We start from the raw sequence: 57500 nt of genomic DNA on the forward strand, positions 1-57500 counted from the left end.
CCCCAGAAGTCTACGCCCGTATATTGTTTAATAGCATCGACCATATGAAGTCTTGTCCATTCTGGCGTTAGGTCTACCTCTTGATCACCATACTGAATCTTTGTTGTGCCAAGTACTTCTTGCGCAATGTGTGCAATTAAGTTCTCTGTTAAAGCCATGATATCTTTGTAGTCCGCATACGCTTCGTACAATTCGATCATTGTAAATTCAGGATTGTGACGTGTAGATACACCTTCATTACGGAATACACGGCCAATTTCATATACTTTTTCTAATCCACCTACGATTAAACGTTTTAAATGAAGTTCAATCGCAATACGCATATAAAGTTCCATATCAAGCGCATTGTGGTGTGTCACAAACGGACGAGCTGCTGCTCCACCTGCGATTGAATGCATCATCGGTGTTTCAACTTCTAAGTATCCGTGATTATCTAAGTAACGGCGCATCGATTGAATAATGCGGCTTCTTGAGATAAATGTTTGTTTACTTTCTGGGTTTGTAATTAAATCTAAGTAACGTTGACGGTAGCGCTGTTCAATATCTTTTAAACCATGATATTTATCTGGAAGTGGACGAAGCGCTTTTGTTAGTAACGTGAAATCTTTTACTTTAATAGAAAGTTCGCCAACTTTTGTTTTGAATAAAACACCTTCAACCCCTACCAAGTCACCGATATCTACGCTGCTGAAGATTTCGTACTGTTCTTCGCCAATTGCATCTTTACGTACATAAAGCTGAATTTGTCCTGTTAAATCTTGAACGTGAGCGAAACCTGCTTTTCCTTTTCCACGCTTTGTCATAATACGACCAGCTAGTGACACAGGCACTTCATTTTCTTCTAACTGTTCTTTTGTTAACTCGTCATACTCACTAATTAATTGCTGTGATGTATGTGTACGTTCAAAACGTTGACCAAACGGATCAATACCCTGATCTCGTAGGTTGCTCATTTTTTCGCGACGAACGAGAAATTGATCATTTAATTCTTCATGACTCATCGTTTACTCATCTCCATCGTATAATTAAGTTTTCCGAAACAGAAAAAAGGCCAGCATGTTTACTGGCAACTACTACGTTTCTTTAAAATTATTATAGGTTCAGTCGTTTCTCTATGTCAAATCGCTTTATTCTTGCTTCGCTTCTCTTTTTCTTCGATTTCTCTAACAAGCTACCGAATAAACCAACAACCTGCGAACCCAAACCTTAAAGTTTTCACTGTGAACTCTACTTTACGCCAATATAAAAATGAATCAACTAATAAGATTCATTTTTAATTATGTAAATCATTCCTATTATTTTCGAACATATCTAGTATATCAGTTGTTTGCTCTCGAAATAATTTTACATCTTTTAAATCCGATAACCGTTTTGTGATGGTTTCAACTTTTTCTTCTGCTACAGGGAGAATAAGAGATGGAGCTAGTTCGTTTAGAGGAACCATCACAAACGCCCGTTCAAACATTCGGGGATGAGGGACGTTCAGCCTATCCGTATGAATGATTTCATTACTATAAAGTAAGATATCCAAATCAAGGGTTCTAGGTCCCCATACAATCTCTCTTTTTCGACCTGCCGCTTGTTCAATGGCTTGCAAACAATCTAAAAGTTGCTCTGACGAATACGTTGTTTGTATTTTTACTACCATGTTTAAAAAGCTTGCTTGATTCGTATACCCGACCGGGGCCGTTTCATAAACAGATGAAACAGCCACTACCTTAACCTCAGAATGTTTCATCAAGCCAGTAACTCCCGACTTCAAATGTTCCATTCGATTTTCAATATTTGATCCTAATGCAATATATGCTTCTGTTGTCATTCAACGGCTCCTTTTAATTTCAATAGCTACCGATTGATAATAACCGGGAATTGGCGGATCAGGCTTATATACCTTTACTGTACAAGCCTGCACGAGTTCGTAATTAGCAAGCAATTCAGATGCAATCGTTTCGGCCACCGTTTCAACTAACTTGAACGTGCGCTTCTCTACAACTTCCTGGCATGTTTGGTATAAATCTGCATAGCTCACCGAGTATTCTAAATTGTCCGTAGTACCAGCTTGTTTTAAATCTAGTTCTACAGTTAAATCCACGTGAAAACGCTGCCCTAATTTATTTTCTTCTGGAAATACACCATGATATCCATAGAAACGCATATCATTCACATAAATTTTATCCATCTTTAGCCTCTCCTTTCGCTTTTATACATGTAGCTCGCGTCGACTCATTAGCGACATCGTGTAAGAGCGATACTCTTTTTGCAACTGAGCTGTTAACGTATGGTCTCCGACTGAAAACTTCTTATCCTTTATACTTCGAAGAGGTACGATTTCTTGAATGGAATTTGTAACGAAAGCTTCATCACTCTCCAAAAGCTGTTCCGCCGTAAATAAACCTTCTACAACTTCTATGTTTTTCTTTTTTAAAAGCGTAAAGATAAACTGTCTCGTAATTCCATTTAAGATACCTGTTTCAAGAGACGGTGTATATACACAATCATCTTTTACAAAAAATAAATTGGACACAATACCTTCGGCTAAGAACCCTTCTTTTGTTAAAAAAATACCCTCTTTATTTAAGTCTGAACCAACTTCTCGCTTAGCCAGTACATTGTTTAAATAATGATGAGACTTCAACCTCACGGTTCCTTCGGGCGTATTTCGCTTTGTCTCAAGAATAAGCCCCTCTTTTACAAGGGGGCTCGATGGATGAGGCATTGATTTCATGTATACAATTGTAGATGGCTTGTCGTATTCTTCCACTTGCAGTCCAATTCCGCCATTTCCTGCTGAAACATTTAATCGAACATACGCATTTCTCTCATTGTTTTTCATTAACAGACTATTAATAATTGCCAACACGTCCTGTGTGGAGTAGTCCCATACAATATTTAATTCACGTAAGCTGCTACGCAGTCGATCCAGATGGTCTTCCACTAAAAATGGATGACCATCATAAACTCGTAGCGTTTCAAATAGCCCTAGACCATACATATATCCGTGATCAAACGGAGAAATAGTGGCTTCAGACGCAGGCTTTACTTCACCATTTACGTATATATACATATCATTACACTCGCTTTTTTTCGTAAGTTTCAATAAAATTCTTCAGCATTTCTTTACCGTAAGAAGTCATGATAGATTCAGGGTGGAACTGTACCCCTTCAATAGGTAATGATTTATGGCGAATCGCCATAATTTCATCTTCTGCTGTCCACGCTGAAATCTCAAAGCAATCCGGCAGTGAACTTTTTTCTACAATCAAAGAATGATATCGAGTTGCCGTGAACGGATTATCAAGACCTTTAAAGATAGTACGGCCATCATGATGCATTTCAGATGTTTTACCGTGCATTAATTTATCCGCACGAATCACATTCCCTCCAAAAGCTTGCCCAATCGACTGATGCCCTAAGCATACGCCGAATATTGGAATCTTACCTGCAAAATACTCGATGGCTTCTAAACTGATTCCCGCTTCGTTAGGACTACAAGGTCCCGGGGAGATCATCAAGAAATCTGGATTTAGCACTTCAATTTCAGAAAGTGTAATTTCATCATTTCTTTTTACAAGAAGCTCATGCCCTAGCTCACCTAAATACTGTACTAAATTAAACGTAAAAGAATCATAATTATCAATCATTAATATCATCTTTACTCACCCTCACTCAGCTCATTTTCGCTCTGCTCTTTTGCTTTCCATAGTGCAATTGCTTTTTTCAGTGATTCTTTGTATTCGTGTTTCGGATTTGAATCAATTACAACACCCGCACCAGCCTGCACATAAGCTTGGCCGTCTTGAATAATCATAGTGCGAATCGCAATATTTAATTCCATATCTCCATTAAACCCAATCCAACCAATCGATCCTGTATAAATTCCTCGCCTTACAGGTTCAAGTTCTTCAATGATTTCCATTGTACGAACTTTAGGCGCTCCAGTAATCGTTCCTCCAGGAAAAACCGCATCTACAATATCTACAAAATCTTTATTGCGCGCGAGCTTGCCTTTTACATTAGACACAATATGCATCACATGTGAATACTTTTCAATAACCATAAACTCGTCAACATGAACGGTACCATAGTCGCTTACTCTACCAAGGTCATTACGCTCCAAATCAACAAGCATCACATGCTCTGCACGCTCTTTTTCGTTATGAATAAGCTCATCCGCTAACTGTTGGTCTTCTTGATCATCCTTACCGCGAGAGCGCGTTCCCGCAATTGGTCTCGTACTGATTTCGTCACCGGCTTTTTTCACTAATAGTTCTGGTGAACAGCTCACAATGTGAAATTCTTCTGTCTGCATATAAGACATATAAGGAGACGGGTTGATTTTTCGTACCTGTTCGTAGATATGCATAGGATGAGTTTGAAGCTGTTGAGACTGTCGAACAGATAAGTTCACTTGAAACACATCGCCTTGACCGATGTACTCATGTACGCGAGTTGTGGCATCTGAAAAAGCAGCTTCAGACATTGAAACCTCACTCTTTTCGGCAACACGATGAATACGCTCATATGAGAGCCCTTCAGCACTTGCCTCCATCCAGTCCTTTTTGTATTGATCAATACGCTTATGTGCCTGCTCTTTACAATCTGCTTCATCGTTAACGATAATCCAGAGCTTTTCCTTTTCTTGATCGTATACAAATACGTCATCGAAAATAAGGAAATAAACGTCCGGCGTTTTCAATGAATCTTCAGCAAGATCAGGTATGGTTTCTACATAGCGGATATAATCATAGCTAATAAAGCCAATTGCTCCACCTTGAAAAGGAGGAAGATCTGGATTCACCTCTGCTTCAAACTTCTTCATCCAGTCTCGCATAAGATGAAGCGGATTACCTTTTTGAACAGTAGCTTGGCCATCCGTTTTGATATGAAGCTCGTTTTGTTCGCCTCGCAAAATGGCTACAGGTTTTAATCCCATCATTTGAAACTTTCCGCCTCGACCGCTTTCAAGCAGGATATGATTCGGTTCCTCTTTTGACAACTCTTGATATTTTTTGAACCATTGGTTTTTAGAGATAGAAATAGATTCGCCCCAAGTCATTCTTTGCTGCATTTGTTCACTCTCCTAAAAATAAATCACCTGCTTTCATTTTACATGATTCTCAGATGAAAAAAAACAGCTTCATATAGAAGCTGTTCTTTTATGGTTTTTATGCTTGTGTTTGTTCCTCGAATTGGAACAATGGAGTACTTAAGTAACGCTCACCGTTACTTGGAATAATCGCTAACACTTTTTTACCTTTTCCTAGCTGTTTTGCAGCTTTTAACGCAGCATAAATCGCAGCCCCAGAAGAGATACCTACTAGTACGCCTTCTGTTTTTGCTACTTTACGTGCATATTCAAAAGCTTGGTCGTTTTGAACAGCGACAACTTCGTCATATACTTCCGTGTTAAGCGTATCCGGAACAAAGTTTGCACCGATTCCTTGAATTTTATGAGGTCCTGGTTGACCACCACTTAAGATCGGAGAATCAGCTGGCTCTACCGCATAAATTTTGATGTTTGGATACTTTTCTTTTAATACTTCGCCAGCACCTGTAATAGTACCGCCAGTACCGATACCTGCCACAAATCCATCTAGCTGATCGCCAAACTGCTCGATGATCTCTTTAGCCGTTGTTTGACGGTGCACTTCTGGGTTCGCTTCATTTTGGAACTGCTGAGGAATAAAGTAGCCGTGCTCTTTTGCAAGCTCAGTTGCTTTACTAACCGCACCTTTCATTCCTTCTGGACCTGGTGTTAACACTAACTCTGCACCGTACGCACGAAGCAGATTACGACGCTCAATACTCATCGTTTCAGGCATTGTTAAAATAGCACGGTATCCTTTTGCTGCAGCTACCATTGCTAAGCCAATTCCTGTGTTACCGCTTGTTGGTTCAATGATGGTGTCTCCAGGCTTTAATACACCTTTTGCTTCAGCATCTTCGATCATTGCTAATGCGATACGATCTTTTACGCTGCTTCCTGGGTTCATAAATTCTAATTTTAAATATACATCCGCCATATCTTCTTCAACTAGACGGTTTAGTTTTACGATTGGTGTTTGACCAATTAACTCTGTAATTGAATTTGCAATACGTGCCATATAACCACTCCTAATACCAACTAATTTTATTGATTTTGTATACAATTTATCAGATGTTTTCTAAATTGTCAATCATTTTGTCTTTCCATTTACCTATTTTTGTTATATTTTTAGATCAATATATACATAAATAGGACTTAACACTTATAAAAAAAGGCGTTCATTTATAAAATGACGCCTTTAAAGAATCTTTTATTTCATTTAAATTGCTTGTTCTTTCATTTCTTCTAGCTGCTTTTTATCAAAACGATAGGTTTCATTACAAAAATGACACTGTGCTTCAGCTTGGCCATCTTCCTCAATCATCGATTGAATCTCTTCTTTTCCTAAGCTGATAATGGCATTAGCAATTCTTTCTTCTGAGCACTGACATTTGAACTCTACAGGCATTGTCTCTAGAAACTTTACGTTTTCTTTTCCAAGAACTTCTTCTAAGATTTCCTCAGGAGAAAGACCTTTTTGGATCAGTTTTGAAATGGGTTCAATCGTTTGTAAACGTTGTTCAATAGCTGTAATCGTTTGATCATCTGTTCCTGGCATAAGCTGAATGATAAATCCACCCGCAGCTAAGATTGTGTTATCAGGGTTAACAAGTACACCTACACCTACTGAAGATGGAACTTGCTCAGATGTCACGAAATAATACGTGAAATCCTCTCCTAATTCTCCCGATACGATAGGTACTTGTCCATTAAATTGATCACGCATCCCGATATCTTTTACAACACTCAGCGTACCATCTGTACCTACAGCACGTGCTACATCTAATTTTCCATGCTGATTTAAATCGAAGTGCGTTTGCGGGTTCGTTACATATCCACGCACTTCACCCTTGGCATTGCTGTCTACTAAGATAACACCAATTGGGCCGCGGCCTTCAATTTTAATTGTTAGCTTTTGCTCACCTTTTAGCATAGCCCCCATCATAACTCCCGCAGTCATTGAACGTCCCAATGCTGCAGAGGCTGTAGGCCATGTATAGTGACGGCGCTGCGCTTCTCCAACTGTATCCGTTGTTTTTACCGCATAAGCGCGAACTTGACTATTGTAAGCTAGTGCTTTTACTAAATAGTCGCCCATAATATACACCTCTTACTCCATATTTTTTGTATAGATTATTTGTAATCCTTTTAAAGTCAAAAATGGATCCACAATATCAATAATATCCGACTCTTTAGCAATCAATGTTGCGAGTCCTCCAGTAGCAATAACTTTAGGATTTACTGTTGCTTGCTCTTTCATTCTTGCTACAATTCCTTCTACTTGTCCAACGTATCCATATAAAATACCTGCTTGCATCGCAGATACTGTATTTTTCCCAACAATGCTATTTGGTCGCGCAATTTCAATACGCGGAAGCTTAGATGCTCTTGAATAAAGAGCTTCTGTCGAAATATTAATACCAGGGGCAATTGCACCACCCATATATTGCTTATTTTCATCAATGTAGCAATATGTGGTTGCGGTACCAAAATCAACGATAATTAAAGGGCTTCCGTACAGCTGAATTCCAGCAACAGCATTGACAATACGGTCTGCTCCCACTTCACGTGGATTTTCATATTTAATATTTAAACCCGTCTTAATTCCAGGACCAACAACAAGCGGCTTTAAATGAAAATACTTTTGACACATTCTCTCCAATGCAAACATAATAGGAGGAACAACAGAGGAAATAATAATACCATGAATATCTTTAAAAGATAAACTAACGTGCTCAAGCAAGGCTTTGATTGTCATGCCATACTCGTCTTCTGTTTTATTACGGCTTGTTTCTACACGCCAATGGTACTTTAATTCATCTCCATCGTATACACCTAATACCGTATTGGTATTTCCAACATCTAATACAAAAATCATTTCAATCACCACTTTATTTAAATTCAGTATTCACACTGAAACCATCATACCATAACTGGTAAATAGACGTGTATATTCTAGATAAAATAGGAATATAATGACACAATTCTCTAGTGGATATCCTACTTATCCACTATATATGAAAAACTTTTTGCCAAACCTAACTTCTACCCAATAAAAAAAGATCAGTGGAGACTGTCTCCACTGATCTTTTTTGGTCTTATGCTTTTGGCTCTTCATCGTCTGTCTTTGTTTGGATGTTTACTTTAACATCTTCATCTGTTACGTGACTAGAACGGTCTGGAAGAGTTCCATGATCTACTAAGTGGTTAATCTGCTCAGCGTCTAACGTTTCTACTTCTAACAATGTTTGAGCTACAAGCTCTAACTTGTCACGGTTTTCCGTTAAGATCTGCTTCGCACGCTCATAGCTTTCTTTAATGAAACGTTGGATTTCATTATCAATTTCATGAGCAATCGCATCACTGTAGTTTTGTTCACTGTGTAAATCACGACCTAAGAATACTTGGCCTTGTTGTGATTGACCGAATTGCATTGGTCCTAACTTTTCACTCATACCGTATTCTGTTACCATTTTACGAGCGATGCTTGTTGCACGCTGGAAGTCATTGTGAGCACCTGTACTCACTTCGCCGAAAATAATTTCCTCAGCTACGCGACCACCAAGCAATCCAACAATTTTATCCAGCAGCTCTGGCTTCGTCATAAAGTAGCGATCTTCTTTTGGTAACATAACAGCATATCCACCAGCTTGCCCACGTGGAACAATGGTTACTTTATGTACCATATCAGCTTCGTCTAATACGACACCGATAATTGTATGTCCTGCTTCATGATAAGCAACAATATTGCGTTCTTTTTTAGAAATAACTCGACTTTTCTTAGCTGGACCTGCAATTACGCGGTCTGTTGCTTCGTCAATATCGACCATTTCAATTTTCTTTTTGTCCTGTCTAGCAGCTACTAAGGCAGCTTCGTTTAACAAGTTTTCTAAATCTGCACCTGAGAAACCTGGCGTACGCATAGCAATTGCTTTTAAGTTTACTGATTCATCTAAAGGCTTATTGCGAGCATGTACTTTAAGCACTGCTTCACGGCCATTTACATCTGGACGATCTACCGTAATTTGACGGTCGAAGCGGCCTGGACGTAATAACGCTGGATCTAAAATATCCGGGCGGTTTGTTGCTGCAATAATAATGATACCTTCGTTAGCACCAAAACCATCCATCTCAACAAGCAACTGGTTCAATGTTTGTTCACGCTCATCGTGTCCACCACCAAGACCTGCGCCACGTTGACGACCTACAGCATCGATTTCATCAATAAAGATAATACATGGAGCATTCTTCTTCGCATTTTCGAATAAATCACGAACACGAGAAGCACCGACCCCAACAAACATTTCAACAAAGTCCGAACCACTGATAGAGAAGAAAGGAACGCCTGCTTCACCAGCAACAGCTCTTGCTAATAATGTTTTACCAGTACCAGGAGGTCCCACAAGTAAGACACCCTTCGGAATTCTTGCACCTAGCTCTGCGAATTTACGAGGATCTTTTAAGAACTCAACAACTTCCACAAGTTCTTGCTTTTCTTCGTCTGCACCAGCTACGTCTTTAAATTTAACCTTTTTCTTTTCTTCGCTGTAAAGCTTAGCCTTACTCTTACCGAAGTTCATAACACGACTTCCGCCGCCCTGAGCTTGGTTCAGTAAGAAGAAGAATAGGATGAAAATAATAACAAACGGAATGATTGACGTAAAGAACGTTACCCAGCCGCTTGTTTCATCAGCAGGTTTAAAATCAACTTCTACTTGATTATTTTCTGAAGCAGCGTCAATACGATCAAGTGCTTTGTCACCATCTACGATGTAAGTTTGGAACGTTTGATCCTTTTTATAAGAATCTAACTTTCCTTGCACAACATACACGCCTCTTTCAGGCTTCATAGAGAGTGATTTCACATCACCTTTGTCTAAGTGTTGAACAAATGTATCGTATCTCATTGGTTCTGCTTTTTGATTAGAGCCACTAAAGAAGCTTACCACGCCAATAATGACTAAAAATATAAGTAAATAAAAGATGGTATTACGGAAGATCCGATTCATTTCTTACCTCCTCCCACGATAAACAAATACTGTATTCAATACTAACATAGAACATTTATCCTATCCAATAAATTGCACTTGGATATGTGCTTCTTAATTGCTGTATACTTGCGGTTTAAGAACCCCAATATACGGCAGGTTACGATATTTTTCTTGATAATCCAATCCATACCCTACTACGAACGCATCAGGTACTTCAAATCCAACGTAATCTGCTTTAATAGCTGCTTTACGACCTGTTGGTTTGTCTAAGAGTGTGACAATCTTAATTGACTTAGCTTTACGGTACTTGAATAACTCTACAAGATAGCTAAGTGTTAAGCCGCTGTCGATAATATCCTCTAAGATAAGAATGTCTCGACCTTCAACTGATGTATCTAAATCTTTTAGGATTTTTACTTCACCAGAAGAAACCATCGCATTGCCATAACTTGATACATCCATAAAATCCATTTCTAAATATGTATCAACACGCTTAATTAGATCAGACATAAAAGGCATAGCGCCTTTTAGTACACCGATTACCAAAGGAAAACGGTCAGCGTATTCCTCAGATAATAGCTTACCCAATTCTTTTACTTTCTGTTGTATTTCTTCTTCTGAAATCAAAATTTCTTGAATATCCTGCTTCATTCCTTACTTGCCTCCTAGAAGTTTTCGCTACTTATAGTATAAAATAACATATCTGGACTTATGTGTATGCAGTTCATAAGCAGATTTTTTCAAACCAGGTAGCCACAAAATAGTTCCTTGGCTATCTTCCACTACCGGCCAATGATCTCTGAAGTGTAAAGGGATTTTTTCATCGATAAAAATATCCTTTACTTTTTTATGTCCCTTCATGCCCTTTACTCGCATTTTATCGCCATTTTTTCGTGTCCTTACCTTTAATGATTGTAAATCGTGAGCTTCATCTAAAAGAAAAACATCGTTTCCTTTTATATCTTCGACTTTATTATGTATTTCACAAATAAGCTGGTGACCATTTGGAAGCTCAACGACCCCTGGAATCGGAACAATAAATTCATATGGCTCGATGTTCCCCTCATTAAAGGTGAAAAGACAGTCGTTGTAAGATCGGATAATGCGTAAACCATTTGGAAAGTCAAGCGTCCCAGACGGTTTTTCACTTTCACAAAATCCTACTAACGTGTCAACATGCGCTGAGGAAAGGGTTGGAGGAATTTCTTTATAGAGATAGTTTAATATTAGTTGAATACCACGCCTTTGTAAAGGCTTGCGTATCCTTAGAAAACAATCTCTATCAATGAGAATTTCATTTTGCAATTTCTTTCTCATTACTTTATTCATCACATCGGTCGTTAATTCCTCTAAGTATGCTTGATCTTCATGCAAGTTCTCGCTAAATTGTTGAAATTTTTCATGTACAGCGACGTTTTCTTGCTTTAAAAATGGCAAAACGTAATGACGAAACCGATTTCTCGTGTACGAGTCTTTCTCATTACTCGGATCAATTCGAGGCGTAAGCCCATGTAGCTTACAGTAGCGATTGATTTCTTCTTTCGTTACGGCTAGGAAAGGCCTAATAATAAATCCATGCCCATATGGCCGCTTGGGCTGCATCCCTGCGTATCCATTCATCGTACTACCTCGAACCATTCGCATTAACATCGTTTCAATCTGATCATCTCCGTGATGTCCTAATGCAAGAAGGTTTGCTTTGTGCTTCTTCATAACATGAGTAAAAAATGCATAGCGGCATTCTCTAGCAGCTACTTGAGAAGATAGCTTTCTTTCCTTCTGATAGGCAGTAACATCAATCTGCTTCGCCTCACATTTAATATTCAATTGTTTGCAGTAGTTCTGCACATATTCCATGTCTTGCTGTGACTCTTGGCCCCGGAACATATGATCAACATGAGCAGCAATAATCGTAAGAGATTTTTGCTCTTTCAGACTCCATAAGAAATGCAGCAGCGCTAAAGAATCAGGACCACCAGAAATACCTACAACCACCGTAGAGCCTGCGGATAATAACTGATGTTTTGTCATAAAATTGTTCACTTGCTTTTCCATAGGAATGACTCATCCTTATAATGTACACGCAATAATGTATCATTAATTTACTTTATACGAATGACTATAAGGAAAGTTTCACAATTTCTCCAAACTTTATAGCACTTGAATAAATAGATACAAAATATAAATCAACATTACAGACGTACAAAGTAGTAGCGTCTCTAACACGTGAGAACGCTTCTTCTTTACTTTAACACGAGGGGCAGACGGTTGACGAACGTTTTGAGGCTTTGTTCCTCTACTTTTTGCCCCTCTTCTTTTTTCGACCGATAACACCTCTGTTTTCATTTCTTTAGCTGACTTATACTTTCCCGTAACCGCTTGATACAAAACGTCTCCGAAAGGCTCCAACTGCTTTGTTGTTAATATAAATTGTTTTAATTGTTCAGCCGGTTTGTCTGTTTTATTAATTCGCTTGCCATAAGCCGCGTGAATCAAAACCATAGATACGGCAAACAAATCATAGGTCGGTTCTGCTTTTCGGGAGCCAAGCCCCCAGTGCGCTCGATCATAAAAGTCGGTAAATTCTTTTATTGACCGCCCTTGCAGAGTTGTTCCTCCCACGTCGATCCATCGAACTTTTACAGGGTTAGATGTTACGACCAGGTTTTCGGGTTTTAAATCGCCAAATACCCACCCTTCTTCATGAAGGTTTTCTAAGTCTGTTAAGAGCTGGCTTGCAAACACTTGCAACCATTCTGTCCCTCTTGTTGAGATAAAAGAAAGGAGAGGCTGCCCTTTCACATACTCCATTACATAGAAAGAAAGAGCGTGAGAACCATAGCTCCAATCATCTACATCAAGTAAACGCGGTCCTAGCACTTTATCTTTGACTTGAGACAACTTTTTTAATACATTCACTTCTGCTGTAACGGACATGTTGGAAAAGCTTATTTTTAACGCTGCTAGCGTTCCGTTTACTAATTGGACTAAGTAGACAACTCCAGTTGCTCCCACGCCTAATTTCTCAAGAATTTTATAATGGACGTGATGCCATTTCCCTTGAATTTCTGTTCCCGGAGATAGGTTACATACCTGATTCTTCAATGTATTGTTCATTATTTTTTAACAACCCTCTCAATGAGCGCTTTTTGGTGAAATAATGAGTAGCCTCTTTGATAGCCGGTCCAGTAGGCGTAATACCTCCTGCTGTTAGTTTTGGGAAAATCGTTGAAAGCGACTCTAATCTTGGATTCCAGTCCATTAGCTTCTCTACATCTTTCTTTTTCCCAGGAAATAAAAAGATTGAAAATTGATTGTGCCCCATGCGAGCATTCAAGCTTAACGATAAATCTAACAGCGACTCCTTTACAGTAGGGAGCTTATTTTTCATACTTCCGCTCATGTCAACTAAAATAAGAATCTCTAAGTCAACCGTTTCCCCAAGTTCATCAACCACTTCCATGATTTCTCCACGCTTCTCAGGAGATAACTCTTCTAATCTTGAATTAGAGGAACCTAGAATTTGCTGAAGTTCTTTATTTACAACGCCTTGAAGTGTTTGCGTCATTGCCTGCCTTGTAACCATTTGAACAGTTTGAGACAGCTGTTTTACGTAAACAATTTGACTCACGCCACCGCCTGACATGGCAATGCCTTCTATTTCATTCGTGCTTTGCTCATCAATTGTATCCTCTTCCATCACACCAATAACGTTTACACTAATTCCTTGTTCTTTAGCTAGTGCAGCCATTGCTACCGGATCTTCACCTGTATTCGAACCACCGTCCGTAATGACCAACATCTGTTTCAATGTACCTTTTTTCATAAAAAAATCCCCTCCTCATTATCAGTATTAACATGATAGACGAGGAGGAGATAAAATATACTTCTATCTAACTATTGTGCTTTTTTACGATAAGCGTAAGAAGGAATCGATGACCATTTCGGGGTATTGTGCTGAAGTTTTGCCACAACTACCGTCATATCATCTTCAATTAAACCTGATTTTGTTCGAATAACATCTTCCATAATTAAGTCTGCAATTTCTTGTGGATCGTTTGTTTGAAGCTCGCCAATTTTTCGCTTCATCCACATTTCGTAGTTCTCAACGTGTTTCGGTCCTTCAAATACACCGTCACTCATCATAATTAACAAGTCTTCCGCCTTCATTTGTTCATTCACAACATCCACTTCAAATTCTTCAATAATGCCCATTGGCAAATTGCTTGCCTGTATTTTAATAACCTTATCTCCGCGTTTGATGAAACTTGGCGTAGAACCGATTTTCAAGAAGTTTACATTGGCATCTTGTAAATCAATCATCGCTAAATCTAAGGTCGAAAAGATCTCATCGTTTGTACGCAGGGATAAAATAGAGTTAATCGATTTGATTGCAATTGTCTCTTCTATTCCTGTTTGTAAAATTTGTTTTAACAGCTGAAGCGTTTCGCTGCTTTCATAGTGGGCACGCTCTCCATTTCCCATGCCATCACTAATAGCTAGTGCATACTTACCGGCGTTTAGCTCAATCATGGAATAGCTGTCACCGGATACAAACCCTCCGCCTTTAGCAGCATGTGCTACGCCTGTATCAACAACGTATGCTTTTGTACAGCCAAACGAAACGTGGCAATAGCCTTGAGGGTATTTAGCACATTCTTCGTTCTTTACTACAATACTTTCACCTAAAATATCTGTAAGCATTGGCGCAATAATTTTCTCGCATTCTCCTCTTCCGTGACAATATGGCACCCACATTTCAATATCTACATTTCCAGGTTCTAAGCTATAAATTTCAATTTGATTGATTTCCATCCCAAAGTTACGAAGAGCTTCTAAAATCTGTTCTTCTTGTACATTTAAATTTTCGCGCTCTCGCTTAATTTCTTTTGCAAAATTCCCCATGACTTCAGAGACACCGTGAAGCTGTTCTGCTACAATCCTTCTACTTTCTTGAATTTGTGCTTTTAAGTGCTGATTGGCTTTAAAATACGTAAGTTCATGCTCAATCACATCGATGACTTTTTTCGATTTCACGCAATGTTTGTCCATTTCTCGAATTAGCCTTGGATTTTGTTCAAGAGTGCCATTATCAACTTCAAGCATAATTTCCTTCATATATTCATAGGTTGTATCAAACTGCTGTGCCCAGCATTGTTCTTTTTTAAAACAAAATTGGCACGTCCTTTCGGTAACGCTGCTTAAGAAATAATCAACTTCTTTATCAGCGCTTGGCTTTTCATCGTAAAATCCATTTTGCGTAAAGCTTTTGGAAAGTGCTTGAAAAACATTTGAAAACTGTTCTACGCGATTTGCTGTTACATCTCGGATCTTACGCACGTACTGCTGTTGTTCAAGCATATTTTCAGATGTCCCTGGTACTAGTTTACTTAAGTTTTTCAAAACAAAAGATGGGGTTAATAAAAATAGGACAACGGCCGTCAGTGATTCATACAAATTAGTCGTCAATCCTTGATCTGCCTGAGCATATAGGCCAATTAGCAATGAACCAACAACCAGCCCTAGAGCTGCCCCTAGCTTTTTACCGTCTTTTAAAAGTCCTCCAAGCAAGCCAGAAAAAGCGAGTAAACTCATTTCGTACAAACTAGAAACATTCGCGAAACTTAAAATTAAACCGGTTACGACCCCGACCGTAGCTCCTATCGTAGGGCCAGATACAAACGCAAAAACTAATACTAAGTAACGAGATAATATATGTTCAGCCGAAAGGCCGTAAATCATCCACCCTATTGTCCCTGTCATAACAGATGCCAACAAAATAATAAGAGAAATCACTTCTTCTGTTTTTAATGATTGTTTTCGCTTTCGATATGAAATTAAAGGCACGCTTTGTAGGAAAATCATTGTTAAGATAAAGCTCAACCCTGCTTCTACTGCCACAAATGTAAAATCATACATGGTGAATTCCTTGGTAAACACATAAAAAATAGTTAGTTTTGTAAGTAACATCGCGCTAAATACAGTGAACGGCAGTTTCTTTAACGGATCCATTGTCAGTATGCCGCTAAATCGATGAATTAGTAAGAAAACAAATAGTGTAGCAAATACGGTACCTCCATTTTGAATGGAAACACTAAATGCCCCTGCCAATACGGCTAAACTTGCTAACGGTGCTTTTTCTTTCTTTATAGCCATTACGGCTGCAAAGAATGGCAAAGCAAATGGCATGATTTTCATTAAAATTAACGCTCGTCCTAATAAGAAACCTACGACTAGCAGCAATAATCCCCATTGAAATAACACCTTTTCCGTTTTCATACCCGCCTTTGTAAATACACGGGACATTTCTAATCTAGTTCGGTTAAATACCGCCTCTGTTGTTGGACTTGCAAAATCTCTTTCCGTCTTTTGCATTCTCCCACCACCCGCTAATTATACTTATTCGTTATTATATCGCGGCGAAAGGTGAAATTTTGTCAAACGGACTAGCAAAATACCTATAATCGTTCGACTATTTTCTAGTATTATATTGAAAACTATACAAAAAGATGTACAATCTTACATGGAGATTTAAAAAATATGAGAGATACTGTTCGCCCCAGAGAAAGCCTATGCTCATCATTCTTTTTTAAAAGCAAATAAAAGTCTATAAAAATAACAAAAAAGTTATTGACAATAACCCTGCTTTTTTATATTATTATAAATGTCTTTTAGAGAACGTATAATGGCGGTGTAGCTCAGCTGGCTAGAGCGTACGGTTCATACCCGTGAGGTCGGGGGTTCGATCCCCTCCGCCGCTACTCGAATAACGGCCCGTTGGTCAAGCGGTTAAGACACCGCCCTTTCACGGCGGTAACACGGGTTCGAATCCCGTACGGGTCATCAAAAAGCATGTACAACAAGTACATGCTTTTTTTCTACTCTTTTTTACATATAAAAAAAGCACCTTTTAGATAAAAGGTACTTTCCAAAAACTCGCTATCTATTTGATATAAGCAGCAAGTTAACCGCGTTTTGCACCGCGTCCACCGCGTTTTGATTCGGTATGGCGTTTTAGGGAAGATAAACGTTCTTCACTGTCTTTTAAGAAACGATTCATTTTTTGTTCGAATGTTTCTTTTGTACGGAAATCATTACCGCCACCACGATTGTTATTACGTTGTGGGCGTGAATCACGTGGACGGTCTGAGCGTGGCGCTCTTGCAGGACGCTCTGGTCTTTCTGGACGTTCTGGTTTATCTACCGCTTTCTTAATTGAAAGACCAATTTTACCATCTTTCTCAACGTTAATTACTTTGACTTCAACTTCGTCGCCCACTTTTAAATGGTCGTTAATGTCCTTTACGTAATTATCAGCTACTTCACTGATATGAACCAAGCCTGTTGAACCTCCTGGTAACTCAACAAAAGCTCCAAAGTTCGTAATACCTGTTACCTTTCCCTGTAACTTGCTGCCTACTTCGATTGACATAAAAAAAATGCTCCTCCTTAAATGATAAAAGAAATCAATTTATTATATTATACAAAAAGCAAAAATACACTGTCAACGAACCATACGTTTAGTCTTTTTTTACATTAAAGATAATTTCCCCGTCTTCTGATAAAAAATAATCTCTGCGGGCAATCTTTTTAATATAATCATCGTCATTCAACTTGACGATTTCACCTTTTAACTGTTTTTGCTTGCTTTGTAATTTTGTCAGCTGCTGTTCTAATTTTACCTTCTCAGCTTTTTTGTTCTCAATAGCTGAGGTTTGCGTAATTAAAGCTGATACCATCAATCCACCAATGATTAAGGCCAACACTCCGAAAACAGTCAAACGCCTAATTAAACCGATACGCTTTCGATCTGTATTTTGTTTAATTTGTTCTTGTTTATGGCTATAATCAGTATTTAACTTCGCGACCTTTTTTTTTCGTACCGCACTCATTGAATTAGTCGTCCCCCTTGTTTTTTAAAGTGTTCACCCATGCAACGACTCTCATTATCATATTCTTTGCACGATTGTAAATTCCTTCTATATACCGAAAACCCATATGTAAAAATCGTTTTACAGGTTTAGGCATCATTCTCCAAAATACGAAAAGAACCCACCTAGTCGGTAAGTAAATAAGCTTTAGACAGAAGACGAGCAGCTTATGAACAGCTCGGTAGATCCCTAAAGCGACTACAAGTAGAATATGAATAAAGAAGCGGATAGGCTTGACCAAAAAAATATTACTAAGCGTTAAAACACCTCGATATAAACTTAATACGCTCGAGACAGTAAATGTTAATACTTTTAAATACAGTGATTGAAATAAGCTTTGATACGCGGCAAAGCCGCAAAACAAAGCAAGAAACGCATACAAACGCAGTTCTCCTTCATTCACTAAAAACAACACATAAAAAATGAGAAGAGCTTGCACCATCCAAAACAATACGTCATTTACAAATACGAACCATGGGCGTGATTTAGAGCGATTAACAAAGTAACGATAAGTATCGAGAGAAGCACCTAAACCGCTTCCCATCGATACCATCGCAAGCATTGTATAGAGCTGAATGTTTAAACTCATCGAAACAACTTACTAAAGAATCCTTTAGCCTTCTCCGATTGGTTCTCATCTAAGTAAACTATATCAAAGATTTTTCCTTTTATCGATACAATTCCTTGATCAACGTCTAAATTTTTCATTTGCAGATTTTGCCCTCTAACTGACAAGAAACCCATCACTGTTTCAAGTAAAAATTCCTCATTGTCAAAGCTCTCTACCTGCTTCACACCCGTGATATCTAAGAGACGCCGACCCTTCATCACTAAATCATGATTTGGAGTATGGTCTTTGTTTGAATTGCTTGTTTCATAAAATTGGCTCATATCTTCATCCCCACCTCATTCATTAAGAGCATTCGCTCTTGTTATCTGTTGTTTAAAACATATGAATGAGAAAGGTGATTTAGAACAAGCCTTCATCAGTTATACTTCAGATGAAATACGCTCTTCTTTGACAATTGAGTACAAATTAGCTGCTTCTTCTTTTTTAGCTGCTTCTTGAAGAGCCTCTATTTTAACGGTAATTTTCTTCGTGCCAAATGTGATGGCTAATTCATCTCCTACTTTCACATTTGTGCTTGCTTTTGCAACGATACCATTAATCGTAATACGGCCCTTGTCTGATACTTCTTTTGCCAATGTACGGCGCTTAATTAAACGTGATACTTTTAAAAATTTATCTAACCTCATAATTCCCTCACCTTTCTGTTTTACAAACCTGTTTTTTTGGCTTCTTCCCAAAATTCATCTAACTCTTTTAACGAAAAAGATTCAAATGGTTTTTCAGAAGCTCTCACTTTTTCTTCAATATATTGAAATCGATTTAAAAATTTTGTATTCGTTTTAGCTAATGCAGCTTCAGAGTCGATTTTATAAAATCTTGCAATATTCACTAAAGCAAATAAAATATCTCCAAATTCATCGCTCATTTTTTCTTTATCAGCATGCTGTACTTCATCTTGGAATTCAGCAAGTTCTTCCTGTACTTTTTCCCACATAGGTTCAACTTCTGACCAATCGAAACCAACTTTTGCAGCTTGTTTTTGGTATCCGTGCGCTTTCATTAAAGAAGGCATAGCCCCAGGTACAGAAGCTAACAGAGAAGAAGGCTCCTCTCCTTTTTCTTCTTTTTTGATTTCATCCCAATTTTTTAAGACCTCATCTGCATCATTCACGCTCACTTCCCCAAATACATGCGGATGGCGTCTTACCATTTTCTCTGAAACACTGCGAATGACGTCATCAATTGAAAACATTCCTTCATCTTCACCGATTTGTGCATGAAGCAATACCTGCAGCAATACATCACCGAGCTCTTCAATCATATTATCGTCATCTTGACGGTCAATTGCATCTAATAACTCATAAGACTCTTCTAGCAAATAGCGCTTGAGCGATTCATGCGTTTGTTTTTGATCCCAAGGACATCCGTTTGGCCCTCTGAGCGTGGCAATAATCCTTCTGAATGAGTCAAATTGATGGTATAAAACCGTTTCGTCCGCTACTGGAGGGACATAAATAGTCGTTAAGTTATTGAGCGACATTTCTCTATCTAATTCATACAGCTTGACCGGCTGGATTTTTTCTTCACTGCTTCCCGCTGCCGTTACAATGTAAACGAGGTAATCATCAGGAACGTGTTCCATCAGCGTTAGTTTTACCTCTGAAGCAACGAACTGATCGTACACTTGAGCAATTAGAACATGACCCGTTAACTCTATTTCGCTTCGCTTTAAGTCTGTTCCGTCTAGCAGCTGAAATCCTTCAATAGGATCGATCTTTAGTGCGCCAAAAATTGGATCTAAGAAGCTTTGTCCCCCTTTAATTTCAACAGGAATGCTGCGTTCTTTTCCTTTTTGTAAAAGTAATTGAACCGTACGTTCTGCCACTAAAGGATGCCCGGGAACGGCATACACCACTTCTTCTACTGAAGCTTTATCGATTAAATCATTTGATATATGTTCATATACCTCTTCAAATCCATCATAAGATTCGTATACGTCATCATAGGATACGTACGTCAAGCCTTCACTTTCTAATTCTTTGATTACAGGATGTTCTTTTGTGCGCATATAAATATGCTTTTCCTGCTGCAGCAAGCGATAGATGCCTACGGGTAGCTGCTCTAAATCGCCTGCTCCTAAACCAATAACTGTTACTTTACCTGTCATTGCTTCACCTTCTTATTTATTTTTTAATACGTATTTAGCTAAAACACTTCCCATTGGAAGTAAACGTAATTCCTCTTCGGTAAAAATATGTTGTTTCATAATGATAAACAAATAAAACAAACCGCCTATTAAAACACCAGATCCTGTTTCAACCACTTGTTTGCTTGTATCTAAACCATTAGACCATACAAAGTGATGTAAACAAAATAAATAGCTTTGCAAAAGAATGACCATTGCTATGCCCGTTATAAAAATACCTCCACTCGCCTTTTTCGGAACGAGCGATACAGCTAGCTTTTTATACAGACAAAATAGATTGATTGCTGCAACAATAGCGAATCCAGCTGAGGAAGCAATGGCTGCTCCTATGGTTTGAAAATCTGGTATTAGCCAAAGATTCAATATCAGTTTAACCGTCATGCCAGCGATGACGGCTATTACAGGTGCGAAAACAGCTCCCATCCCCTGAAGCACAGCTCCAGCAGTTGCTGCTACGGTTGTAAATATAACTAACAAGCTCAAAATTTGTAAAACGTCCGTTCCGTCGGAGTTACTATATAAAAGCATATTAATGGGTTTCATCAGCGCAATCAAGCCAAAGGCTGCTCCAACTCCGACTACAAGCGATAGTCGGAGAGACAGCTGAACTTTTTCAAGCACAAATGACAAGTTCTTTTTCGCAATGGCTGAAGAAATAACGGGTACAAGTGAAAGTGAAAAAGCTGTACCTACTACTGTACCTAATTGAATCAACGGAAGTCCACGGTCATAAATACCTTTTGAAACTTTTGCTGCCTGTTCAGCCATGCCATGCGCCGTCAGACCGGAATATAATGTAAAGGAATCAATAAGCTGAATAAACAGCAGACCCATAGCGCTGATACAAATTAATAAACCTTGAATAATAAGGATTTTCACTACTTTTTTGATGTCTGCTTTTTTTATGCGTTGAAATACTCCCTTAGAATTTGTCTTTGTTCTAAAAACAAATAAACATAAAATAATAAGAGATGTTATACCGCCTGTTATGGAACCAAAAATAGCTCCTGCTCCTGCAGTATAAGGACCATACCCATGGTGGATAAAGAAAATAGATAGGCACAAAATAGTCCCTACTCGAACAATTTGTTCTGCGATTTGAGACAACGCAGTAGGAAACATATTATATAATCCTTGATAATAACCACGAATGACAGCAATAAACGGAATAAGTAAAAACGAAAATGAAATAATTTGAATGAGAAGCGTTAACTGACGATCTCCCATCCACTCGGCAATCGTTTCTGCAAAGATATATTGGAGGGAAAACATTATGCAGCCTACTACAAACAAAAAAGCAAATGAAACTTGAAGTATTCCTCGGATTTCCTTTCTCCGATTTGTTGCCACATAATCGGCTACTAACTTTGAAATAATTACAGGGAAACCGTATGTACCTAGCTGTAGCGCAATTCCATATAGCGGATAAACTTGCTGATAGATATAAAACCCTATATCTCCCGCAATATGGTGATATGGAATACGGTAAGTAGCACTTAAGATTTTCGTAAATAAACCTGCGAGCGTTAAAATAATCGCGCCGTTAAAAATAGAATAGAGCTTTGATTGTTTCTGCATTCCTACACCTTTCACCTGCAGCTTGTAATTATGTGAACAACGCTTTTTATGAGCCGCTAACTGTAGAAGAATAGCGCTTTGTTCTTATAAAACATCCTGCACTTTCCAATAAATAAAATACCGTACCATTATATCATGTTCTCTTTATTTCTAAGGTAAGACAGCATGAAAAAAGGTAGCAGAAACTGCTACCTTTTCAGTAAATAATGTAAAATAAAGATAATTACGCTTACTGCTCCATTTGACGAGATAAGAAGCTAGCTGCCGTTTCGGCTGCTTTATGCTCTACTTCACCAAGAGACTTCTCTTTTGAGAAGATGACAACAGCTCCAATCGGATCTCCATTTGCAATAATCGGACCGATTGTGTAAGAAGAAATATTTTCTTCGTATCCATCGACAAATTCAAGGTTTTTCCCATCAGTTACTAAAGAAGAACTGCGGCTTTCCATAACAGATTCTACTAAAGAACTAATGTTTTTATTTAAGTATTCTTTTTTAGAGCTTCCTGCTACCGCAATAAATACATCGCGGTCACAAATAAGTACAGGATGACCTAAGCTATCGTATAGCGCTTCGCCATACTCTTTTGCAAAATCTCCTAATTCACTAATTGGCGAATATTTCTTTAAAATAACTTCTCCATCGCGATCGACGAAAATCTCTAGCGGGTCTCCCTCTCGGATGCGAAGTGTTCTTCTAATTTCTTTTGGAATCACAACGCGACCCAAATCATCAATACGACGAACAATACCTGTTGCTTTCATTCATTGAAGCCTCTCTTTCATATGATGATTAAAATAGTTGGTGAATATCACTGATGGCTATATGATAAAAGGTTCACCTTTGTTGAGGTTAGTATTCTTCACTCTACAACTTCTATTCACCAACCATCTCTTTTTTTGTTAAAAAGTGTGCTTTTATTAAAAAAATGTCCAAAAAACCGCCAAAACATGGGGATTTGGACATTTTTATTTCGGCTATATAAAAAGAAGGCTCAAAAATGAGCCTTCTTTTTAATTCGTAACTTGTTCTTTTTTAACAGTGGCTACTCCTTTTACTAACTGATACACAATATTGAGCCATTCTTTTTGAGCAAGTCCTTTTACGTTAACCACTAATTTTACTTTCTTGCCTTCCATACCTAAGCTGACCATTCTGCCAAATTGATCACCTAGCATGAATAATTTTTGGCCGTCTATCGTTGAGCTCGCTTCTTCAGAAAGCAGAATAGAAATTTCTTGTTTTGACTGAAGAATAGATTCTACTAGGTTCTGCGTTGCATATACTTTTGTTTCAGCTACTTTAAACAAATACTCAACCTCAGCCGGATACTCTCCAAAACGATCAATCATTTCATCTTGCAGTTCTTGAATATCCTCTAGCGCTTCAATTCCTCTAAAGCGCTTATACATCTCAATTTTCAAGCGGCCGTCTGTAATGTACTGATCAGGGATATACGCGTCTAAGTCCAGGTTCATTTCCACATTAAATTTCACACTTTCTCCGTCAGACCCGCGTCTTTCCTCTATCGCTTCTTTAAGCATTTGTGAATAGAGATCGAAACCGACAGAATCGATAAATCCATGCTGCTGAGCACCCAGTAGGTTTCCGGCGCCACGTATTGAAAGATCACGCATAGCAATTTTAAAACCAGAACCTAATTCGGTGAATTCTTTAATAGCTTGCAGACGCTTTTCAGCTACTTCTGTCAGTACTTTGTCTTTATGATACGTAAAGTACGCATATGCCACGCGATTTGAACGACCTACGCGTCCTCTTAATTGATACAGTTGTGATAATCCCATCTTATCAGCATTGTTGACAATGAGCGTATTTACATTTGGAATATCTACTCCTGTTTCGATAATAGTTGTACTCACAATCACGTCATATTCGCCTTCTAAAAAGCTTAAGATAACCGCTTCGAGTTCTGTTTCATTCATTTTTCCGTGGGCATACGTTACCCTAGCATCAGGCACGAGCATCGAAATTTCTTCTGCTTTTCGTTCAATATCTTCTACGCGATTATATAAAAAGTAAACTTGGCCATCACGCGCTAACTCACGCTCAATCGCTTCACGAACTAGAACCGGATTATACTCCACTACATATGTTTGAACCGGAAAACGATTTTCAGGCGGCGTTTCAATAACAGACAAATCCCTTACACCCAACATAGACATATGTAATGTTCGTGGAATAGGTGTTGCTGTAAGTGTAAGGACATCAACGTTTGCTTTCATTTGCTTGATTTTTTCCTTGTGCGTTACACCAAAACGTTGCTCTTCATCGATAACTAACAACCCTAAATCCTTATAAATCACATCTTTAGATAGTAAACGATGTGTACCAATCACTACATCTACGGTCCCGTTTTTTAGCCCTTTAATTGTTTCCTGCTGCTGTTTACGGCTGCGAAAGCGGCTCAATAGCCCAATATTAATTGGGTAGTCTTGAAAACGCTCACGGATGGTTTCATAATGCTGCTGAGCTAAAATAGTGGTTGGTACTAAAATAGCCACTTGTTTTCCATCTGTCACAGCTTTAAACGCAGCACGAATGGCTACTTCTGTTTTTCCGTATCCAACGTCTCCACAAAGCAGACGATCCATTGGTCTTTCATGTTCCATATCCTTTTTAATTTCTTGTACAGAACGAAGCTGATCTTCGGTTTCTTGATAAGGGAAAGCTGTTTCAAATTCTCTCTGTAAATCGCCATCCGGGGAAAATGCATAACCTTTACTTGCTTCGCGCTCTGCATACAGTTTAATTAAGTCATCAGCGATGTCTTGAACAGAAGACTCAACTTTTCGTTTCACTTTCTTCCAGTCATTTCCGCCAAGTTTATATACTTTCGGCTCTTTCCCTTCAGAGCCTACATATTTTTGTACTTGATCAATCTGTTCAACAGGAACGTACAGCTTGTCAGAGCCTTCATATTTGATATGGATATAATCTTTATGATTACCGTTAATCTCTAACGTTTCCATTCCTAAATAACGGCCAATACCGTGGTTCACGTGAACGACATAGTCACCTACGTTTAACTCTGAATAGCTTTTAATACGCTCTGCATTGGAAAGCTTTTGACGACGCTTTGATTTCTTGATCCGTTTTTTAAACAATTCTTCCTCGGTTAAAACTGCTAATTTTTGCATCGGCAGTTCAAAGCCCATTTGTAAATCGCCTTCAATAATTTGAACAAGACCTGGCACAAGCTGACCATTTCCATCTAAAATAGATGAATCAATATCATAATCTGCTAGCACCCCTTCGAGTTTTTTCACGCGCTCTTTATCTGCTCCTAAGAGGACTACCGTATAATTAGCATTTTTCCAACGTTCAATTTCACTTTTTAATAAGTTCATTTGGCCGTAAAACTGCTGCATCTGCTTACATGAAATATTAATAATATTTTGCGGACTCGTATACGATACGTGCTTCAAAAATAACGATAAGTATAAAAACTGATGTTTTGCTCGCTGAATAAGAGATGGGAGCTTATGAGATAATTGAACATCTCGAACAATTTGCCCCTGTCCTAATAATTCTGTTATCCATTCAGCTTCCTCTGTTTCAAGCTGATCAGACGTCTCTTGAATTCGAGTTGTTTCATCAAAGATGACAAGGCCACCTTCTGGTAAATAATCTAGTAAACTAGCAGGCGATTCGTAAAAGAATGATAAATACTTGAACATATTTTCAAGAAGTTGACCTTGACGCAGCTGTTCAATTTCACCTTTAATATTTTCTGTTAAGGTAGCTTTTAGCGCTGCGTTTTTCACTTGCTGCAGCGTCGAAGCCAGCTGTGCTTCTAGTTCTTCAATTCCTTGGGCCACTTCATTTTGGTTCACAATGATTTCCGTAGCAGGGCCGATTGAAATTTCTTTTAACTGTTCTTGAGAGCGTTGATCCTCAATTGTAAAAGTACGAATGGAATCGATCTCGGTATCAAATAGTTCAATTCGGACAGGTAGCTCTTCTGTTAACGGATAAATATCAATGATTCCTCCGCGCACACTAAACTCACCCGGAGCTGAAACCATCGATGCCCGCTCATAACCCAACTCAACTAACCTTTTTAAATAATGATCAACGTCGATGTCAATTCCCATTTGAAACGGCAGCTGCGTTTGCTCCCATCTTGCTTTAGGAGGCAGCAGCTTTCGAATTCCTGCAAGCGGGGTTACAACTACTCCACCTGTATGTTGACTCCAATAATTGAGTACTTCAATTCGCTGAGCCTTTAATTCTGGACTTGCAATCCCCACTTCTGTAGCAACTAAATCGTTAACAGGGTATAAGAAAACGTCTTTTTCCGGTAAAAGGTGCAAAAGGTCTTCATACACTTTTTGGGCTTGATATAAATTATGAGTCACTACTAATAAGGGGTATTTTTTATCCTCATTTAAGAGTGCCATTAATACAGATCGAGCTGAACCGGAAATTCCCGTTACTAACTGTTCTTTCAAACCTTCTTCTAAACTGCTGACAACAGCTCCAATTTCTTTATTTTCTTCAAATTGCTGTCTAATCCCTCGCAAAGGAATTCCCTCCTCCCATGATATGTCTAAACTAAACAGAAAAACGCTTTGGTTTGAGACCAAAGCTTTTTATTGTATAAATGTTTCGTACTGATGATAGTCTGGATTTCGTTCTAGCGCTTCTTGACAGTCTTCACAAATAATTTTAACCACGATGTCTCCACTATTATGGTAGTGAATAAAGTCTTTTCGTTCATCTGCGGTCAGGTGATTAAAACCGAGTGCTTCTGTATTGTGAGCTGTCTTTTCTATCATACCGACTTTTGCGCCACAATGTCTACAGAAATAATGAATAGACATACAAATCCTCCCAAATCTTTTAGTGTTAGTATGGACGATTGAGAGAAATTTTATTCTGCTTAATTATAGCGATTCATTACTTCTAAGAACGTTTGACCTAAAAAGTCTTCACTCGCGTGCACAGACGTTTTCATCGCTTCTTCCATATGAACCATTTCATCTTCTGTAAAGCGCCCTAGTACATAGTCAACTACTTTCATACCGTTTTTCGGACGATCAATCCCAATACGAATTCGGTTAAACTCTTGGGTTTTTAAATGCTGAATAATTGATTTTATTCCGTTATGGCCGCCTGGACTTCCTTTTGTACGCAATCTTACTTTTCCGCACGGCAAATCTAAGTCATCGTAAATAACAAGCAAGTCTTCGACGTCTATATCAAAATAGTCCATTAACGGGCGAATACTTTCTCCTGATAAATTCATATATGTTAGAGGCTTTAATAATATGACTTTTTCTCCTCTTATTATACCTGTTCCATATATTCCGTTAAACTTTGTTTTATCTAATGAAATCATAAACTGTTCGGCAATTTTATCAATTGCCATAAATCCTATGTTATGACGAGTACGGTCATATTCTTTTCCAGGATTCCCTAAACCAACGATTAATTTCAAAATAGATACTCCTTTCCACTCTATGTAAGTTGTACATAATAGGTAAATGTCTTTAATGTTTTACATTACTATATAGTATCACTTTTATTATAATCAATTCACACAAAAAGACGTAACCTTTTGGTTACGTCTTTTTATATTATTCTTCGCTATCTTTTTCTTTTGTTGCTTCAACGTCGCCTTCAGCATCCTGAACTTCGCCGCTATCCGGCTCTTCTTCCTGTTGAGGAGGTAGTACAGAAGCAACTGTATCTTCTGCATCATGCGTAATTTCTAGCTTTTTATCTACCTTAATATCCCCTACTGTAATTGTATCGTTAATTCCCAAATCTGATACATCTACATCAATAGATGATGGGATATCTTGCGGCAAGCCTTTTAATGAAATTTCATATAGAGACTGCTGTAATACGCCGCCTTCTTTTGTTCCTTTTGCTTCTCCTACTAGAGATAAAGAAACTTCAGTATCAATTTCTTTCTTCATGTCGACCACTTGGAAATCGGCGTGGACAATTTCGTTTTTTAATGGATCGGTTTGAATATCATGTAACATTACGGAATATTTTTGCTTGTCCACTTGTAATGTTAACACTCCATTGCGTCCTGCTTCACGAATAGTCTTAATAAAATCAGCACTGTTTAAGTAAATAGGCGTGGATTCTGTTTTATTTCCGTAAACAACCGCTGGGAAGTTTCCTTCGTCGCGAATTTTTCTATTTGTAGAATTTTTGAAATCCGTTCTTTTATTTGCTTGAATTGAAATACTCATTTTATTCACCTTCCAGTATGTTTTCTACTTAAAATGTACCCTTTTTAGAAGGCTGCTAAACATAAAACTCGTTTCAATCAGCAATATATCTTTGCTCATCCCGTCCAAATCCCTTTAAAACCAAGGATTAGCCCATTTAATTTTTTTCAAAAAAACCTCTTTCCAAATGGAAAGAGGTTCTGTTTATCAATCAAATAACGTACTAACTGATTGCTCTTCGTGAACACGAATAATCGCTTCACCAATTAACGGAGCTACTGAAAGTTCTGTTACTTTACCAATTTTCTTATCTTCTGTTAAAGCAATAGAGTTTGTTACAGCTAGCTCTTTGATTGTAGAGTTTTGAATACGCTCAATCGCAGGGCCTGAAAGAACTGGGTGTGTACAACAAGCATATACTTCTTTTGCACCTGCTTCAATTAATGCACTTGCACCAATTGTAATTGTACCAGCTGTATCAATCATGTCATCAATCAAGATTGCTGTTTTCCCTTCCACTTGTCCAACAATGTTCATAACTTCTGCTACGTTTGGACGTGGGCGACGTTTGTCAATGATAGCGATCGGCGCTTTTAGACGTTCCGCTAAACGGCGAGCACGCGTTACGCCACCGTGGTCCGGAGATACAACAACAACGTCATCAAGATTTTTACTCTTGAAGTATTCACCTAAAATTGGAACACCTACTAAATGGTCAATTGGAATATCGAAGAAACCTTGAATTTGAGGAGCATGTAAATCTAATGTGATAATACGAGTAGCTCCCGCTTTTTCAATGATATTTGCTGCTAATTTGGCAGTGATTGGTTCACGTGCACGAGCTTTACGATCCTGACGAGCATAGCCATAGTAAGGCATAACGATGTTAATTGTTTTAGCTGATGCACGTTTTAATGCATCAATCATAATTAATAATTCCATTAAGTGTTCGTTAACTGGAGCACTTGTTGATTGAATGATAAATACATCACAACCACGGATACTTTCTTCAATGTTAATTTGAATTTCACCGTCACTGAAACGATCAACCGAACATTTACCTAATTCCACACCAATTACTTTTGCGATCTCTTCAGCTAAAGCCTTGTTTGAATTTAGCGTAAATAACTTTAAATTTTCATCAGCATATACATTTGACATTTTATTGTGAAACCTCCGTCAGGATTTTTTATTAATATCAAGCTTTTCAGCATAGTTTTCTTTATTTACTTGTTTCGCACGAGCAATTGATAATGCTTTTCCTGGCACATCATCCGTTACGGTTGAACCAGCTGCAACATAGGCGCCTTCACCAATTGTTACAGGTGCAATTAAGTTTGAGTTACATCCTACGAATGCCCCATCTTCAATCTTTGTTAAAAATTTATTTTTCCCATCGTAGTTAACTGTAATAGATCCGCACCCTAAGTTTACACCTTTTCCGACCTCTGCGTCTCCAATATAACTTAAATGAGAAGCTTTGCTACCTTTGCCAAAAGATGCTTTTTTAATTTCTACAAAGTTTCCTACGCGCACTTCATCTCCAATTAATGATTGAGGACGAATATGTGCAAATGGGCCAATTGTGACTTCGTGACCAATTTCACTATCGTGAGCAACAGAATGGCGAATAGAAGTATTATTACCTATTTTGCAGTCTTTAATTTCACTGTTAGGTCCTACTTCACAGTTCTCTCCAATTACAACTGTTCCTTGAATAACCGTACCAGGATAAATAACCGTATCTCTGCCAATGACAGCATCTGCTGAAATGTACGTGTTAGAAGGATCCACAATCGTCACTCCATTTAACATATGCTGCTTGTTGATACGCTTTTTCATTGTTTCTTCTGCTTGAGACAGAGCAAATCGATCATTAACGCCCAATGTTTCAGCAAAATCGGATGTTTGATATGCAGAAATAATTTGACCTTCATTTTTTAGAATTTCGATAACATCAGGTAAATAGTACTCTCCCTGTACATTATCATTTGAAACTTTTGAAAGTGTCTCAAATAATTTCTCATTATCAAAACAGTACGTACCAGTATTAATTTCCTGTACAAGACGCTCTTGTTCTGTGGCATCTTTATGCTCAACAATCTTTTCAACAGAGCCTTGTTCATTTCGAATGATGCGTCCATATCCTGTTGGATCTTCTGCATGAGCCGTTAAAATAGTTGCCATTGCATTTGTTGCTTCATGATGCTTTAATAAAGATTCAATTGTTTCAGCTGTAATAAGCGGAGTATCTCCACATACAACAATTGTCGTACCTTTTTCATGTGCAAGTAAAGATTCTGCTTGCATTACTGCATGAGCTGTTCCTAACTGCTCTTCTTGTAAAGCAAATAAGCTTTTATCTCCAACATGTGATTTCACTTTTTCGGCACCGTGACCTACAACTGTAATTAAATTTGTTAAATCTAAGCGTGATAACTGATCAATTACGTGTTGCACCATCGGTTTGCCACACACAGGGTGTAACACTTTATATAAAGATGACTTCATACGTGTACCCTGACCAGCTGCCAATATGACTGCATATCTTTTTGACATAACAGGCCTCCAATTTTACCTTTTTATCCATTAAGAATATTATATCAAAAATGACAGCATTTCAAGGAATCATTTATAAGTCATGAATTTTATTTTTTGGTAATGCTAAAGTTTTACAAAGGTGTGAAATTATATAAGCGGTAATCAAAAAGAAAAGAGCCTACTTTTCAGTAGACTCTTAATGTATCATATGTTTACGAAGCACCCGCTTCTTCGAATTCAACTTCTACCTCACCTAAACGATGATATTCTGCTAAAACAGCATCTTGAATCTTTCCGCGAGTATTTGAATTGATTGGATGTGCAATATCACGGAACTCACCATCCGGTGTACGTTTACTTGGCATGGCTACAAATAAGCCATTATTACCATCAATCACACGAATATCATGAACAACAAATTCACCATCTAATGTGATTGAAGCAATCGCTCTCATACGTCCTTCAGTGTTCACGCGGCGTAATCTTACGTCAGTTACTTCCATCTTGTTCACCACCTTTTTCTATGCGAAGCTTTACATACTTAATTCCACAGAATTTTGTGTTTTCCTGCTATTCAGAAAAAATTTTTAGAAAATTTTCGCAAAAAAAGTGAACAATTGGAAGTTACTTGCTTTTTGTTAGAAATTTGTTAATTTAATTACCCTTTAACAAGCGCAATAACTTCAATTTCAACAAGTACATCTTTAGGTAGTCTCGCTACTTCTACACATGAACGTGCCGGCTTATGGTCGCCGAAGTAGTCACCATAGACTTCATTTAATGCTGCGAAGTCGTTCATATCTTTAATGAACACGGTTGCCTTTACAACTGTATTTAGAGAAGCTCCTGCTTCTTCAAGAACTGCTTTTAGATTTTCAAATACTTGAGTAGCTTGTACTTGAACATCGCCTTCGACCAACGTACCATCTGGACGAAGTGGAATTTGACCTGAACTGTAAAACAAGTTATTCACAACAATTCCCTGTGAATATGGACCAATAGCTTGCGGTGCATTTTTTGTTTGAACCTGTAACATATGTTCCTCTCCCTTACTTGATCAAATATATTTTAAGTAATTGCCTTCCTGTACACGAATTTGTTTTTCTTTAATATTTACATCTGTTAATTGTACAAGAGACACATACTCATCCACTAAACGTTCTTCAATATCTTCTGATTCTACTAAAACTCCAATACCAGCAACAGTTGCATCAAACTCTTCAAGCAAACTAACCATTCCATTTACCGTACCGCCGGCTTTCATGAAGTCATCAATGATGAGTACATTTGACCCCACCGCTAAACTTCTCTTAGCTAACAGCATCGTTTGAATGCGCTTAGATGAACCTGACACGTAGTTAATACTAACGGTCGATCCTTCAGTTACTTTACTGTCTCTGCGCACAATAACAACGGGCACGTCTAAATACTGAGCAACCGCATACGCAATAGGAATACCTTTTGTTGCTACAGTCATCACCACATCGATTTTGCGGTTAGCAAAAAGCGATGCATACAAGCGACCGATTTTATTCACAACGCGGGGGTTCCCTAAAATATCAGTTAAATATAAATATCCACCTGGCAATAAACGCTCAGGTTTTTCAATCAACCCACATAATTCTTGAACAAGCTGACCGGCTTCTTCATTCGTCATCTTTGGAATGAATTTAACTCCGCCGGCAGCCCCTGGTAGCGTAACCAAAGTTCCGATACCCTGCTGTTCAAAAGTTTGTTTAATAATGGCCATATCTTCGCTAATAGATGATTTTGCGGAATCATATTTATCTGCAAAATACGTAAGAGGGATAAGGCGCTGAGGGTTTTGAATGAAATAGTTGGTCATATCAATTAATCGTCCACTACGTCGAAACTTCATAACATCCTCCTGAAAATCCGAATATTGTAATGTAAATATAACATTAACATACGGATTTATTCAAGCGTTATTCGTTCACCTAGTAACCTAACTGCATAAACTTTATCACAAAAGCCACGTAATCCATTATAAATGCGATGCATACGTGAATCATGCTGTACAAGTCCAAATACAGTTGGCCCACTGCCACTCATGAGTACAGCATCGGCGCCAAAACGCTTTATTTGTTCTTTAATGAGAGCTACTTCCGGATGCATTTTCAGCGTTACTGCTTCCAATACATTTCCGACAAGGCTACACATTTGATCATAATTTCCTGATTGTATGGCGTGAACCATCTCATCTACTTTAGGATGATCCATTTCCTCAATTTTTAAGTTTCGATATACATCTGCTGTAGAAACACCTATTTCAGGCTTAGCCAAAATCACCCAGCAGCTTGGAGGTGCCTCAATATGCTCTACAATCTCTCCGCGCCCTGTAGCAAGAGCTGTCCCTCCGTACACGCAAAAAGATACGTCAGAGCCAATCTCAGCCCCTATTTCTGCAAGTGTGTCTAATGATAACCCTAATTCCCATAACGTATTTAAACCGCGTAATGTAGCAGCCGCGTCACTGCTGCCTCCAGCTAATCCAGCAGCTACTGGAATATGTTTATCAATTAATATATTTACACCTTTTGAAATGTTATAACGTCGCTTCAAAATCTGCGCTGCCTGATAAGCGAGATTTCGCTGGTCATCTGGAACAAAGCGATTATGAGAATAAATAACAATTCGTCCATCTTCACGATCAGAAAGTTCAATTCTGTCCGCTAAATCAATTGTTGTCATAATCATCTTAACTTCATGGTAACCATCTGGGCGTTTATGTAACACATCAAGTGACAAATTTATTTTAGCCGGTGCTTTCACCATTAATTTCAACTTACTTCACCTACTTCATCTTATCGAGTTTAACGCTATTTTATCATAAAATGAACAAGATATAGCTGTTCATTTAAACATCTTTGTTTAATCCTCTGTTTTATCTTTCATTTTGGGACAAAAAAACCGAAGCGGTTATACACTTCGGTTTTCCTCATTTCACTTTAAATAATCGCATAAGCATTGATTTTCACTATTGCCTTAGCTGCTGCTGTGCAAGCTCCACTGCTCGCTTCACCATATTGCCTGCGTCTTTTGCCCGAATAGCGCCCCAACCTTCTGCTTGTACAGTATCGTAAAAACCAAGTTCTTTAGCCAGTTCTTCTTTCAGCTTCGATGACATAATCCCTCTACGCCTTGACATTGCACATGGCTCCTTTACGTATAAAATGAAATTCCAACCTGAATCTCCTCGCTCTTTATACATGAAAATGCGAGGACGATATGTATAGTATGTATAAAAAATAATTTATATATAATTTGAAAAAAAGACCAATAAAAAAGCAGTAAACCAATGTCCACTGCTCATCACCACTTGCTATATTGCCTATGTCATTCTTAGAAAAATTTTAGTTGCACTGTTTCCGTTAACACATCTGCGTAACTATACGAAACGCGCTCCAAAGAGTTTTCCTCTTGATCTAATTCAACGATAAAAACAGATGGGTACGTTTCTGTTAATACACCTGAACGTTCTACTGTTTTTCTACGACCACCGTTTGCTTTTAAAGTTAATCGTTGGCCTAGGTGCAAATCCAGCGCTTGCTTAATATCAGACAAAGTTTTCGCCATATTGGTCCACCTCACTATGTATAGTGTAACACATGTTAGAAAAATAGTCAAAAACATAAAATTATAACAATCTATCTCTAATTGTGTCAATAAATAATTTTCAACATGAATCTACATTTCGCTGTTAGTATGCTCGTTTTTTAACGAAATATGTATATCTTTAGCAAATATTGAAAATGATTTTGTGAAATTCAGCGTATACTTTGGCTTCATACGAAAAAACAACTGGTTGCACATCATGCGTGTACATGCTGTAACCAGTTGTTTTTATTTCTACTCATCGCTTTCATAAGGCATGCCCGTGCGAAGCAGCCCTTTTGTTTCTACTCCTCCTAAACCTTTAGCACCCGTTAATGTATTACGTAAGACGTCCCATACATTAATACGATCCGTGAAAGGAGTAAAACTTAGTTTTGCTACTACATACACGGGGTCAAGCGCATGAATATTTACACGCGAAGGTGAACTAGCAAAGTTTGCTCCAGCTTGAATCAATAATTCAAAATGCGATTGACAGGCACCTGCAAAAATCACCAGCTGATCTAAATTACCAACTCTTTTTCTTGCTTCTTGGACTGTTCGAATATAGTGCTTGGAATGTCTATAAGCAAGAAGATCATCCTTATTTCCTTTTCCTTTGGAATAAGCATCATGCCCTGTCAGCACCAGAATATCAGGCCTTACATCCTCAATTAACTTTCCAACTTTCTCCGGCATCTCTGACTCTACGCAATGAACACCATAAACAGGAACACCAATTTTTTCATAAACCAACAAACATTTACGTAAATAATTAGGGTCTCCGTCTACGTGCAGGACCTTTCCAGGAATTTGAAACAAGCGATGTGAATGGCTGTATCCATTAGTCATACTATATTCAGTTTTCTCTCGAACGAGCCGATAATCCTGTTGAATAAGCTCCAAGGATCTTTCTAAAAGTTCTTCTTCTTGTTTTTTTCTTTGATCCTGTTCTTTAGCATCCACAACCTCTAAATCTGTACAAGGAGCGTCGGCAATCAACCGAACGTCTTCTCCTATTAAAGTCGCATATTTCCCCGCTTCGCTGTCATTAATAGCTATAACACGAAAAAGCAAATCTCTTTGATAAGAAGGTCGTGTAACTATATCACCAATTTTGATGTTCATATGCTTCACTCCGTCTTTGCTACTTCAAAAATAAATTCTCTTCATAGCCTATGACTTCATGATAAAAATGTGATGATTTAGCGAAATGATTTTAAAAGTTGGTCACTTAACGCTCCGAATTCTTGAATAGACAGCGTTTCGCCTCTTCTTTTCGGATCAATTTCAGCAGTTGCAAGTGCTTGCTCAATGTCCGCTTTTTTCTGTTTCCCATTTGGCAAGTTGTTCACTAGATTGTTTAAAATGGTTTTTCGGCGCTGTCCAAAACTTGCTCGTACAACTTGGAAGAAGAATGCTTCATCTTGTACTTCTACCGCTGGCTTCGGTCTTCTCAGCAGCCGAATAACAGCTGAATCTACATTAGGCTGCGGATTAAATACTGTTTTAGGCACAATCATAACCGTCTCAGCCTCTGTATAGTATTGAATCGCAATAGAAAGTGAACCGTACTCCTTTGTTCCCGGTTTAGCTGCTATACGGTCGGCAACTTCTTTTTGAAGCATAACAACGATTCCCCGTACCGGAATTTGCTCTTCTAATAATTTCATCAAAATGGGTGTCGTCACGTAATACGGTAAATTCGCAACGACCATTAAATCTTCTATGTTTTCGAATTCTTGTTCGAGCGTCTCTTTTAAATCCGCTTTTAACACATCTTGATGAATAACTTTTGCATTTGGGTAAGGAGAAAGAGTGTCGGCTAAAATCGGAAGCAGACGCTGGTCGATTTCAAATGCCAGTACTTTTTTTGCGCGCTTTGCTAGCTGTTCAGTTAACGCTCCGATACCGGGTCCAATTTCAATTGCTCCCGTTTCTTCTGTTATTTCTGCATGATCAACAATGCGATGTAAAATGTTCGTATCAATTAAAAAATTTTGTCCCAAACTCTTTTTAAATGTAAAACCGTATTTCTTTAAAATTTCCTTGGTTCGATTAGGCGTTGCAATATCTTTTAACACGATTCCTTTTCCTCCTTATTTATCTGCTCAACAGCTTTGATAAACTCCTCTTTTGAAATTTGGAACATCTGTAATCGTTTATGAAGCTGCTTTCCATTGGCATAGCCTATTTTTAATAACTTTCCTATTCTTTCACGTCGAGACTTGGCTTTACTATCTCCTACCAAACGAGCTACGATTAAATCCTCTTGAGAAATCTCCATATCTGCTTCTACCCACTCTTGCTTTACATCTTTTAGTGCTTTTTGAATAGACGCAATAGAAGCATGTTCAACTCCAATACCTTTGCCGTTTTTAGGGCGAGCCTCTTCTTTATCTAAAAATGCATGTTTACATCCTGGAACACGTTCTGAAACAATATTTCGAATTCGCTGTCCTGGATAATCTGGATCTGTAAAAATAATTACGCCTCTTGTTTTTTGAGCTAATTTTACTTTTTCAATGGTTTCTTCATTTACAGCTGATCCATTTGTCTCGATAGTATCCGCATCCACTGCACGTTTAATCGCTACGGTATCGTCCCGACCTTCTACTACAATAATTTCTTTAATCTTCATTTCTTCCTCCAAAACATTCAGTTTTGTTCATTTGCTTTTCAGTAAAAATGAAATGCTCGTTACTCACATCATTTTTCTTCTATGAAATCAACGTTTTATCTTATTATCAACTAAATTAAAAAGCATCTATCTGTTATTTTAACTGAAAAAGGCAGAGGATAACATTCTCCTCTGCGCCTATCTTTACTTTAACACGAAAATGATTGTTATATGGGAAAAAGTTTTAATCATTAATGCCAAATAGTTTTTTAGCGTTAGCTGTTGTAATATCAGCCAACTCTTCATACGTTATGCCTTTTAACTCTGCAATTTGCTCCGCTACGTATGACACATAACCAGGTTCATTGCGCTTGCCGCGGAATGGATGAGGAGTTAGATAAGGACAGTCTGTTTCAATTAATAGTTTATCTAAAGGAAGTTCTGCAGCAACTTCTTTTGGTTTTTTTGCATTTTTAAATGTAACAGGTCCACCAAAAGAAATATACATATTCATATCCATACACTGCTTCGCTACTTCAATACTACCCGTGAAGCAATGCATAATACCTCCTACTTCCTCTACGTGCTCTTCTTTTAAAATGGTTACCACGTCTTCGGTGGCATCACGATTATGAATAATGATAGGTAAATTCACTTTGCGCGCTAAGCGAATTTGACGGCGAAATACGTCCTTTTGAACCTCTTTAGGTGATTTATCCCAATGATAGTCTAATCCCATCTCTCCTAAAGCCACAACTTTCGGATGCTGAGCTAACTCTTCAATCCAAGCTAAATGCTCATCCGTCATATCAATTGCATCTACTGGATGCCAGCCTACACTAGCATAGATAAAGTCGTACGTTTCAGCTATTTGAATAGCTTTTTTAATGGTAGGTTCATCAAATCCAACAACCACCATGTTTTGAACACCTTTTTCTAACGCGCGATTAATTACTTCTTGCAAATCGTCTTCATACTGTTCTGCGTTTAAATGAACATGTGTATCAAATAACATCTAATCGATCCTTTCCATGAATAAAAGGGGGTCCTCGCATGTTACACGTGAAACACCCCTTTTAACTATACTTATTTTATCTTCGTGCCGTTTGCTAAGTTTTGATCTACGCTTGCTAGTGAAAGACCATTCTCATCTTCACCGGCTAAAATCATTCCTTGTGATAGTTCGCCGCGCAATTTTACAGGTTTTAAGTTGGTTACACAAATTACTTTGCGACCTACTAATTCTTCAGGCTTATAAAACTTGGCAATACCTGATACAACTTGGCGTTTTTCATAGCCAAGATCAAGCTGCAGCTTTAATAGTTTATCTGCCTTCTTAACTGGTTCTACTTGCGTAACTTGCGCTACACGAAGCTCTACTTTCATGAAATCATCAATCGTAATCTCTTCAGAAGGCTCTTCCTTCACAACAGGTTTTTCTTCCTTCGGAGCACTTCCTTGCATCTGCTCTTTAATAAACGCTACCTCTTCTTCTCGATCTAGACGAGGGAACATTGGCTCACCTTTTTCTACTTTTGTGCCTTCTTTAAGCATATTAAAGCGCGTCGTGCTTTCCCACGTTTTTAACACATCTTCTTTTACACCGATCTGAGCAAAAATTTTCTCAGGTGTACGTGTTAAGAATGGCTGTAGTAATACCGCAATGTGACGAATTGATTCAGCTAGATGTGTCATAACGGAAGCAAGTTCTGCACGCTTATTCTCATCTTTTGCTAACGCCCAAGGCTGCGTTTCATCAATGTATTTATTCGTGCGGCTTACATATTGCCAGATAGAAGCAAGAGCCACTGAAAACTCCATATCCTCCATCGCTTCTTCATATTTATTCACTGTATCTTTTTGAGCTTGTACGATAAGTGCATCAAACTCTGTTACATTTCCTTCATAAGTCGGAATAACACCATCAAAATACTTATTAATCATCGCCACTGTACGGTTAACTAGGTTGCCAAGGTCATTTGCTAAGTCAAAGTTAATACGTTCAACAAACGCTTCTGGTGTGAATACACCGTCTGAACCGAATGGAACTTCACGAAGCAAGTAGTAACGAAGGGCATCTAACCCATAGCGGTCAATCAATGTCACTGGGTCTACTACATTCCCTTTTGACTTCGACATCTTTCCATCTTTCATTAATAACCAGCCGTGAGCAAATACTTTCTTAGGAAGTGGCAAATCAAGTGCCATCAACATGATTGGCCAATAAATGGTATGGAAACGTACGATTTCTTTTCCTACTAAATGTACGTTAGCCGGCCAGTATTTTCGATAGTTTTCATCATTCTCAGTATCATACCCAAGAGAGGTGATATAGTTAGAAAGCGCATCAATCCATACGTAAATAACGTGTTTTGGGTTACCTGGAACTTTTACCCCCCAATCAAACGTCGTACGAGAAACAGCTAAGTCTTCAAGACCCGGCTTAATAAAATTATTGATCATTTCGTTTTTACGAGACTCCGGTTGAATAAATGAAGGGTTCTCTTCATAAAAAGCTAGTAAACGATCTACGTATTTCCCCATTTTAAAGAAATAGGACTCTTCTCGAACGAGCTCTACAGGGTGTCCGCTATCCGGGCTTTTCCCACCTACAACTTTTCCATTTTCAACGATTGGATCTACTAGTTGATGCTCTGTATAGTACGTCTCATCGGGAACTGAATACCAACCTTCATACTCATCAAGATAAATATCACCTTGTTCTAAAAGGCGCGCGAAAATCTTTTCCACGATTTCTTTATGTCTTGGTTCTGTTGTACGGATAAAATCGTCATACGAAATATCCATCTTATCCCACAGCTCTTTGATTCCAGAGACAATATCATCTACGTATTGCTGAGGTGTCACGTTTTTCTCTTCTGCTTTTCGCTGAATTTTTTGACCATGTTCATCCGTACCTGTTAAATAACGTACGTCAAACCCTCTCAAACGTTTATAACGAGCCATTGCATCTCCCGCTACCGTCGTGTATGCGTGCCCTATATGTAATTTACCACTCGGATAATAAATCGGCGTAGTAATGTAAAATGTATTATTTCCATCTGCCATGTTCATAACCTCCAACATTCCATTTCAACATTTTGATTTATATGGATGTAATCATATAAACCCTGTCTTCTTATTCTACTATCTATCATACTATTTTACATGATAATTTCAAAACATTCTCTTCCTATATACACGGGAATATGACGGATTCACTTCATTTTTAAATAATCTTTATTTTCCCAAAAAATAATCCTGTTAATTGTATCAGCTTCGCCCTATTTTTATATAAAATATACCCCCATTCAAAAAGTCACTTTGATAAAAACGACAAATAGGTCTAATTTTGTCGTTTTATGTCGAATTATATTTACCCTATCTTCAAAATAGTTAATATCAAGCTATTTAGGCGATTAATCTTTTTTCCAATGAAACCCCTTGTCATTCCTTGACTGACGGTCACAATTAGCTTCTAAACGAGTCGGGGAAAAAATTTTTTCCCAGCTACATTTTTTTACATATAAAATGATTGACTAGTTTTGGAAACGCTGGTATTATGAAAGTACGTTGAAATTGTCGAATAATGACGAAAGTAATAACATAGAAAAATGATCATTGAGAGGAGAACGATTAACATGAAATCTACAGGTATTGTTCGTAAAGTTGATGAATTAGGACGCGTAGTAATTCCAATTGAATTACGTCGTACATTAGGAATTGCAGAGAAAGATGCTCTAGAAATCTATGTAGATGAAGAGCGCATCATCTTAAAAAAATATAAACCAAACATGACTTGCCAAGTAACAGGTGAAGTATCTGATGATAACATTCAACTTGCTAGCGGCAAATTAATTCTAAGCCGTGAAGGTGCAGAACAAATCATGAAAGAACTTCAAGATTCTTTACAAGCTTCTAAATAAAACGAAAAGCTGTCTATGATAGACAGCTTTTTTTAATGTACGTGATATTCACTATAAATGTCTCGTTTTGATACATCTCGGTCTTTTGCCACTTGCTTAATCGCTTCTTTGTTTGAAAGTCCTTCTTCTACATAGTGATCAACGTGCTCGATAATGGTGAGCTGTTCCCACCATAGATTACTTTCATCTGGCGCTTCTTCATTTGTCCCTTCAAGAATTAAGCAGAATTCCCCTCTAATATCTGTGGCATTTGTCCATTCAATTGCTTCTAATACGCTTCCTCTTAAAAATTCTTCATAGCGTTTGGTTAACTCTCTACATAACACAATAGATCGGTTCCCTAAAATTTCTTCTATACTCTTTAGCGTTTCTTTTAATCGATGAGGGGCTTCATAAAATATCATGCTTTCTTTAATATACTGAAGCTCTTGAAGCTGTTCTTTACGCTGTTTTTTATTTCTGTTTAAAAATCCATAGAAATAAAACTGCCCTGTAGGTAGACCAGAAGCAATTAAAGCTGTTAATGCTGCGTTAGGCCCCGGCAGCGGAACAACCGTATATCCTTCTTTAACGGCAGCTACCACTAACTCATAACCAGGATCTGAAATACAGGGCATACCCGCGTCGCTTACTAAAGCAATATTTTTTTCACTGTCCAAGTCGCTTAACAGCTGTTCACTTTTTGTATGTTTATTATGTTCATGATAACTTGTAATAGGCGTATCGATTTCAAAGTGGTTACATAGTTTTCTCGTTTGTCTCGTATCTTCTGCGGCAATATAATCAACTTCTTTTAAAATTCGAATCGCACGAAATGTCATATCCTCTAAGTTTCCAATAGGAGTGGGAACTAAATATAAAACGCCTCGTTCATTCGATACATCATAACTTTTTTGTGATTTCATTCTGCTTTTCTTGCTCCCTTCGAATGTAAGCCTGTTTTTGCACTCTGCTTAACTGTTTGAACCAATACTCTTTTTGCATAGCTTCTGTTTTAGAAGTAAACACCTCATGCCAAATTAATGAAACAGGCCTTCTTGCTCTCGTATATTTTGCCCCTTTCCCTTCATTATGGACAGAAATACGTTTTTGCAAATTATTCGTGTAACCAGCGTAATACGTACAGTCCTTGCATTCAACTACATAAAAATAATGATTATTCTGTTCCATATAAAATCCTTTTTAATTCGTCCGTGTATTCATCATTATCTTGGTAGACCACCAGCGGAGGAAGAATCTTTAAATCTGGACTTCCATCCTTCGTACCTTCAATTAAAAGTGTATTTGCTTCTTTCCCATCTTTAGGATAGACAAACTGAAGTCTCTTTGGCTCTAAACGGTATTGCCTCATTAACGTAACGATATCTAATAGTCTCCCTGGACGGTGAACCAATGCTACTTTTCCGCCTTGCTTAACTAGTTGACTACTGGCTCTAATCACATCTTCCAACGAACAATGAATTTCGTGGCGAGCGATTGCAAAGTGTTCGTTTTCATTTATTTCTTCTTTATTGGATGTGGTGAAATAAGGAGGATTACATGTTACAACATCATATTTTCCATAACCCAGTTCTTGAGGTGCATTTTTTAAATCACCATGTATCATTTTAATCTGCCCATCCAGCTGATTATACGCAATACTTCTTTGTGCCATACTATGTAGCCGCTCTTGAATTTCTACACCAATGATTTTTCCCTTTGTTCGTTTAGATAAAAACAGTGGGATTACACCGTTTCCTGAACATAAATCAACCAAGTTGCCTTTACGAATTGGGACATAAGCAAAGTGAGATAAAAGCACAGCATCCAATGAAAAGGAAAAGACAGATGGACTTTGAATAATGCGCATTTCCTCATCGGCTAATAGATAATCTAAACGTTCATCTCCATATAACTCAACCATAATCGTTCTTCTCCTTGTACATCTATTATTTACATCTTTTACTCATAAAAAGAACCTCTCCAAAAGGGAGAGGTGTTGTTACTTTTTATTTAAAAATGACAAGCAAAACAAACAGTCTCCATCTTTACGCACACTTCCATAATGAATGTTACAAATATGAAAACCCTCTTGGTAAAGGCGAGCCAAATTGTCATATCCTTCTCCGATATCAATTTGTTTTTGCTCTTTTGTTTGAGCGCTTGCTTTTGAATGTCTATTTTTCAGCTTCGTTTCGAAGTTTGTCTGGTCAAGGCGACGGCGCAAATGATCATTTTCTATTTGCAGATGATGATTTTCTTCAATTAGCTCAGCAAGATGCTCTTTCAACTCACCTAACTGCTTATATAAATGACCAATTTGTTCCTCCATGTTTGTCACCGAATCAAAAATCTCTTTTTTATCCACCTTTGCCCACCTCGTTAATCTGTGGCTTGAAACGAAACAGCACCTTCATTATTGATCTCATCCAGAGTATACTCTAAAATTTGTTCGTGATCTGACAGTTCCACTTGAATAATTCTTTCCAAAATATTCAAACCTACTACACGTCCTGAACCATCTGAAGTTTTAATTGTTGAGCCTATATCAGGAAGCTGTTCTTTTGCCGTTTCATACTCATCATTTTCATATTTTAAACAACACATCAAACGTCCGCATAAACCAGAAATTTTCGTTGGATTAAGCGATAGGTTTTGGTCTTTGGCCATCTTAATAGAAACCGGCTCAAAATCACCTAAAAACGTTGAGCAACATAGCATACGTCCACAAGGACCTATCCCACCCAACAGTTTTGCCTCGTCTCGTACACCAATTTGACGAAGCTCAATTCGCGTACGGAAAATAGCAGCTAAATCTTTAACTAGCTCTCTAAAATCAATACGGCCGTCTGCTGTAAAATAAAAAATGACTTTATTACGATCAAACGTATATTCTACATCTACTAACTTCATATCTAAATCGTGTGATTGAATTTTTTGCACGCATACGTCATACGCTTCTCTAGCAGCTTGTTTATTTTCATCCACAATCAGCCTGTCTTTTTGTTCAGCAATGCGGATTACTTTTTTCAAAGGAAGCACGACATCATGTTCACTTACTTGTTTTTTGTTAATAACCACTCTGCCAAATTCAACACCACGAACTGTTTCTACAATAACAAACTCACCATCTGGAATTGTAAGTTCTCCAGGGTCAAAATAATATATTTTTCCCGCTTTTTTAAAGCGAACGCCTACTACATCATACAAGCTTTTATCCCTCCTGCAAATCCAACACCAGCTGTTCCATTAATAACTGTAGATTCATATTTGAATTTAATTTATTTTTGGCCTTCAAGATAACCTCTAAGCGATAAATCGCTTTTTCCTGCGTTGTCTGAAGAGCTTGCTGTTTTAATTCTTCTATTTTATGACGATAGACGATTTTAGACTCTTGTCCAACTTGCAGCGTCAACAAATCACGGTAAAGAAGCATCAATAAAGTTAAACCAATATGAGCTTGTTCTTTTTCTTTAAAATGTGTTACCCACTTTTCATGAATAAAAAGAAGAGCTTGTTGAGGTCTCGTTGTTAACACTTCATATAATTGTATCACTAACTTTATTGCAAGTCCAAACCATTCATCTTTACTTAATTCAATTGCTTCATCAATGCTGTTTGTTAAATTAGACAAGATGGACGCATCTACTGCGGAAAGGCCATTTTCTACTAGTTTTTCAGCTAACTGTTCTGGTGTAAGAGATCGAAATGATATTACTTGGCAACGTGAGATAATCGTATCTAATAAGCGCTGTATATTTTCTGTTAATAAAATTGCATAAGTTCCGTTGCCAGGCTCTTCTAAAAATTTCAGTAAACTATTTGCTGCGCTTACTGTCATTTTATCAACATGATTCACAATATATAACTTTTTATTAGATTCAACACCGGTTTTTGTGAATTCTGATTGCAAGAATTGAATTTGCTCTTTTTTAATCGATAAACCAGCTGGCTCAATCAAGTGAATATCTGGATGATTACCTGAATCAATTCGCCGGCAGTTACTGCACTCATGGCATGGCCTATGATTAACTGGATTTTGGCAAAACAGTGCTTTAGCAAACAAAAAACTAATTTGTTTTTTACCTGTTCCTTTGCTTCCTTCAAATAAATAAGCATGAGCAACTCGCTCTTTAAGTAAGCTGTTTTGCAAAATCTTTAATACGTTCGGCTGAAGAGCTTCAAGCTGTTCCCATGTATTTCCCATTCAATCATCACTTTCTATTTAAAATCTTCTCTCTTAAAATTGATGAAATTGATCTACTGGTAGTACGAATACTGTAGCTCCGCCCACTTCAACTTCAACAGGATACGGAATGTATGAATCTGCATTACCACCCATCGGTGCCACAGGAGAAATCATCTGTCTGCGGTTTTCACATTGGCCCTTAATAATATCAAGTACTTCATCTACTTTATGATCATCTGTACCAATCATAATTGTTGTATTCCCTGATTTTAAAAATCCGCCCGTACTTGATAATTTGGTTGAACGAAATCCTCTTTCTACAAGTGCATTTAAAAGCTTTGAGCTATCTGAATCTTGAATAACGGCCATTACTAATTTCATGAATAACACCTCATTTTACTTTATTGTTAAGAATAGTATAGCAAGAATAACAATCATCTGTATTTATTTTAAAATCAATTGTATCTGTTTATAAGCTTCTTCACAGACCTTTTCAATGGATTGATTTGCATCAATTCGGCGAATACGCTCTGGAAATTGACTCAAAAGAGATAGATATCCATCTCGTACTTTGTAATGAAAGTCTAAGGATTCTAAATCTAATCGATTAATCTCATCTTTTCGACCTTTATTAATTCTTTCTAATCCTACCTCAGGCTCAATATCAAAATATAAAGTGGCCTGTGGCATCGTTTGCTCAATAGCAAATTGATTGATAGCAAAAATATCTTCTACACCTATCCCCCGCGCATTTCCTTGATAAGCAAGTGAGCTATCAATAAAACGGTCACATAATACTATATTCCCTTTATTTAGCTCAGGAATCACTTTTTCTACAAGATGTTGTCTCCTAGCCGCAGCGTAAAGAAGTGCTTCTGTTCTGGCATCCATTTCCGTGTTAGATGGATTTAAGATGATTTCACGAATTTGTTCAGCAATTCGTATGCCTCCAGGCTCTCTTGTTAATACAATGTTATAGCCATCTTGTATTAATTTTTGTTGAACCATATGGATGATGGTCGTCTTACCAGCACCCTCTGGCCCTTCGAATGTAATAAACGTTCCTGACATGTATAAATTCCTTTCTCTATTTAAATACTTCTATCTTTCCTTCTTCCATACAAGAGCCGCCTTGAATATGACCATTTAACCTTTGAATATGCAAAATATAGTCAATATGATTGCTCGTAATCGTTTCTCCCTCCATTAAAATAGGAATTCCAGGAGGATATGGAATAATAGATTGTGCGCTTACACACCCAATCGCTTCTTCAAACGAACACATATGCTTTGTCCTTAATTTTCTTTCTTCCATAGACAGGAGAACCGTTGCCCTTGAAAAACGAAATGGTTTGATTAGTGGTTTTTCATACGACTTACGCTTTATATTTGCTACTGCTTGTCTAACCCGCTTAATTGTATCATTAAAGTCCCAACTGCTGCTTAACGGTAGAACAAACAATACATAGTTAACGTCAGCTAGTTCTGTATAAATATCTTGTTTTTCCAGTTCCTTTTGCAAATCATATCCTGTTGCCGCGGAACAAGTCAATGTCATTTTCAAAAGGTCGGTAGTAGTTTGATCTGTTTCCACATTAATAGTTGAAAGTGTATCAATCTTATTAATCTTTTCAACAAACGAATGAATATTGTCAGTCATTCTATCGATATCATGCTGTGTAAACTGCTGCAGATAATACCGTGCCAAATCGAGAGAAGCCATAATAGGGTATGAAGGACTGCTTGACTGAAGCACTTGTAGGTAATGGCGCACCGCTTGCTTATTCACTAATGTTCCCTGCATATGTAAATAAGAACCCATTGTCATAGCTGGTAGCGTTTTATGTGCTGACTGAACGACAAGGTCAGCTCCATACGTAACAGCTGACGACGGAAAAGGATTGCCTAAAATAAAATGGGCTCCATGAGCTTCATCAATAACTATAGGAATATTGTAGCTATGAATAAAGTCAATGGTCTCCTTTAAATCTCGTGCCACCCCGTAGTAAGTAGGATTTGTTAATACAAATGCTTTTATATCCTCAGAACGCTCTAAAGCCGCTTTAATTGTTTTAATGGATACACCTGTACTAAGATGTGTTTTTGAATCTATTTCAGGAGCTAAAAAAATAGGTGATGCCTTTGATAAAGTAATAGCATTAAAAATAGATTTATGAGAATCTCTTTGAACAGCAATTTTATCTCCTTCTTGACAAAGAGATAAAATTGCTGAGAGGTTGCCTACAGTAGAACCATTAACTAAAAAAAAGCTTTCATCTACTCCATACAACTTTGCCGTTAACTCTTGTGCTTCTTTAATAACAGATTCTGCTTCATGTAAATCATCTAATCCGCTAATTTCCGTTAGATCGTATTGCAAAAAATCTGCGTAAGAAGACTGAATATGTGAAGGTAGAATTTGACCATTTTTATGGCCGGGCACGTGGTAAGAGAGTGACCTCTTTTCGCTATGCCTTACTAAACGGTTATATAAAGGTAAATATGTATCCATACATCCATTCCTTACTTTTTGTAAATATAACATTGTTAACTTGATAAAAGAATATGTAAGCATTTTTCCTATCAAAATTCATTTTTCTTTCATTATAACAAACTTAGATGATTTTTTTGAGCCATATAAAGAAGCCCTTATAAAAAAGGGCTTTTAGTAAGAAAACGCTCCTGATATTCTCTTTAATTGATTTACTAACAATTGATAACGAAAATGAGATGAATCCACCTCTACAATCTCTACCTCGCAGTGTTGGCATATAAAGCTGGAAAACACCTCAATACCCTTTGTATGCTGTTCATGACAAACGGAACATGTTTTAATTTGTTTTTCCATTACTCTCCACCTCCACTAAATAAGTATCGACAAGATGTAACTTCTTTATGCAGTTCATTTACCCCATTTTATGTAGATAGCTTATACTTTGTGAATAATAAAAAAAGACTAGCTAAAATAGCTAGTCTTTTTTCAAGTGCCTGGCAACGTCCTACTCTCACAGGGACAAAGTCCCAACTACCATTGGCGCTAAAGAGCTTAACTTCCGTGTTCGGTATGGGAACGGGTGTGACCTCTTCGCTATCGCCACCAGACAAGAGATTGTTCTCTCAAAACTAGGTAACAGTTTGCTGAGTAAAGCTTACGCTTTTAAAAGTTTGGTTAAGTCCTCGATCGATTAGTATCAGTCAGCTACACATGTCGCCACGCTTCCACCTCTGACCTATCAACCTGATCATCTTTCAGGGATCTTACTAGCTTGCGCTATGGGAAATCTCATCTTGAGGGGGGCTTCATGCTTAGATGCTTTCAGCACTTATCCCGTCCACACATAGCTACCCAGCGATGCCTTTGGCAAGACAACTGGTACACCAGCGGTGTGTCCATCCCGGTCCTCTCGTACTAAGGACAGCTCCTCTCAAATTTCCTACGCCCACGACGGATAGGGACCGAACTGTCTCACGACGTTCTGAACCCAGCTCGCGTACCGCTTTAATGGGCGAACAGCCCAACCCTTGGGACCGACTACAGCCCCAGGATGCGATGAGCCGACATCGAGGTGCCAAACCTCCCCGTCGATGTGGACTCTTGGGGGAGATAAGCCTGTTATCCCCGGGGTAGCTTTTATCCGTTGAGCGATGGCCCTTCCATGCGGAACCACCGGATCACTAAGCCCGACTTTCGTCCCTGCTCGACTTGTAGGTCTCGCAGTCAAGCTCCCTTGTGCCTTTACACTCTACGAATGATTTCCAACCATTCTGAGGGAACCTTTGGGCGCCTCCGTTACATTTTAGGAGGCGACCGCCCCAGTCAAACTGCCCACCTGACACTGTCTCCCGGCCCGATCAGGGCCGCGGGTTAGAATTTCAATACAGCCAGGGTAGTATCCCACCGACGCCTCCACCGAAGCTAGCGCTCCGGCTTCTCAGGCTCCTACCTATCCTGTACAAGCTGTACCAAAATTCAATATCAGGCTACAGTAAAGCTCCACGGGGTCTTTCCGTCCTGTCGCGGGTAACCTGCATCTTCACAGGTACTATAATTTCACCGAGTCTCTCGTTGAGACAGTGCCCAGATCGTTACGCCTTTCGTGCGGGTCGGAACTTACCCGACAAGGAATTTCGCTACCTTAGGACCGTTATAGTTACGGCCGCCGTTTACTGGGGCTTCGATTCAGAGCTTCTCCCAAAGGATAACCCCTCCTCTTAACCTTCCAGCACCGGGCAGGCGTCAGCCCCTATACTTCGCCTTGCGGCTTCGCAGAGACCTGTGTTTTTGCTAAACAGTCGCCTGGGCCTATTCACTGCGGCTCTCTCGGGCTATACACCCTACCAGAGCACCCCTTCTCCCGAAGTTACGGGGTCATTTTGCCGAGTTCCTTAACGAGAGTTCTCTCGATCACCTTAGGATTCTCTCCTCGCCTACCTGTGTCGGTTTGCGGTACGGGCACCTCCCGCCTCGCTAGAGGCTTTTCTTGGCAGTGTGGAATCAGGAACTTCGGTACTATAATTCCCTCGTCATCACAGCTCAGCTTTCATGATGAGCGGATTTGCCTACTCATCAGCCTAACTGCTTGAACGCGCATATCCAGCAGCGCGCTTACCCTATCCTACTGCGTCCCCCCATTACTCAAACGGCGGGGAGGTGGTACAGGAATATCAACCTGTTGGCCATCGCCTACGCTTTTCAGCCTCGGCTTAGGTCCCGACTAACCCTGAGCGGACGAGCCTTCCTCAGGAAACCTTAGGCATTCGGTGGACAAGATTCTCACTTGTCTTTCGCTACTCATACCGGCATTCTCACTTCTAAGCGCTCCACCAGTCCTTACGGTCTGACTTCGCTGCACTTAGAACGCTCTCCTACCACTGACATCAAAGATGTCAATCCACAGCTTCGGTGATACGTTTAGCCCCGGTACATTTTCGGCGCAGAGTCACTCGACCAGTGAGCTATTACGCACTCTTTAAATGGTGGCTGCTTCTAAGCCAACATCCTGGTTGTCTAAGCAACTCCACATCCTTTTCCACTTAACGTATACTTGGGGACCTTAGCTGGTGGTCTGGGCTGTTTCCCTTTTGACTACGGATCTTATCACTCGCAGTCTGACTCCCATGGATAAGTCTTTGGCATTCGGAGTTTGACTGAATTCGGTAACCCGTTGGGGGCCCCTAGTCCAATCAGTGCTCTACCTCCAAGACTCTCACAACATGAGGCTAGCCCTAAAGCTATTTCGGAGAGAACCAGCTATCTCCAGGTTCGATTGGAATTTCTCCGCTACCCACACCTCATCCCCGCACTTTTCAACGTGCGTGGGTTCGGGCCTCCATTCAGTGTTACCTGAACTTCACCCTGGACATGGGTAGATCACCTGGTTTCGGGTCTACAACCACATACTAAACGCCCTATTCAGACTCGCTTTCGCTACGGCTCCGCCTTATCAGCTTAACCTTGCATGGGATCGTAACTCGCCGGTTCATTCTACAAAAGGCACGCCATCACCCATTAACGGGCTCTGACTACTTGTAGGCACACGGTTTCAGGATCTCTTTCACTCCCCTTCCGGGGTGCTTTTCACCTTTCCCTCACGGTACTGGTTCACTATCGGTCACTAGGTAGTATTTAGCCTTGGGAGATGGTCCTCCCAGCTTCCGACGGAATTTCACGTGTTCCGCCGTACTCAGGATCCACTCAAGAGGGAACGAAGTTTCAACTACAGGGTTGTTACCTTCTTCGACGGACCTTTCCAGGTCGCTTCATTTACTTCGTTCCTTTGTAACTCCGTATAGAGTGTCCTACAACCCCAAGAGGCAAGCCTCTTGGTTTGGGCTAATTCCGTTTCGCTCGCCGCTACTCAGGAAATCGCATTTGCTTTCTCTTCCTCCGGGTACTTAGATGTTTCAGTTCCCCGGGTCTGCCTTCAATATCCTATGTATTCAGATAAAGATACTGTTCCATTACGAACAGTGGGTTTCCCCATTCGGAAATCTCCGGATCAAAGCTCACTTACAGCTCCCCGAAGCATATCGGTGTTAGTCCCGTCCTTCATCGGCTCCTAGTGCCAAGGCATTCACCGTGCGCCCTTTCTAACTTAACCATTAGCGAATAAATGGTACAACATAAAGTTGTGTTATTTATTGGTTTGATTAAAGAAAAGTTTCACTTTTCCTCAGCAATTACTGTTATCTAGTTTTCAAAGAACAATCGCAACCAAAATTCTTCTTATCTAATAAGAAGAAAGTAGTATGCTTTCTATAATTGAGAGATTGAACTCTCAAAACTGAACAAAGTGTCAAAACGTACGTCATGTAAAAATCCTTAGAAAGGAGGTGATCCAGCCGCACCTTCCGATACGGCTACCTTGTTACGACTTCACCCCAATCATCTGTCCCACCTTAGGCGGCTAGCTCCTTACGGTTACTCCACCGACTTCGGGTGTTACAAACTCTCGTGGTGTGACGGGCGGTGTGTACAAGGCCCGGGAACGTATTCACCGCGGCATGCTGATCCGCGATTACTAGCGATTCCAGCTTCATGTAGGCGAGTTGCAGCCTACAATCCGAACTGAGAATGGTTTTATGGGATTGGCTTGACCTCGCGGTCTTGCAGCCCTTTGTACCATCCATTGTAGCACGTGTGTAGCCCAGGTCATAAGGGGCATGATGATTTGACGTCATCCCCACCTTCCTCCGGTTTGTCACCGGCAGTCACCTTAGAGTGCCCAACTAAATGCTGGCAACTAAGATCAAGGGTTGCGCTCGTTGCGGGACTTAACCCAACATCTCACGACACGAGCTGACGACAACCATGCACCACCTGTCACTCTGTCCCCCGAAGGGGAACGCTCTATCTCTAGAGTTGTCAGAGGATGTCAAGACCTGGTAAGGTTCTTCGCGTTGCTTCGAATTAAACCACATGCTCCACCGCTTGTGCGGGCCCCCGTCAATTCCTTTGAGTTTCAGTCTTGCGACCGTACTCCCCAGGCGGAGTGCTTAATGCGTTAGCTGCAGCACTAAAGGGCGGAAACCCTCTAACACTTAGCACTCATCGTTTACGGCGTGGACTACCAGGGTATCTAATCCTGTTTGCTCCCCACGCTTTCGCGCCTCAGCGTCAGTTACAGACCAAAAAGCCGCCTTCGCCACTGGTGTTCCTCCACATCTCTACGCATTTCACCGCTACACGTGGAATTCCGCTTTTCTCTTCTGCACTCAAGTTCCCCAGTTTCCAATGACCCTCCACGGTTGAGCCGTGGGCTTTCACATCAGACTTAAGAAACCGCCTGCGCGCGCTTTACGCCCAATAATTCCGGATAACGCTTGCCACCTACGTATTACCGCGGCTGCTGGCACGTAGTTAGCCGTGGCTTTCTGGTTAGGTACCGTCAAGGTACGAGCAGTTACTCTCGTACTTGTTCTTCCCTAACAACAGAGTTTTACGACCCGAAAGCCTTCATCACTCACGCGGCGTTGCTCCGTCAGACTTTCGTCCATTGCGGAAGATTCCCTACTGCTGCCTCCCGTAGGAGTCTGGGCCGTGTCTCAGTCCCAGTGTGGCCGATCACCCTCTCAGGTCGGCTATGCATCGTTGCCTTGGTGAGCCGTTACCTCACCAACTAGCTAATGCACCGCGGGCCCATCTGTAAGTGATAGCCGAAACCATCTTTCAATCATCTCCCATGAAGGAGAAGATCCTATCCGGTATTAGCTTCGGTTTCCCGAAGTTATCCCAGTCTTACAGGCAGGTTGCCCACGTGTTACTCACCCGTCCGCCGCTAACGTCTTAGAAGCAAGCTTCTAATCAGTTCGCTCGACTTGCATGTATTAGGCACGCCGCCAGCGTTCATCCTGAGCCAGGATCAAACTCTCCGAAGAAATGTTTGACTTGCTCAATTTAAAAATAAAAATTAACGTTGACGTTTGTCGCTTTGTTCAGTTTTCAAAGTTCAAAATTCCGATTGGTGGAGCCTAGCGGGATCGAACCGCTGACCTCCTGCGTGCAAGGCAGGCGCTCTCCCAGCTGAGCTAAGGCCCCATAAATGGTCGGGAAGACAGGATTCGAACCTGCGACCCCTTGGTCCCAAACCAAGTGCTCTACCAAGCTGAGCTACTTCCCGTTTATGGCGCGCCCGAGAGGAGTCGAACCCCTAACCTTTTGATCCGTAGTCAAACGCTCTATCCAATTGAGCTACGGGCGCTTATTAAAATGGTGCCGAGGGCCGGACTTGAACCGGCACGGTAGTCACCTACCGCAGGATTTTAAGTCCTGTGTGTCTGCCAATTCCACCACCCCGGCAGGACTTATATATGTGGAGCGGAAGACGAGGTTCGAACTCGCGACCCCCACCTTGGCAAGGTGGTGTTCTACCACTGAACTACTTCCGCACATATATGAAATTAAGTAAAGATGCGGGTGAAGGGACTTGAACCCCCACGTCGTAAGACACTAGATCCTAAGTCTAGCGCGTCTGCCAATTCCGCCACACCCGCGTGTGAATATAAATGGTGAGCCATGAAGGACTCGAACCTTCGACCCTCTGATTAAAAGTCAGATGCTCTACCAACTGAGCTAATGGCTCGAAAAACTGGTGCCGGCAAGAGGACTTGAACCCCCAACCTACTGATTACAAGTCAGTTGCTCTACCAGTTGAGCTACACCGGCAAATGGTGGAGGATGACGGGATCGAACCGCCGACCCCCTGCTTGTAAGGCAGGTGCTCTCCCAGCTGAGCTAATCCTCCGATATAAAAGCCTGGCAACGTCCTACTCTCACAGGGACAAAGTCCCAACTACCATTGGCGCTAAAGAGCTTAACTTCCGTGTTCGGTATGGGAACGGGTGTGACCTCTTCGCTATCGCCACCAGACATATTATATTATACATGATTTAAAAAAGAAAGCAAGACTTTTTTAAAAAAGTTTTGTTCTTTCAAAACTAGATAACAGGTTGCTGAGTAAAGCTTACGCTTTTAAAGTTTGGTTAAGTCCTCGATCGATTAGTATCAGTCAGCTACACATGTCGCCACGCTTCCACCTCTGACCTATCAACCTGATCATCTTTCAGGGATCTTACTAGCTTGCGCTATGGGAAATCTCATCTTGAGGGGGGCTTCATGCTTAGATGCTTTCAGCACTTATCCCGTCCACACATAGCTACCCAGCGATGCCTTTGGCAAGACAACTGGTACACCAGCGGTGTGTCCATCCCGGTCCTCTCGTACTAAGGACAGCTCCTCTCAAATTTCCTACGCCCACGACGGATAGGGACCGAACTGTCTCACGACGTTCTGAACCCAGCTCGCGTACCGCTTTAATGGGCGAACAGCCCAACCCTTGGGACCGACTACAGCCCCAGGATGCGATGAGCCGACATCGAGGTGCCAAACCTCCCCGTCGATGTGGACTCTTGGGGGAGATAAGCCTGTTATCCCCGGGGTAGCTTTTATCCGTTGAGCGATGGCCCTTCCATGCGGAACCACCGGATCACTAAGCCCGACTTTCGTCCCTGCTCGACTTGTAGGTCTCGCAGTCAAGCTCCCTTGTGCCTTTACACTCTACGAATGATTTCCAACCATTCTGAGGGAACCTTTGGGCGCCTCCGTTACATTTTAGGAGGCGACCGCCCCAGTCAAACTGCCCACCTGACACTGTCTCCCGGCCCGATCAGGGCCGCGGGTTAGAATTTCAATACAGCCAGGGTAGTATCCCACCGACGCCTCCACCGAAGCTAGCGCTCCGGCTTCTCAGGCTCCTACCTATCCTGTACAAGCTGTACCAAAATTCAATATCAGGCTACAGTAAAGCTCCACGGGGTCTTTCCGTCCTGTCGCGGGTAACCTGCATCTTCACAGGTACTATAATTTCACCGAGTCTCTCGTTGAGACAGTGCCCAGATCGTTACGCCTTTCGTGCGGGTCGGAACTTACCCGACAAGGAATTTCGCTACCTTAGGACCGTTATAGTTACGGCCGCCGTTTACTGGGGCTTCGATTCAGAGCTTCTCCCAAAGGATAACCCCTCCTCTTAACCTTCCAGCACCGGGCAGGCGTCAGCCCCTATACTTCGCCTTGCGGCTTCGCAGAGACCTGTGTTTTTGCTAAACAGTCGCCTGGGCCTATTCACTGCGGCTCTCTCGGGCTATACACCCTACCAGAGCACCCCTTCTCCCGAAGTTACGGGGTCATTTTGCCGAGTTCCTTAACGAGAGTTCTCTCGATCACCTTAGGATTCTCTCCTCGCCTACCTGTGTCGGTTTGCGGTACGGGCACCTCCCGCCTCGCTAGAGGCTTTTCTTGGCAGTGTGGAATCAGGAACTTCGGTACTATAATTCCCTCGTCATCACAGCTCAGCCTTTATGATGAGCGGATTTGCCTACTCATCAGCCTAACTGCTTGAACGCGCATATCCAGCAGCGCGCTTACCCTATCCTACTGCGTCCCCCCATTACTCAAACGGCGGGGAGGTGGTACAGGAATATCAACCTGTTGGCCATCGCCTACGCTTTTCAGCCTCGGCTTAGGTCCCGACTAACCCTGAGCGGACGAGCCTTCCTCAGGAAACCTTAGGCATTCGGTGGACAAGATTCTCACTTGTCTTTCGCTACTCATACCGGCATTCTCACTTCTAAGCGCTCCACCAGTCCTTACGGTCTGACTTCGCTGCACTTAGAACGCTCTCCTACCACTGACATCAAAGATGTCAATCCACAGCTTCGGTGATACGTTTAGCCCCGGTACATTTTCGGCGCAGAGTCACTCGACCAGTGAGCTATTACGCACTCTTTAAATGGTGGCTGCTTCTAAGCCAACATCCTGGTTGTCTAAGCAACTCCACATCCTTTTCCACTTAACGTATACTTGGGGACCTTAGCTGGTGGTCTGGGCTGTTTCCCTTTTGACTACGGATCTTATCACTCGCAGTCTGACTCCCATGGATAAGTCTTTGGCATTCGGAGTTTGACTGAATTCGGTAACCCGTTGGGGGCCCCTAGTCCAATCAGTGCTCTACCTCCAAGACTCTCACAACATGAGGCTAGCCCTAAAGCTATTTCGGAGAGAACCAGCTATCTCCAGGTTCGATTGGAATTTCTCCGCTACCCACACCTCATCCCCGCACTTTTCAACGTGCGTGGGTTCGGGCCTCCATTCAGTGTTACCTGAACTTCACCCTGGACATGGGTAGATCACCTGGTTTCGGGTCTACAACCACATACTAAACGCCCTATTCAGACTCGCTTTCGCTACGGCTCCGCCTTATCAGCTTAACCTTGCATGGGATCGTAACTCGCCGGTTCATTCTACAAAAGGCACGCCATCACCCATTAACGGGCTCTGACTACTTGTAGGCACACGGTTTCAGGATCTCTTTCACTCCCCTTCCGGGGTGCTTTTCACCTTTCCCTCACGGTACTGGTTCACTATCGGTCACTAGGTAGTATTTAGCCTTGGGAGATGGTCCTCCCAGCTTCCGACGGAATTTCACGTGTTCCGCCGTACTCAGGATCCACTCAAGAGGGAACGAAGTTTCAACTACAGGGTTGTTACCTTCTTCGACGGACCTTTCCAGGTCGCTTCATTTACTTCGTTCCTTTGTAACTCCGTATAGAGTGTCCTACAACCCCAAGAGGCAAGCCTCTTGGTTTGGGCTAATTCCGTTTCGCTCGCCGCTACTCAGGAAATCGCATTTGCTTTCTCTTCCTCCGGGTACTTAGATGTTTCAGTTCCCCGGGTCTGCCTTCAATATCCTATGTATTCAGATAAAGATACTGTTCCATTACGAACAGTGGGTTTCCCCATTCGGAAATCTCCGGATCAAAGCTCACTTACAGCTCCCCGAAGCATATCGGTGTTAGTCCCGTCCTTCATCGGCTCCTAGTGCCAAGGCATTCACCGTGCGCCCTTTCTAACTTAACCATTAGCGAATAAATGGTACAACATAAAGTTGTGTTATTTATTGGTTTGATTAAAGAAAAGTTTCACTTTTCCTCAGCAATTACTGTTATCTAGTTTTCAAAGAACAATTGGTGGAGCCTAGCGGGATCGAACCGCTGACCTC

At 39.9% G+C, this 57500-nt stretch carries 51 protein-coding genes, 12 tRNA genes and 5 rRNA genes (2 of these 68 only partly in view); 3 read left to right on the forward strand and 65 right to left on the reverse strand.

The features are described 5' to 3' along the window. The 15 genes from lysS to spoIIE all read right to left on the reverse strand — a co-directional run. On the reverse strand, positions 1-1001 hold the 5' portion of the coding sequence (gene lysS / locus ACWATA_RS23955; RefSeq protein ID WP_013054894.1) for a lysine--tRNA ligase. The gene continues 484 nt to the left of window position 1, outside the view; only the first 1001 of its 1485 coding nucleotides appear in the window; the start codon lies at positions 999-1001; its stop codon lies beyond the left edge, outside the window. Positions 1002-1273: 272 nt separating this feature from the next. Then, a complete protein-coding gene (folK, locus tag ACWATA_RS23960) occupies positions 1274-1819 on the reverse strand; it encodes a 2-amino-4-hydroxy-6-hydroxymethyldihydropteridine diphosphokinase (RefSeq protein ID WP_165635902.1) in 546 nt (181 codons plus the stop codon). Continuing rightward, complete coding sequence (gene folB, locus ACWATA_RS23965; protein WP_028412654.1) at positions 1820-2179, reverse strand: dihydroneopterin aldolase; 360 nt, start codon at positions 2177-2179, stop codon at positions 1820-1822. Positions 2180-2200: 21 nt separating this feature from the next. Then, positions 2201-3064 (reverse strand): aminodeoxychorismate lyase, encoded by an 864-nt coding sequence (gene pabC, locus ACWATA_RS23970; RefSeq protein ID WP_033580816.1) that lies wholly within the window; start codon positions 3062-3064, stop codon positions 2201-2203. Positions 3065-3068: 4 nt separating this feature from the next. After that, a complete protein-coding gene (pabA, locus tag ACWATA_RS23975) occupies positions 3069-3650 on the reverse strand; it encodes an aminodeoxychorismate/anthranilate synthase component II (protein ID WP_013054890.1) in 582 nt (193 codons plus the stop codon). A gap of 2 nt (positions 3651-3652) precedes the next feature. Next, positions 3653-5068, reverse strand: coding sequence for an aminodeoxychorismate synthase component I (pabB, locus tag ACWATA_RS23980; protein ID WP_028412651.1), 1416 nt, complete (start codon positions 5066-5068; stop codon positions 3653-3655). Between the two features lie 97 nt (positions 5069-5165). After that, positions 5166-6104, reverse strand: coding sequence for a cysteine synthase A (gene cysK, locus ACWATA_RS23985; protein WP_473050200.1), 939 nt, complete (start codon positions 6102-6104; stop codon positions 5166-5168). A 201-nt stretch (positions 6105-6305) separates the two neighbouring features. Then, a complete protein-coding gene (gene hslO, locus ACWATA_RS23990) occupies positions 6306-7184 on the reverse strand; it encodes an Hsp33 family molecular chaperone HslO (RefSeq protein WP_028412650.1) in 879 nt (292 codons plus the stop codon). 12 nt (positions 7185-7196) lie between these two features. Next, on the reverse strand, positions 7197-7964 hold the full coding sequence (locus tag ACWATA_RS23995) for a type III pantothenate kinase (protein WP_013054886.1): 768 nt from the start codon (positions 7962-7964) through the stop codon (positions 7197-7199). A gap of 220 nt (positions 7965-8184) precedes the next feature. Further along, positions 8185-10095 carry an ATP-dependent zinc metalloprotease FtsH gene (gene ftsH, locus ACWATA_RS24000; protein WP_013054885.1) on the reverse strand — a complete coding sequence of 637 codons (1911 nt, stop codon included), beginning with the start codon at positions 10093-10095 and terminating at the stop codon, positions 8185-8187. Positions 10096-10188: 93 nt separating this feature from the next. Next, positions 10189-10728 carry a hypoxanthine phosphoribosyltransferase gene (hpt, locus tag ACWATA_RS24005; RefSeq protein ID WP_028412649.1) on the reverse strand — a complete coding sequence of 180 codons (540 nt, stop codon included), beginning with the start codon at positions 10726-10728 and terminating at the stop codon, positions 10189-10191. A 27-nt stretch (positions 10729-10755) separates the two neighbouring features. Next, positions 10756-12132, reverse strand: a complete 1377-nt coding sequence (gene tilS, locus ACWATA_RS24010; RefSeq protein WP_028412648.1) for a tRNA lysidine(34) synthetase TilS — start codon at positions 12130-12132, stop codon at positions 10756-10758. 96 nt (positions 12133-12228) lie between these two features. Further along, the gene (gene prkT, locus ACWATA_RS24015) at positions 12229-13194 is read right to left on the reverse strand and encodes a serine/threonine protein kinase PrkT (RefSeq protein ID WP_034263697.1); all 966 of its coding nucleotides are present in this window, start codon (positions 13192-13194) and stop codon (positions 12229-12231) included. Continuing rightward, positions 13163-13903, reverse strand: a complete 741-nt coding sequence (locus ACWATA_RS24020) for a VWA domain-containing protein (protein ID WP_013054881.1) — start codon at positions 13901-13903, stop codon at positions 13163-13165. The genes prkT and ACWATA_RS24020 overlap by 32 nt, the downstream gene beginning before the upstream one ends. Before the next feature lie 71 nt (positions 13904-13974). Then, positions 13975-16452, reverse strand: coding sequence for a stage II sporulation protein E (gene spoIIE, locus ACWATA_RS24025; protein ID WP_310331539.1), 2478 nt, complete (start codon positions 16450-16452; stop codon positions 13975-13977). 312 nt (positions 16453-16764) lie between these two features. Between spoIIE and ACWATA_RS24030 the strand changes: the two genes are divergently transcribed. Both ACWATA_RS24030 and ACWATA_RS24035 read left to right on the forward strand, forming a co-directional pair. Beyond that, a tRNA-Met gene (locus ACWATA_RS24030) sits at positions 16765-16838 on the forward strand. Between the two features lie 10 nt (positions 16839-16848). Further along, positions 16849-16920: transfer RNA gene (locus ACWATA_RS24035), tRNA-Glu, on the forward strand. Positions 16921-17041: 121 nt separating this feature from the next. On the opposite strand, the gene ACWATA_RS24040 is transcribed toward ACWATA_RS24035, so the two are convergent. The 25 genes from ACWATA_RS24040 to metG form a co-directional block, all read right to left on the reverse strand. Further along, on the reverse strand, positions 17042-17509 hold the full coding sequence (locus ACWATA_RS24040; protein ID WP_013054879.1) for a S1 domain-containing RNA-binding protein: 468 nt from the start codon (positions 17507-17509) through the stop codon (positions 17042-17044). 88 nt (positions 17510-17597) lie between these two features. Beyond that, positions 17598-17969, reverse strand: a complete 372-nt coding sequence (locus ACWATA_RS24045; protein WP_013054878.1) for an FtsB family cell division protein — start codon at positions 17967-17969, stop codon at positions 17598-17600. 4 nt (positions 17970-17973) lie between these two features. Next, positions 17974-18597 (reverse strand): spore cortex biosynthesis protein YabQ, encoded by a 624-nt coding sequence (gene yabQ / locus ACWATA_RS24050; protein ID WP_028412646.1) that lies wholly within the window; start codon positions 18595-18597, stop codon positions 17974-17976. Continuing rightward, positions 18594-18899, reverse strand: a complete 306-nt coding sequence (gene yabP / locus ACWATA_RS24055) for a sporulation protein YabP (RefSeq protein ID WP_013054876.1) — start codon at positions 18897-18899, stop codon at positions 18594-18596. Before yabP ends, yabQ begins: the two co-directional genes overlap by 4 nt. 99 nt (positions 18900-18998) lie before the next feature. Further along, positions 18999-19265: an RNA-binding S4 domain-containing protein gene (locus ACWATA_RS24060; protein ID WP_013054875.1), complete on the reverse strand. Its 267-nt coding sequence runs from the start codon at positions 19263-19265 to the stop codon at positions 18999-19001. 20 nt (positions 19266-19285) lie between these two features. Beyond that, positions 19286-20746 carry a bifunctional methyltransferase/pyrophosphohydrolase YabN gene (gene yabN / locus ACWATA_RS24065; RefSeq protein WP_028412645.1) on the reverse strand — a complete coding sequence of 487 codons (1461 nt, stop codon included), beginning with the start codon at positions 20744-20746 and terminating at the stop codon, positions 19286-19288. 12 nt (positions 20747-20758) lie between these two features. Beyond that, positions 20759-22363: a putative polysaccharide biosynthesis protein gene (locus ACWATA_RS24070; RefSeq protein ID WP_028412644.1), complete on the reverse strand. Its 1605-nt coding sequence runs from the start codon at positions 22361-22363 to the stop codon at positions 20759-20761. A gap of 229 nt (positions 22364-22592) precedes the next feature. Next, entirely contained in the window at positions 22593-23129 is a 537-nt protein-coding gene (spoVT, locus tag ACWATA_RS24075; protein WP_028412643.1) for a stage V sporulation protein T, read from the reverse strand. Positions 23130-23378: 249 nt separating this feature from the next. Next, the gene (mfd, locus tag ACWATA_RS24080; protein WP_048021886.1) at positions 23379-26909 is read right to left on the reverse strand and encodes a transcription-repair coupling factor; all 3531 of its coding nucleotides are present in this window, start codon (positions 26907-26909) and stop codon (positions 23379-23381) included. 69 nt (positions 26910-26978) lie between these two features. After that, positions 26979-27209, reverse strand: a complete 231-nt coding sequence (gene fin, locus ACWATA_RS24085; RefSeq protein WP_013054869.1) for an anti-sigma-F factor Fin — start codon at positions 27207-27209, stop codon at positions 26979-26981. A 59-nt stretch (positions 27210-27268) separates the two neighbouring features. Next, the gene (gene pth / locus ACWATA_RS24090) at positions 27269-27826 is read right to left on the reverse strand and encodes an aminoacyl-tRNA hydrolase (protein ID WP_028412641.1); all 558 of its coding nucleotides are present in this window, start codon (positions 27824-27826) and stop codon (positions 27269-27271) included. A gap of 139 nt (positions 27827-27965) precedes the next feature. Beyond that, positions 27966-28595: a 50S ribosomal protein L25/general stress protein Ctc gene (locus tag ACWATA_RS24095; protein ID WP_028412640.1), complete on the reverse strand. Its 630-nt coding sequence runs from the start codon at positions 28593-28595 to the stop codon at positions 27966-27968. A gap of 186 nt (positions 28596-28781) precedes the next feature. Continuing rightward, on the reverse strand, positions 28782-29735 hold the full coding sequence (locus ACWATA_RS24100) for a ribose-phosphate diphosphokinase (protein WP_014462059.1): 954 nt from the start codon (positions 29733-29735) through the stop codon (positions 28782-28784). 18 nt (positions 29736-29753) lie between these two features. Next, entirely contained in the window at positions 29754-31133 is a 1380-nt protein-coding gene (glmU, locus tag ACWATA_RS24105) for a bifunctional UDP-N-acetylglucosamine diphosphorylase/glucosamine-1-phosphate N-acetyltransferase GlmU (protein WP_014462060.1), read from the reverse strand. 194 nt (positions 31134-31327) lie between these two features. Beyond that, entirely contained in the window at positions 31328-31618 is a 291-nt protein-coding gene (spoVG, locus tag ACWATA_RS24110) for a septation regulator SpoVG (protein WP_013054864.1), read from the reverse strand. Between the two features lie 155 nt (positions 31619-31773). Continuing rightward, complete coding sequence (locus ACWATA_RS24115; protein ID WP_013054863.1) at positions 31774-32151, reverse strand: RidA family protein; 378 nt, start codon at positions 32149-32151, stop codon at positions 31774-31776. 21 nt (positions 32152-32172) lie between these two features. After that, complete coding sequence (purR, locus tag ACWATA_RS24120; protein WP_473050203.1) at positions 32173-32994, reverse strand: pur operon repressor; 822 nt, start codon at positions 32992-32994, stop codon at positions 32173-32175. 56 nt (positions 32995-33050) lie between these two features. Then, positions 33051-33920, reverse strand: coding sequence for a 4-(cytidine 5'-diphospho)-2-C-methyl-D-erythritol kinase (gene ispE / locus ACWATA_RS24125; RefSeq protein WP_013054861.1), 870 nt, complete (start codon positions 33918-33920; stop codon positions 33051-33053). 193 nt (positions 33921-34113) lie between these two features. Beyond that, positions 34114-34284, reverse strand: a complete 171-nt coding sequence (locus tag ACWATA_RS24130) for a small, acid-soluble spore protein, alpha/beta type (RefSeq protein WP_016762700.1) — start codon at positions 34282-34284, stop codon at positions 34114-34116. A gap of 194 nt (positions 34285-34478) precedes the next feature. Then, positions 34479-34712 carry a biofilm formation stimulator Veg gene (veg, locus tag ACWATA_RS24135; RefSeq protein ID WP_013054859.1) on the reverse strand — a complete coding sequence of 78 codons (234 nt, stop codon included), beginning with the start codon at positions 34710-34712 and terminating at the stop codon, positions 34479-34481. A 273-nt stretch (positions 34713-34985) separates the two neighbouring features. Then, positions 34986-35858: a sporulation peptidase YabG gene (gene yabG, locus ACWATA_RS24140; protein WP_028412638.1), complete on the reverse strand. Its 873-nt coding sequence runs from the start codon at positions 35856-35858 to the stop codon at positions 34986-34988. 77 nt (positions 35859-35935) lie between these two features. After that, positions 35936-36814 (reverse strand): 16S rRNA (adenine(1518)-N(6)/adenine(1519)-N(6))-dimethyltransferase RsmA, encoded by an 879-nt coding sequence (gene rsmA, locus ACWATA_RS24145; RefSeq protein WP_028412637.1) that lies wholly within the window; start codon positions 36812-36814, stop codon positions 35936-35938. After that, positions 36808-37371, reverse strand: coding sequence for a ribonuclease M5 (gene rnmV / locus ACWATA_RS24150; protein WP_028412636.1), 564 nt, complete (start codon positions 37369-37371; stop codon positions 36808-36810). The genes rsmA and rnmV overlap by 7 nt, the downstream gene beginning before the upstream one ends. 223 nt (positions 37372-37594) lie before the next feature. Then, on the reverse strand, positions 37595-38365 hold the full coding sequence (locus ACWATA_RS24155; protein ID WP_028412635.1) for a TatD family hydrolase: 771 nt from the start codon (positions 38363-38365) through the stop codon (positions 37595-37597). Between the two features lie 71 nt (positions 38366-38436). Beyond that, the gene (metG, locus tag ACWATA_RS24160) at positions 38437-40419 is read right to left on the reverse strand and encodes a methionine--tRNA ligase (protein WP_028412634.1); all 1983 of its coding nucleotides are present in this window, start codon (positions 40417-40419) and stop codon (positions 38437-38439) included. 566 nt (positions 40420-40985) lie between these two features. On the opposite strand from metG, the gene abrB reads away from it, so the two are divergent. Then, a complete protein-coding gene (gene abrB / locus ACWATA_RS24165; protein WP_170836841.1) occupies positions 40986-41276 on the forward strand; it encodes a transition state genes transcriptional regulator AbrB in 291 nt (96 codons plus the stop codon). A 32-nt stretch (positions 41277-41308) separates the two neighbouring features. On the opposite strand, the gene rsmI is transcribed toward abrB, so the two are convergent. The 25 genes from rsmI to ACWATA_RS24290 all read right to left on the reverse strand — a co-directional run. Beyond that, complete coding sequence (rsmI, locus tag ACWATA_RS24170; protein WP_473050204.1) at positions 41309-42181, reverse strand: 16S rRNA (cytidine(1402)-2'-O)-methyltransferase; 873 nt, start codon at positions 42179-42181, stop codon at positions 41309-41311. After that, complete coding sequence (locus ACWATA_RS24175; RefSeq protein ID WP_013054850.1) at positions 42159-42446, reverse strand: GIY-YIG nuclease family protein; 288 nt, start codon at positions 42444-42446, stop codon at positions 42159-42161. Before ACWATA_RS24175 ends, rsmI begins: the two co-directional genes overlap by 23 nt. Beyond that, a complete protein-coding gene (locus ACWATA_RS24180) occupies positions 42433-43179 on the reverse strand; it encodes a tRNA1(Val) (adenine(37)-N6)-methyltransferase (protein WP_028412633.1) in 747 nt (248 codons plus the stop codon). The genes ACWATA_RS24175 and ACWATA_RS24180 overlap by 14 nt, the downstream gene beginning before the upstream one ends. A gap of 78 nt (positions 43180-43257) precedes the next feature. After that, on the reverse strand, positions 43258-43623 hold the full coding sequence (yabA, locus tag ACWATA_RS24185; protein ID WP_013054848.1) for a DNA replication initiation control protein YabA: 366 nt from the start codon (positions 43621-43623) through the stop codon (positions 43258-43260). Between the two features lie 14 nt (positions 43624-43637). Continuing rightward, positions 43638-44465 (reverse strand): PSP1 domain-containing protein, encoded by an 828-nt coding sequence (locus tag ACWATA_RS24190; protein WP_013054847.1) that lies wholly within the window; start codon positions 44463-44465, stop codon positions 43638-43640. 4 nt (positions 44466-44469) lie between these two features. Further along, positions 44470-45462, reverse strand: a complete 993-nt coding sequence (gene holB, locus ACWATA_RS24195; RefSeq protein WP_013054846.1) for a DNA polymerase III subunit delta' — start codon at positions 45460-45462, stop codon at positions 44470-44472. A gap of 33 nt (positions 45463-45495) precedes the next feature. Then, entirely contained in the window at positions 45496-45825 is a 330-nt protein-coding gene (gene darA, locus ACWATA_RS24200) for a cyclic di-AMP receptor DarA (RefSeq protein WP_013054845.1), read from the reverse strand. Between the two features lie 63 nt (positions 45826-45888). Beyond that, positions 45889-46515, reverse strand: coding sequence for a dTMP kinase (gene tmk / locus ACWATA_RS24205; protein WP_028412632.1), 627 nt, complete (start codon positions 46513-46515; stop codon positions 45889-45891). Between the two features lie 16 nt (positions 46516-46531). Continuing rightward, a complete protein-coding gene (locus tag ACWATA_RS24210) occupies positions 46532-47956 on the reverse strand; it encodes an aminotransferase class I/II-fold pyridoxal phosphate-dependent enzyme (RefSeq protein WP_165635903.1) in 1425 nt (474 codons plus the stop codon). Between the two features lie 153 nt (positions 47957-48109). Beyond that, the gene (locus ACWATA_RS24215) at positions 48110-48292 is read right to left on the reverse strand and encodes a sigma factor G inhibitor Gin (RefSeq protein WP_013081329.1); all 183 of its coding nucleotides are present in this window, start codon (positions 48290-48292) and stop codon (positions 48110-48112) included. 138 nt (positions 48293-48430) lie between these two features. After that, positions 48431-48546, reverse strand: a 5S ribosomal RNA gene (rrf, locus tag ACWATA_RS24220). Between the two features lie 63 nt (positions 48547-48609). Continuing rightward, a 23S ribosomal RNA gene (locus tag ACWATA_RS24225) occupies positions 48610-51545 on the reverse strand. Between the two features lie 225 nt (positions 51546-51770). Then, a 16S ribosomal RNA gene (locus tag ACWATA_RS24230) occupies positions 51771-53322 on the reverse strand. An 84-nt stretch (positions 53323-53406) separates the two neighbouring features. Next, positions 53407-53482: transfer RNA gene (locus tag ACWATA_RS24235), tRNA-Ala, on the reverse strand. 5 nt (positions 53483-53487) lie between these two features. After that, a tRNA-Pro gene (locus tag ACWATA_RS24240) sits at positions 53488-53564 on the reverse strand. A 4-nt stretch (positions 53565-53568) separates the two neighbouring features. Beyond that, a tRNA-Arg gene (locus tag ACWATA_RS24245) sits at positions 53569-53645 on the reverse strand. A gap of 9 nt (positions 53646-53654) precedes the next feature. Next, positions 53655-53743 (reverse strand) — tRNA-Leu (locus ACWATA_RS24250). A 14-nt stretch (positions 53744-53757) separates the two neighbouring features. After that, a tRNA-Gly gene (locus tag ACWATA_RS24255) sits at positions 53758-53832 on the reverse strand. 23 nt (positions 53833-53855) lie between these two features. Continuing rightward, positions 53856-53937, reverse strand: a tRNA-Leu gene (locus ACWATA_RS24260). Between the two features lie 13 nt (positions 53938-53950). Further along, positions 53951-54026, reverse strand: a tRNA-Lys gene (locus tag ACWATA_RS24265). 7 nt (positions 54027-54033) lie between these two features. Beyond that, a tRNA-Thr gene (locus ACWATA_RS24270) sits at positions 54034-54109 on the reverse strand. Positions 54110-54112: 3 nt separating this feature from the next. Then, positions 54113-54188 (reverse strand) — tRNA-Val (locus ACWATA_RS24275). 9 nt (positions 54189-54197) lie between these two features. Next, positions 54198-54313 (reverse strand): 5S ribosomal RNA (gene rrf, locus ACWATA_RS24280). A gap of 109 nt (positions 54314-54422) precedes the next feature. Next, positions 54423-57358, reverse strand: a 23S ribosomal RNA gene (locus ACWATA_RS24285). Together the 16S, 23S and 5S rRNA genes with 10 tRNA genes alongside form the textbook arrangement of a ribosomal RNA operon. A gap of 108 nt (positions 57359-57466) precedes the next feature. Beyond that, positions 57467-57500 (reverse strand) — tRNA-Ala (locus ACWATA_RS24290) (it continues 42 nt past the right edge of the window).

Source organism: Priestia sp. USM5, from assembly GCF_058323215.1.

Bases quoted from the DNA above. Each gene is read 5' to 3' on its own strand.
- ACWATA_RS24155 (WP_028412635.1), bottom strand. From the start codon at position 38,365: ATGTTATTTGATACACATGTTCATTTAAACGCAGAACAGTATGAAGAC.
- rnmV (WP_028412636.1), bottom strand. From the start codon at position 37,371: ATGAAGATTAAAGAAATTATTGTAGTAGAAGGTCGGGACGATACCGTA.
- yabG (WP_028412638.1), bottom strand. From the start codon at position 35,858: ATGAACATCAAAATTGGTGATATAGTTACACGACCTTCTTATCAAAGA.
- ACWATA_RS23995 (WP_013054886.1), bottom strand. From the start codon at position 7,964: ATGATTTTTGTATTAGATGTTGGAAATACCAATACGGTATTAGGTGTA.
- ftsH (WP_013054885.1), bottom strand. From the start codon at position 10,095: ATGAATCGGATCTTCCGTAATACCATCTTTTATTTACTTATATTTTTA.
- spoIIE (WP_310331539.1), bottom strand. From the start codon at position 16,452: ATGCAAAAGACGGAAAGAGATTTTGCAAGTCCAACAACAGAGGCGGTA.
- ACWATA_RS24175 (WP_013054850.1), bottom strand. From the start codon at position 42,446: ATGGAACAGAATAATCATTATTTTTATGTAGTTGAATGCAAGGACTGT.
- veg (WP_013054859.1), bottom strand. From the start codon at position 34,712: ATGGCGAAAACTTTGTCTGATATTAAGCAAGCGCTGGATTTGCACCTA.
- ACWATA_RS24020 (WP_013054881.1), bottom strand. From the start codon at position 13,903: ATGAAAAAAGGTACATTGAAACAGATGTTGGTCATTACGGACGGTGGT.
- hpt (WP_028412649.1), bottom strand. From the start codon at position 10,728: ATGAAGCAGGATATTCAAGAAATTTTGATTTCAGAAGAAGAAATACAA.
- pabA (WP_013054890.1), bottom strand. From the start codon at position 3,650: ATGATATTAATGATTGATAATTATGATTCTTTTACGTTTAATTTAGTA.
- glmU (WP_014462060.1), bottom strand. From the start codon at position 31,133: ATGTCAAAAAGATATGCAGTCATATTGGCAGCTGGTCAGGGTACACGT.
- cysK (WP_473050200.1), bottom strand. From the start codon at position 6,104: ATGGCACGTATTGCAAATTCAATTACAGAGTTAATTGGTCAAACACCA.
- purR (WP_473050203.1), bottom strand. From the start codon at position 32,994: ATGAAGTTTCGACGTAGTGGACGATTAATTGATATGACCAACTATTTC.
- metG (WP_028412634.1), bottom strand. From the start codon at position 40,419: ATGGCAGATGGAAATAATACATTTTACATTACTACGCCGATTTATTAT.
- ACWATA_RS24210 (WP_165635903.1), bottom strand. From the start codon at position 47,956: ATGGATACATATTTACCTTTATATAACCGTTTAGTAAGGCATAGCGAA.
- ACWATA_RS24040 (WP_013054879.1), bottom strand. From the start codon at position 17,509: ATGTCAATCGAAGTAGGCAGCAAGTTACAGGGAAAGGTAACAGGTATT.
- ACWATA_RS24060 (WP_013054875.1), bottom strand. From the start codon at position 19,265: ATGAGGTTAGATAAATTTTTAAAAGTATCACGTTTAATTAAGCGCCGT.
- yabN (WP_028412645.1), bottom strand. From the start codon at position 20,746: ATGACAGGTAAAGTAACAGTTATTGGTTTAGGAGCAGGCGATTTAGAG.
- ACWATA_RS24070 (WP_028412644.1), bottom strand. From the start codon at position 22,363: ATGCAGAAACAATCAAAGCTCTATTCTATTTTTAACGGCGCGATTATT.
- folK (WP_165635902.1), bottom strand. From the start codon at position 1,819: ATGACAACAGAAGCATATATTGCATTAGGATCAAATATTGAAAATCGA.
- pabB (WP_028412651.1), bottom strand. From the start codon at position 5,068: ATGCAGCAAAGAATGACTTGGGGCGAATCTATTTCTATCTCTAAAAAC.
- pabC (WP_033580816.1), bottom strand. From the start codon at position 3,064: ATGTATATATACGTAAATGGTGAAGTAAAGCCTGCGTCTGAAGCCACT.
- rsmI (WP_473050204.1), bottom strand. From the start codon at position 42,181: ATGAAATCACAAAAAAGTTATGATGTATCGAATGAACGAGGCGTTTTA.
- ACWATA_RS24130 (WP_016762700.1), bottom strand. From the start codon at position 34,284: ATGTCAAGGCGTAGAGGGATTATGTCATCGAAGCTGAAAGAAGAACTG.
- ACWATA_RS24095 (WP_028412640.1), bottom strand. From the start codon at position 28,595: ATGAGTATTTCAATTCAAGCAAATAAAAGAACGGATTTCAAAAATTCT.
- fin (WP_013054869.1), bottom strand. From the start codon at position 27,209: ATGTCTATTCATTATTTCTGTAGACATTGTGGCGCAAAAGTCGGTATG.
- tmk (WP_028412632.1), bottom strand. From the start codon at position 46,515: ATGTCAGGAACGTTTATTACATTCGAAGGGCCAGAGGGTGCTGGTAAG.
- spoVT (WP_028412643.1), bottom strand. From the start codon at position 23,129: ATGAAAGCAACAGGTATTGTTCGTCGTATTGATGATTTGGGTCGCGTT.
- ACWATA_RS24180 (WP_028412633.1), bottom strand. From the start codon at position 43,179: ATGGTTGAGTTATATGGAGATGAACGTTTAGATTATCTATTAGCCGAT.
- holB (WP_013054846.1), bottom strand. From the start codon at position 45,462: ATGGGAAATACATGGGAACAGCTTGAAGCTCTTCAGCCGAACGTATTA.
- ACWATA_RS24215 (WP_013081329.1), bottom strand. From the start codon at position 48,292: ATGGAAAAACAAATTAAAACATGTTCCGTTTGTCATGAACAGCATACA.
- ACWATA_RS24115 (WP_013054863.1), bottom strand. From the start codon at position 32,151: ATGTTACAGGTTCAAACAAAAAATGCACCGCAAGCTATTGGTCCATAT.
- ACWATA_RS24100 (WP_014462059.1), bottom strand. From the start codon at position 29,735: ATGTCAAATGTATATGCTGATGAAAATTTAAAGTTATTTACGCTAAAT.
- tilS (WP_028412648.1), bottom strand. From the start codon at position 12,132: ATGGAAAAGCAAGTGAACAATTTTATGACAAAACATCAGTTATTATCC.
- darA (WP_013054845.1), bottom strand. From the start codon at position 45,825: ATGAAATTAGTAATGGCCGTTATTCAAGATTCAGATAGCTCAAAGCTT.
- hslO (WP_028412650.1), bottom strand. From the start codon at position 7,184: ATGGGCGACTATTTAGTAAAAGCACTAGCTTACAATAGTCAAGTTCGC.
- folB (WP_028412654.1), bottom strand. From the start codon at position 2,179: ATGGATAAAATTTATGTGAATGATATGCGTTTCTATGGATATCATGGT.
- ACWATA_RS24045 (WP_013054878.1), bottom strand. From the start codon at position 17,969: ATGAGTGCGGTACGAAAAAAAAAGGTCGCGAAGTTAAATACTGATTAT.
- spoVG (WP_013054864.1), bottom strand. From the start codon at position 31,618: ATGGAAGTAACTGACGTAAGATTACGCCGCGTGAACACTGAAGGACGT.
- prkT (WP_034263697.1), bottom strand. From the start codon at position 13,194: ATGAACAATACATTGAAGAATCAGGTATGTAACCTATCTCCGGGAACA.
- yabQ (WP_028412646.1), bottom strand. From the start codon at position 18,597: ATGAGTTTAAACATTCAGCTCTATACAATGCTTGCGATGGTATCGATG.
- yabP (WP_013054876.1), bottom strand. From the start codon at position 18,899: ATGAGCCAATTTTATGAAACAAGCAATTCAAACAAAGACCATACTCCA.